Annotated in this window: 53 protein-coding genes and 1 pseudogene (1 of these 54 running past the window's edge); 33 read left to right on the top strand and 21 right to left on the bottom strand. The window is 44.7% G+C overall.

The features are described from left to right. The 5 genes and pseudogenes from K5L93_RS05900 to K5L93_RS05880 form a co-directional block, all read left to right on the top strand. Positions 1–858 carry the final stretch of a TIM-barrel domain-containing protein gene (locus tag K5L93_RS05900; protein ID WP_220718887.1) on the top strand. It extends 1,860 nt beyond the left edge of the window, so 858 of the gene's 2,718 nt are visible here — the last part of the coding sequence; its start codon lies off the left edge, out of view; it ends in the stop codon at positions 856–858. Positions 859–1,032: 174 nt separating this feature from the next. Further along, complete coding sequence (locus K5L93_RS05895; protein ID WP_220718886.1) at positions 1,033–2,106, top strand: AI-2E family transporter; 1,074 nt, start codon at positions 1,033–1,035, stop codon at positions 2,104–2,106. A 50-nt stretch (positions 2,107–2,156) separates the two neighbouring features. Next, positions 2,157–3,251, top strand: coding sequence for an HlyD family secretion protein (locus K5L93_RS05890; protein WP_220718885.1), 1,095 nt, complete (start codon positions 2,157–2,159; stop codon positions 3,249–3,251). Further along, the gene (locus K5L93_RS05885) at positions 3,241–4,296 is read left to right on the top strand and encodes a DUF2955 domain-containing protein (RefSeq protein ID WP_220718884.1); all 1,056 of its coding nucleotides are present in this window, start codon (positions 3,241–3,243) and stop codon (positions 4,294–4,296) included. Before K5L93_RS05890 ends, K5L93_RS05885 begins: the two co-directional genes overlap by 11 nt. A gap of 35 nt (positions 4,297–4,331) precedes the next feature. Beyond that, positions 4,332–4,724, top strand: a pseudogene (locus tag K5L93_RS05880) (LysR substrate-binding domain-containing protein); the annotation flags it as partial. Between the two features lie 38 nt (positions 4,725–4,762). On the opposite strand, the gene K5L93_RS05875 reads toward K5L93_RS05880, so the two are convergent. Then, the gene (locus tag K5L93_RS05875) at positions 4,763–5,464 is read right to left on the bottom strand and encodes a PEP-CTERM sorting domain-containing protein (protein ID WP_220718883.1); all 702 of its coding nucleotides are present in this window, start codon (positions 5,462–5,464) and stop codon (positions 4,763–4,765) included. Between the two features lie 162 nt (positions 5,465–5,626). Then, positions 5,627–6,544, bottom strand: a complete 918-nt coding sequence (locus tag K5L93_RS05870; protein WP_220718882.1) for a LysR family transcriptional regulator — start codon at positions 6,542–6,544, stop codon at positions 5,627–5,629. Between the two features lie 100 nt (positions 6,545–6,644). On the opposite strand from K5L93_RS05870, the gene K5L93_RS05865 reads away from it, so the two are divergent. The 4 genes from K5L93_RS05865 to prfC all read left to right on the top strand — a co-directional run bounded on the left by K5L93_RS05865 (position 6,645) and on the right by prfC (position 13,104). Then, positions 6,645–8,666, top strand: coding sequence for an alkyl/aryl-sulfatase (locus K5L93_RS05865; RefSeq protein ID WP_220718881.1), 2,022 nt, complete (start codon positions 6,645–6,647; stop codon positions 8,664–8,666). Positions 8,667–9,030: 364 nt separating this feature from the next. Further along, positions 9,031–10,755, top strand: a complete 1,725-nt coding sequence (locus tag K5L93_RS05860) for a cation:proton antiporter domain-containing protein (protein WP_220718880.1) — start codon at positions 9,031–9,033, stop codon at positions 10,753–10,755. 493 nt (positions 10,756–11,248) lie between these two features. Further along, on the top strand, positions 11,249–11,371 hold the full coding sequence (locus tag K5L93_RS20165; RefSeq protein WP_281422543.1) for a hypothetical protein: 123 nt from the start codon (positions 11,249–11,251) through the stop codon (positions 11,369–11,371). Positions 11,372–11,514: 143 nt separating this feature from the next. Next, positions 11,515–13,104 carry a peptide chain release factor 3 gene (gene prfC, locus K5L93_RS05855; RefSeq protein ID WP_220718879.1) on the top strand — a complete coding sequence of 530 codons (1,590 nt, stop codon included), beginning with the start codon at positions 11,515–11,517 and terminating at the stop codon, positions 13,102–13,104. A gap of 70 nt (positions 13,105–13,174) precedes the next feature. Here the strand turns inward: prfC and K5L93_RS05850 are convergent, their stop codons facing one another. The 4 genes from K5L93_RS05850 to K5L93_RS05835 all read right to left on the bottom strand — a co-directional run bounded on the left by K5L93_RS05850 (position 13,175) and on the right by K5L93_RS05835 (position 17,892). Further along, a complete protein-coding gene (locus K5L93_RS05850; RefSeq protein WP_220718878.1) occupies positions 13,175–14,140 on the bottom strand; it encodes an ABC transporter permease in 966 nt (321 codons plus the stop codon). A gap of 1 nt (position 14,141) precedes the next feature. Beyond that, entirely contained in the window at positions 14,142–15,263 is a 1,122-nt protein-coding gene (locus K5L93_RS05845; protein WP_220718877.1) for an ABC transporter permease, read from the bottom strand. Beyond that, entirely contained in the window at positions 15,260–16,825 is a 1,566-nt protein-coding gene (locus tag K5L93_RS05840; RefSeq protein WP_220718876.1) for an ABC transporter ATP-binding protein, read from the bottom strand. Before K5L93_RS05840 ends, K5L93_RS05845 begins: the two co-directional genes overlap by 4 nt. Positions 16,826–16,896: 71 nt before the next feature. Continuing rightward, positions 16,897–17,892, bottom strand: a complete 996-nt coding sequence (locus tag K5L93_RS05835) for a BMP family lipoprotein (RefSeq protein WP_220718875.1) — start codon at positions 17,890–17,892, stop codon at positions 16,897–16,899. 430 nt (positions 17,893–18,322) lie between these two features. Between K5L93_RS05835 and K5L93_RS20295 the strand changes: the two genes are divergently transcribed. Both K5L93_RS20295 and K5L93_RS05830 read left to right on the top strand, forming a co-directional pair. Then, entirely contained in the window at positions 18,323–18,457 is a 135-nt protein-coding gene (locus K5L93_RS20295) for a DUF5363 family protein (RefSeq protein ID WP_507762605.1), read from the top strand. Continuing rightward, complete coding sequence (locus K5L93_RS05830) at positions 18,457–19,251, top strand: TatD family hydrolase (protein ID WP_220718874.1); 795 nt, start codon at positions 18,457–18,459, stop codon at positions 19,249–19,251. Before K5L93_RS20295 ends, K5L93_RS05830 begins: the two co-directional genes overlap by 1 nt. A 58-nt stretch (positions 19,252–19,309) precedes the next feature. On the opposite strand, the gene K5L93_RS05825 is transcribed toward K5L93_RS05830, so the two are convergent. Then, positions 19,310–20,731 carry a hypothetical protein gene (locus tag K5L93_RS05825; protein ID WP_220718873.1) on the bottom strand — a complete coding sequence of 474 codons (1,422 nt, stop codon included), beginning with the start codon at positions 20,729–20,731 and terminating at the stop codon, positions 19,310–19,312. 187 nt (positions 20,732–20,918) lie between these two features. Between K5L93_RS05825 and K5L93_RS05820 the strand changes: the two genes are divergently transcribed. From K5L93_RS05820 to deoD, 6 genes are all read left to right on the top strand, one after another. Next, the gene (locus tag K5L93_RS05820) at positions 20,919–21,089 is read left to right on the top strand and encodes a XapX domain-containing protein (RefSeq protein ID WP_220718872.1); all 171 of its coding nucleotides are present in this window, start codon (positions 20,919–20,921) and stop codon (positions 21,087–21,089) included. A 375-nt stretch (positions 21,090–21,464) separates the two neighbouring features. Beyond that, the gene (locus K5L93_RS05815) at positions 21,465–22,703 is read left to right on the top strand and encodes a NupC/NupG family nucleoside CNT transporter (RefSeq protein WP_220718871.1); all 1,239 of its coding nucleotides are present in this window, start codon (positions 21,465–21,467) and stop codon (positions 22,701–22,703) included. 100 nt (positions 22,704–22,803) lie between these two features. Continuing rightward, entirely contained in the window at positions 22,804–23,577 is a 774-nt protein-coding gene (gene deoC / locus K5L93_RS05810; protein WP_220718870.1) for a deoxyribose-phosphate aldolase, read from the top strand. A gap of 31 nt (positions 23,578–23,608) precedes the next feature. Beyond that, positions 23,609–24,940 (top strand): thymidine phosphorylase, encoded by a 1,332-nt coding sequence (gene deoA, locus K5L93_RS05805; protein WP_220718869.1) that lies wholly within the window; start codon positions 23,609–23,611, stop codon positions 24,938–24,940. A 10-nt stretch (positions 24,941–24,950) separates the two neighbouring features. Beyond that, a complete protein-coding gene (locus tag K5L93_RS05800) occupies positions 24,951–26,171 on the top strand; it encodes a phosphopentomutase (protein WP_220718868.1) in 1,221 nt (406 codons plus the stop codon). A gap of 58 nt (positions 26,172–26,229) precedes the next feature. After that, on the top strand, positions 26,230–26,934 hold the full coding sequence (deoD, locus tag K5L93_RS05795) for a purine-nucleoside phosphorylase (protein ID WP_016401416.1): 705 nt from the start codon (positions 26,230–26,232) through the stop codon (positions 26,932–26,934). Here the strand turns inward: deoD and K5L93_RS05790 are convergent. Beyond that, the gene (locus K5L93_RS05790; protein ID WP_220718867.1) at positions 26,931–27,719 is read right to left on the bottom strand and encodes a YtjB family periplasmic protein; all 789 of its coding nucleotides are present in this window, start codon (positions 27,717–27,719) and stop codon (positions 26,931–26,933) included. The genes deoD and K5L93_RS05790 overlap by 4 nt on opposite strands. 10 nt (positions 27,720–27,729) lie before the next feature. Between K5L93_RS05790 and serB the strand changes: the two genes are divergently transcribed. Next, entirely contained in the window at positions 27,730–28,728 is a 999-nt protein-coding gene (gene serB / locus K5L93_RS05785) for a phosphoserine phosphatase SerB (RefSeq protein ID WP_246614996.1), read from the top strand. Here serB and K5L93_RS05780 read toward each other — a convergent pair. Beyond that, the gene (locus K5L93_RS05780) at positions 28,717–31,116 is read right to left on the bottom strand and encodes a PilZ domain-containing protein (RefSeq protein WP_220718866.1); all 2,400 of its coding nucleotides are present in this window, start codon (positions 31,114–31,116) and stop codon (positions 28,717–28,719) included. The genes serB and K5L93_RS05780 overlap by 12 nt on opposite strands. A gap of 157 nt (positions 31,117–31,273) precedes the next feature. Between K5L93_RS05780 and radA the strand changes: the two genes are divergently transcribed. Further along, on the top strand, positions 31,274–32,635 hold the full coding sequence (gene radA / locus K5L93_RS05775) for a DNA repair protein RadA (protein ID WP_220718865.1): 1,362 nt from the start codon (positions 31,274–31,276) through the stop codon (positions 32,633–32,635). Here the strand turns inward: radA and K5L93_RS05770 are convergent. Together K5L93_RS05770 and K5L93_RS05765 are read right to left on the bottom strand one after the other, a co-directional pair. After that, entirely contained in the window at positions 32,632–33,012 is a 381-nt protein-coding gene (locus K5L93_RS05770) for a PilZ domain-containing protein (RefSeq protein ID WP_220718864.1), read from the bottom strand. The genes radA and K5L93_RS05770 overlap by 4 nt on opposite strands. Before the next feature lie 65 nt (positions 33,013–33,077). Next, positions 33,078–33,815: a lysophospholipid acyltransferase family protein gene (locus K5L93_RS05765; RefSeq protein WP_220718863.1), complete on the bottom strand. Its 738-nt coding sequence runs from the start codon at positions 33,813–33,815 to the stop codon at positions 33,078–33,080. A gap of 72 nt (positions 33,816–33,887) precedes the next feature. On the opposite strand from K5L93_RS05765, the gene K5L93_RS05760 reads away from it, so the two are divergent. The 6 genes from K5L93_RS05760 to rarD all read left to right on the top strand — a co-directional run bounded on the left by K5L93_RS05760 (position 33,888) and on the right by rarD (position 39,008). After that, positions 33,888–34,625: a type 1 glutamine amidotransferase gene (locus K5L93_RS05760; RefSeq protein WP_220718862.1), complete on the top strand. Its 738-nt coding sequence runs from the start codon at positions 33,888–33,890 to the stop codon at positions 34,623–34,625. Beyond that, positions 34,622–35,008 (top strand): hypothetical protein, encoded by a 387-nt coding sequence (locus tag K5L93_RS05755; protein ID WP_220718861.1) that lies wholly within the window; start codon positions 34,622–34,624, stop codon positions 35,006–35,008. Before K5L93_RS05760 ends, K5L93_RS05755 begins: the two co-directional genes overlap by 4 nt. A gap of 243 nt (positions 35,009–35,251) precedes the next feature. Further along, the gene (locus K5L93_RS05750; RefSeq protein ID WP_220721457.1) at positions 35,252–36,613 is read left to right on the top strand and encodes a YjiH family protein; all 1,362 of its coding nucleotides are present in this window, start codon (positions 35,252–35,254) and stop codon (positions 36,611–36,613) included. 53 nt (positions 36,614–36,666) lie between these two features. Beyond that, entirely contained in the window at positions 36,667–37,314 is a 648-nt protein-coding gene (locus tag K5L93_RS05745) for an HAD family hydrolase (RefSeq protein ID WP_220718860.1), read from the top strand. Positions 37,315–37,404: 90 nt separating this feature from the next. Then, positions 37,405–37,983: a DUF6933 domain-containing protein gene (locus tag K5L93_RS05740; RefSeq protein WP_220718859.1), complete on the top strand. Its 579-nt coding sequence runs from the start codon at positions 37,405–37,407 to the stop codon at positions 37,981–37,983. A 71-nt stretch (positions 37,984–38,054) separates the two neighbouring features. Beyond that, complete coding sequence (gene rarD, locus K5L93_RS05735) at positions 38,055–39,008, top strand: EamA family transporter RarD (RefSeq protein ID WP_220718858.1); 954 nt, start codon at positions 38,055–38,057, stop codon at positions 39,006–39,008. Here the strand turns inward: rarD and K5L93_RS05730 are convergent. After that, positions 39,005–39,964, bottom strand: a complete 960-nt coding sequence (locus K5L93_RS05730; RefSeq protein WP_220718857.1) for an endonuclease/exonuclease/phosphatase family protein — start codon at positions 39,962–39,964, stop codon at positions 39,005–39,007. The genes rarD and K5L93_RS05730 overlap by 4 nt on opposite strands. Positions 39,965–40,167: 203 nt before the next feature. On the opposite strand from K5L93_RS05730, the gene K5L93_RS05725 reads away from it, so the two are divergent. Continuing rightward, a complete protein-coding gene (locus tag K5L93_RS05725) occupies positions 40,168–40,533 on the top strand; it encodes a hypothetical protein (protein ID WP_220718856.1) in 366 nt (121 codons plus the stop codon). 15 nt (positions 40,534–40,548) lie between these two features. Here the strand turns inward: K5L93_RS05725 and K5L93_RS05720 are convergent, their stop codons facing one another. Both K5L93_RS05720 and K5L93_RS05715 read right to left on the bottom strand, forming a co-directional pair. Then, positions 40,549–40,920, bottom strand: a complete 372-nt coding sequence (locus K5L93_RS05720; protein WP_220718855.1) for a hypothetical protein — start codon at positions 40,918–40,920, stop codon at positions 40,549–40,551. Between the two features lie 133 nt (positions 40,921–41,053). Further along, the gene (locus K5L93_RS05715; protein ID WP_220718854.1) at positions 41,054–41,488 is read right to left on the bottom strand and encodes a helix-turn-helix domain-containing protein; all 435 of its coding nucleotides are present in this window, start codon (positions 41,486–41,488) and stop codon (positions 41,054–41,056) included. 175 nt (positions 41,489–41,663) lie between these two features. On the opposite strand from K5L93_RS05715, the gene K5L93_RS05710 reads away from it, so the two are divergent. Beyond that, positions 41,664–42,437 (top strand): YMGG-like glycine zipper-containing protein, encoded by a 774-nt coding sequence (locus K5L93_RS05710; protein ID WP_220718853.1) that lies wholly within the window; start codon positions 41,664–41,666, stop codon positions 42,435–42,437. 56 nt (positions 42,438–42,493) lie between these two features. Here the strand turns inward: K5L93_RS05710 and K5L93_RS05705 are convergent, their stop codons facing one another. Together K5L93_RS05705 and K5L93_RS05700 are read right to left on the bottom strand one after the other, a co-directional pair. Continuing rightward, positions 42,494–43,522 (bottom strand): GGDEF domain-containing protein, encoded by a 1,029-nt coding sequence (locus K5L93_RS05705; protein ID WP_220718852.1) that lies wholly within the window; start codon positions 43,520–43,522, stop codon positions 42,494–42,496. A gap of 102 nt (positions 43,523–43,624) precedes the next feature. Further along, complete coding sequence (locus K5L93_RS05700; RefSeq protein ID WP_220718851.1) at positions 43,625–44,548, bottom strand: LysR substrate-binding domain-containing protein; 924 nt, start codon at positions 44,546–44,548, stop codon at positions 43,625–43,627. A gap of 270 nt (positions 44,549–44,818) precedes the next feature. On the opposite strand from K5L93_RS05700, the gene metE reads away from it, so the two are divergent. Both metE and K5L93_RS05690 read left to right on the top strand, forming a co-directional pair. Then, complete coding sequence (gene metE, locus K5L93_RS05695; protein WP_220718850.1) at positions 44,819–47,086, top strand: 5-methyltetrahydropteroyltriglutamate--homocysteine S-methyltransferase; 2,268 nt, start codon at positions 44,819–44,821, stop codon at positions 47,084–47,086. A 103-nt stretch (positions 47,087–47,189) separates the two neighbouring features. Beyond that, on the top strand, positions 47,190–48,659 hold the full coding sequence (locus tag K5L93_RS05690) for an MATE family efflux transporter (protein ID WP_220718849.1): 1,470 nt from the start codon (positions 47,190–47,192) through the stop codon (positions 48,657–48,659). Here the strand turns inward: K5L93_RS05690 and K5L93_RS05685 are convergent. Then, positions 48,656–48,892, bottom strand: coding sequence for a DUF2375 family protein (locus K5L93_RS05685; protein ID WP_220718848.1), 237 nt, complete (start codon positions 48,890–48,892; stop codon positions 48,656–48,658). The two genes, K5L93_RS05690 and K5L93_RS05685, sit on opposite strands and share 4 nt — an antisense overlap. 155 nt (positions 48,893–49,047) lie before the next feature. Between K5L93_RS05685 and K5L93_RS05680 the strand changes: the two genes are divergently transcribed. Both K5L93_RS05680 and K5L93_RS05675 read left to right on the top strand, forming a co-directional pair. Then, complete coding sequence (locus K5L93_RS05680; protein ID WP_220718847.1) at positions 49,048–49,761, top strand: HAD family hydrolase; 714 nt, start codon at positions 49,048–49,050, stop codon at positions 49,759–49,761. Between the two features lie 40 nt (positions 49,762–49,801). Continuing rightward, on the top strand, positions 49,802–50,476 hold the full coding sequence (locus K5L93_RS05675) for a YciC family protein (RefSeq protein ID WP_220718846.1): 675 nt from the start codon (positions 49,802–49,804) through the stop codon (positions 50,474–50,476). A gap of 90 nt (positions 50,477–50,566) precedes the next feature. On the opposite strand, the gene K5L93_RS05670 is transcribed toward K5L93_RS05675, so the two are convergent. Both K5L93_RS05670 and K5L93_RS05665 read right to left on the bottom strand, forming a co-directional pair. Beyond that, positions 50,567–50,764: a DUF4250 domain-containing protein gene (locus K5L93_RS05670; RefSeq protein WP_220718845.1), complete on the bottom strand. Its 198-nt coding sequence runs from the start codon at positions 50,762–50,764 to the stop codon at positions 50,567–50,569. Further along, a complete protein-coding gene (locus K5L93_RS05665) occupies positions 50,758–50,961 on the bottom strand; it encodes a DUF2061 domain-containing protein (RefSeq protein WP_220718844.1) in 204 nt (67 codons plus the stop codon). Before K5L93_RS05665 ends, K5L93_RS05670 begins: the two co-directional genes overlap by 7 nt. 621 nt (positions 50,962–51,582) lie before the next feature. On the opposite strand from K5L93_RS05665, the gene K5L93_RS05660 reads away from it, so the two are divergent. Then, positions 51,583–53,952 carry a fatty acid cis/trans isomerase gene (locus K5L93_RS05660; protein ID WP_220718843.1) on the top strand — a complete coding sequence of 790 codons (2,370 nt, stop codon included), beginning with the start codon at positions 51,583–51,585 and terminating at the stop codon, positions 53,950–53,952. A 318-nt stretch (positions 53,953–54,270) separates the two neighbouring features. On the opposite strand, the gene K5L93_RS05655 is transcribed toward K5L93_RS05660, so the two are convergent. Together K5L93_RS05655 and K5L93_RS05650 are read right to left on the bottom strand one after the other, a co-directional pair. Beyond that, positions 54,271–56,220 (bottom strand): methyl-accepting chemotaxis protein, encoded by a 1,950-nt coding sequence (locus K5L93_RS05655; protein WP_220718842.1) that lies wholly within the window; start codon positions 56,218–56,220, stop codon positions 54,271–54,273. Between the two features lie 103 nt (positions 56,221–56,323). Then, positions 56,324–57,205: an AEC family transporter gene (locus tag K5L93_RS05650; protein WP_220718841.1), complete on the bottom strand. Its 882-nt coding sequence runs from the start codon at positions 57,203–57,205 to the stop codon at positions 56,324–56,326. 134 nt (positions 57,206–57,339) lie between these two features. Between K5L93_RS05650 and K5L93_RS05645 the strand changes: the two genes are divergently transcribed. Continuing rightward, entirely contained in the window at positions 57,340–57,651 is a 312-nt protein-coding gene (locus tag K5L93_RS05645; protein WP_220718840.1) for a hypothetical protein, read from the top strand. Positions 57,652–57,671: the final 20 nt, after the last annotated feature.

Raw genomic sequence — 57,671 nt, 5'->3', positions numbered from 1 at the left:
CAAGGCATGAGCGAGCAACACTTTTCTGATGATCAATTCAAACAGCTGGTTGCTACGCAAGTGGTTGAAAGCATCGATGGCAACTGGGCAGGTGGCCCGCCAGCGGGTTTGCCATTAAGTGGTTATAGCGTACGTTGGCAAGGGCTGCTCACCGCGCCGGTCGATGGCGAGTACAACTGGCTGATTCATGCTAACGATGGGGTGCGTTTCTATTTAGACGGTAAGCTGTTGATTGATAGTTGGCAAACCCAAGCGCAGCTTAACCATAAAGCCAGTTGTCATTTAAAGGCAAATCAACAATATCAACTGGTGGTTGAATATGCGCATTGGCAAGGTTCGTCTAAATGTAGCTTAAGTTGGGCGCATGCTGGCATCGCTCATCAGCAAACGCAGTTATACCCAGCTGAGCGAGAGGTGGTGTTGCCTGCTGGCCTTGCTTGGTATAACTATTGGAACAAACATTGTTATCAAGGTGGGCAAACTATTGCGATGGGCACGCCTATCGACATTATGCCCTTATTGGTGAAAGCCGGAGCCATTATTCCACATGGCCCTGAGGTGCAGTATCACGATGAATTACCCAGTGACCCGCTTACCATTGAAGTATACGCGGGTGAGGATGGCCGCTTTTGCTTGTATGAAGATGAGGGGGACAGTTATCGCTATGAGCAAGGGGCCTATAGCGAAATTGTGTTTGAATGGGATAACAGTAAACGCTGTTTACATATTGCCAAACGCAGCGGCAGTTTTGCGGGTATGTTGCAGCAGCGCACTTTTATTATTCATTTAATTAGCGCTAATGATATTCAGCGACAAACCCTAGTTTATGTGGGAGAGGAGCAAAGCTTGCTGTTTTAAATAAAGGACATGCTGGATTAGTTGTAATCCAGGAGGGGCTAAATTCGCAAAACTATCTATAACTTGGTTTTAATAAACTAAACAATTACTTGGCTTATTCTATATACTATTAAGCACAATTAAAGTGACAGGCTGGCAAATTCAGCTCATCTTAACAGCGTAGAGAACATGGATATGTTTAATCAAAAAAACTTTGAGCGCGGTGCAATGGAAGCCGCCATAAAAATAGGTTTGCTCTTCTTGTTAGTTGCATGGTGTATTGAGATTATTCGGCCTTTTATCACCTTGATTATTTGGGCAATGATCTTGGCTGTGGCACTAAACCCACTGTATTTAAAGCTCAAAAATGTGGTGGGTAAAGGTGCTGTTGCTGCCAGTTTAATCGTGCTGGTGTTTTTAGCCATTATATTGGTGCCTGGGGTGAAAGTAACTTCTGCCGCTATTGATAGCTTGGCTGTTGTGGGTAAGCAAGTTCAGCAGGGTACTCTTGAGATCCCCTCTCCGTCTATTGCAATAAAGTCATGGCCTTTAATTGGCGAAAAAGTGCATGCGCAGTGGTCGTTAGCTGCCAGCGATATCCAGCGTTTTTTGGGCAATTATGCAGGCCAAGTTGGTGATGTTGCTAGTAAGGTTATTGGATTTGCTGTTGGCCTGATAGGCGGGTTATTGATGTTTTGCTTCTCGGTCATTATTGCTGGTGTGTTTATGGCTAACGGTGAAAAAGCGGTTTTAGCAGCTCAATCTTTAGCTAATGCGTTGGTTGGTAAACACGGTAGTTATTTAATCCATCTATCCAGTAGTACTATTCAGAGCGTAGCAAAGGGAGTGTTGGGGGTTGCAGTTATTCAAGCCTCTTTACTGTCAATCGGATTTTTTGCGGTAGGTGTTCCTGGGGCGGCTGTTTGGTCGGTATTGGTACTGGTTTTAGCCATTGCGCAACTGCCACCATTTTTGGTGGTATTACCTGTAGTCATTTATGTATTCAACCACGAGTCTACTATGGTAGCTGGACTTTTTGCTGTATGGAGCGTTTTGGCTGGTTTTAGTGAAAATGTACTTAAACCCTTATTGCTTGGGCGTGGTGTGGATGTGCCGATGCTGGTGATTTTGTTAGGTTCTTTAGGCGGGATGTTACTCTCTGGTTTTGTGGGTTTGTTCTTGGGGGCGGTGGTGCTAGCTGTAGGATATCGTTTGTTGGTGGCATGGTTAGAACTAACCGCCAGTGAACAAGAAGTTGCAAACGAGTAAGTCGCAAAACGAAATTAACTTTTAATAAACACGGAAGTAAGAGAAACAAAATGTCTGAACAAATTGAAGCCTCAGAAGCTATGCCAAGCAACCCCTTACGTAAAAGTTCGTTGTTGGTATTTGCCCTGTGTATTTTGGTTTTTATTATCTATGTAGTCGGCGATAGGATTACCCCAAATACCGACAATGCTCGGGTATTTGGCTTTGTGGTGCCTATTGCCGCCTCGGTATCTGGCAAGTTAGTAGCGATAAATGTCACCAACAATCAGCTGGTTGAAAAAGGTCAGCCCTTGGCCAAAATTGCTGAAGAAGAATATCAGCTAGCGGTCACTCAAGCAGAAGCTGCACTGGAGTTAGCGGGGCAAGAAATTGGCGCTGGAACTGCTGGTGTGTCGGCAGCGCAAGCTCGTTTACTTGAAGCTTCGACTTCTTATCAAGCTATTCTTACCGATGCCAATCGTTTATTTGCAGTAGAAGATCAAAACGTAGTGCCGCAGCAAAACATCGATAGAGCACGCAGCGACGTAGCTAAAGCTAAAGCTTTGGTGGCAAAAGCCACCGCAGAGTTAGAGCAAGCTAAACACAGCCTTGGAGTGAGCGGTGAAGATAACCCTAAACTGCAATCGGCTCTAGCCAAGTTGGGTAAAGCTCGTTTAGATTTATCTAGAACAGTGATTGTTGCCCCCACCGACGGTGGGGTGACGAACTTGCAGCTAGAAGCGGGTTATTACGCCAATAAAGGCCAGCCCCTGATGACTTTTGTTACCACTAAAGAAGTGTGGGTTGAAGCCTACATGCGAGAAAATAACATCGCTAATATTAAAGCGGGCGACCCAGTGGAAATTGCCTTAGATATTGCACCGGGCAAAATTTTTAAAGGGGAAGTTATTTCTATTGGTTTTGCGGTTAACTATGGTCAATCTAACAACTTAGGTGTGCTACCTACTATCCCGCAAACCACTGGTTGGTTGCGGGATCCGCAGCGCTTTCCGGTAATCATCAAATTCTCTGATGATACTGCCCAAGGTTTACGGCGAATTGGTGCACAAGCAGATGTAACGGTATATACCGAAGGCACCTTCATTATGAAAGCGTTGGCTAAGCTGGCCTTAAGGGTTAAAAGTTGGTTATCTTATGTCTACTAAGGCATTAAGTTTGCGGCATGCTAATCCTTTAAAAACGCACATGTTGCGCTTTAGTTTAGTGAGTGCCTTGGTATTAGTTTTGGCAGTGACTTTAGAGTGGAGCATGTCTTTTGTTACCGCCATTTTTACCGCTCAGCTGTTATTGCCAGGCAAGCCACCATTAAATTTGGCCTTAGTTAAAACCGTAGCACTGGCGGTATTAAGTTGCTTTTTAGTGGGACTTGGGGTTGTGCTTATTGCCCAGCCCTATCCCTTACTGCTGTTTGTTATTCTTGCTTGGTGTTTGTTTTTTGTATTTTACCGAGCCAGTACCGGTTTAAATGAGTTAGTGGTGCTATTTTTGTTGGTGGCGCTGATCGCCTTGCCGATGTTGGCCAGTGCTAGCAGAGCCGCAGCGTCTGTTTTTGTTGTCGACTTTATGCTGGCCTTTGTCATGTCCTTGTTGATAGTGGCCTTTGTGCATTGGCTGATACCAGTGAAAGACGACTTCCATCAAGCTGCAGAAAAAACGCAGGCGCCAAAATTAAACCATCAAGATGCTAGTCGACAGGCAATGGTTAGCACCATAGTTATACTGCCACTTATTATCTACTTCTTTGCTTTTGATAAACTTAGTGATTTGCTGGTGGTTATTTTTGTGGCGATTTTGGCGCAAAACCCCGAGTTATCTAAAGGCGCAAAAGCCAGTATAGGAATTATTTTCACCAACATTGTAGGTGGGTTAATTGCTGTGCTGGTATTTAATCTATTGGTTGCAGCGCCGCAGTTTAGTTTTATGGCGCTGCTAATTACCCTAAGTTTTATGCTGATCGCCCAAGCTATTTACCTGCACCCTAAAGGCGCGATAGTAGCAGCTGGTCTATCTGCTTATATCATCATACTGGGCAGTACTATTGGCAGTGATGGCGGCTTAGCTACCACTAAGTTTTATGCACGTATCTTCCAGTTAAGCATGGTGGGTTTGTATGTGGTGGGCAGCTTTTACTTAGTGCATAAGTTGGCTTGGCTACAGGGGCCTTCAAGGCAAAATTCTGGCTATAACTAAGCAGGGCAAACTATCCAAAGCTACAAACAGAGCATAATCACAATGCGCTGCTCTACAAGCTTTACGAGACCGTTCATGATGGATGGGAGCTATTTGAAGGCGCAAATAAACATAAGGTTAAGATGCTTGGCAATCGAGCTGTTAATGATGGAGACATTGTGCGGCGTTGGTGTATTGATGGGGTGGGAATTGCAAAAAAATCAGCGATTGATGTTGCTGAGGATCTTTTAGCAAAACGTCTGCAGCGAATAATGCCGAATTATTCAATACCCTTGACTGAAATGTGGCTAGCACTTCCTAGCCGCCAACTTATATCTCCTGCAATTCGGCTGATTCGAGACGAGCTCAAACTCAAGGTTAAGCAGCTACGAAGTTGTTTAATTGAGACTGGGATCGTTGAAGCCGATGAGTGGCCAGATACTGACTAAAAACAAAACGCCGCTTAGAGTAAGCGGCGTTTTTGATTTTATTTAAAGCGTCTTGCCACCAAGCCAAAACAGGCTAGTGCAAATAGGGCAATGCTGCCAGGCTCGGGAACCGAGAAGCGAATGTTATCGATAGCGCCAGAGCCGTTTAAGTGAATACGCATTGAGGCTACCTCGGCTACTGCAAAATCCAAGCGATCCCAAGTATTGTCGCCGCCGGTATGCGGAGTGTAGAAATTAGTTGGGAAAATTTCATTGTTTTGCGCATCAAACAAGTGAATGGCATTTTGTGCTGTGTAGCCATTCTCTGCCAGCTCAATGTCAAAAAAGTCGATACTTTCTAGGTATACCGAAGTTGAGAAGTTAATGGTGAAGTAACCTGCAGGACGACGCCCTTCGTCATCTGGGTTGTTACAAATAAGGCCATTACACGAGTTAGGGTTCTCATGAATAATCAGTACATTGCCAGGGTTAGCAATACCTAAATTGGGTTGGTTAATATTGCTAAAAGGCGACTCTAAATCTGGGTCTTGAGTATTGATAAGGCTGGTATCAAAAGCGACGGCTAAGTTGTTTTGACCTAAACGTACATTGGTACCATCTATGCTAACGCCATGACTTAACTGGTATTGACCATTAACAATTTCACCATTGGCCAGTTCATCAAAAGTAATCACACTAGCTTGGCTAACAAAAGTGGTGAGTAAGCCTACAACGGCGATTAATACATGCTTGCGGTTCAAAACAATCTTCCTTGATATAAATGGTTCGACCAGTCACAGGCAATTACTGTACCAAACTCGCAACTCTATAGCTAGCCTGACCTTTTTTATTGATTTAATTGATATTAAATGCTGTTTGTAAAGAAAGCTGACGAGAAAAACACCGCCGAATGAACCGCTCGCTTATTGAAAATACTGTTTTAACTTCTCCCTTAACCACTGATTGGCTGGACTGTTTTTCTCTCGGATATGTACCATTATGCGATAGCTGATTGGAATGGTTGTAAAAGGGGAAGAAAGGACTTGTAGGCCTAAGCTCTTGGCAAACTGTTCGGCCAGCGCTTTGGAGACTACAGCAAGGCAATCGGAGTTGGCTACCATAGACATTTGTACCATCATTGAGTCACATTCTGCGGCGACTTTTCGCTCTGCAAGAAGTTCTTCGGTGAAGTAGTCTGCAAGGTAGGCATCTTCCCGTCTTAGTTTTAGGGTGATGTGCTTCTCTTGGTAATAGTTGTCAACACTTAACGAGCCCTTAATGCGGGGGTGCATTTTACGCGCAATAACGCAGATTTGGTCACTGAATAGTGTTTCCGAAAAGAAGGATGCAGCAGAATGGTGGGTGAATTCAATCACCAGATCAGCTTGTTGTTGGTTTAAAAGGTTAAGCTGCTGTTCGATGTTATAAAGGGTTGGATGCAGCTCCACCTCGATGTTACCAAGAGTGTCGTCTTGTTCTAATTTAGGCAGCAGAGTTAGCATTAAAGGCTCTGGTGTATGCACCACGAACTTGCGGTAAGTTTGCGTATTAAATGCTTCTAGGCTTTCTATTGCATTGTGGATCTGATTGAGCGCGGGTTCAATTTTTCTGGCTAGCTCGCGCGCGTGGTGGGTGGGCGCTATCCCTCTGCCATCTCGAGTAAACAGCTTCACACCAAGTTGCTCTTGAAGCCTTTTAAGAATGCCACTCACGCCGGGTTGGGTTAGCTGCATGGCCTCGGCTGCAAGTGTAATTGAGCGGTGGCGATATACCGCCATAAATACTTTTAGCAGGTTTAGGTCGATCTCTTTGTCCATAGTGTTGTGTTCTCGACTAAACATAATGAAATGTTATGTATTAAATAAATACTCATCTATGTATTGGTATGTGTCAATCATTTAAATTTAGGGCATATAAAGACAATAGATAGAGAAATAGCTCATGAATATTCGTTTTGTAGCTTCGACCTTAAGTCTGGCTTTAATGATTTCCTTTGGTGTATCTGCAGATTATGCCAGCTTAGAAAACTACCAAGGTAAACCTGCCTCAGAACATACAAAACGCGCTAATGCTGAGCTTGCTAAGCAATTACCGTGGATAGACAACAGCGCATTTTTACGCACCCAACGGGGTCTTATTGCAGAATTTGGCAACCATCAGGCCGGTGAACTGAAGCAACGTTTTAGTTATATGCAGAGCATGAGCCCTGAGCAAATACCAGAAACGGTCAATCCCTCTATTTGGCGCCAAGGCATGCTTAACTATGCCGCTGGTGGTTTGTATCAGGTGACTGATGGTGTATATCAGATCCGTGGTGCCGATCTCTCTAATATGACCATTTATCGTAGTGATAACGGCTATGTTATTCACGACCCATTGTTGTCGCGTGAAGCAGCGGCTGCATCCTGGGAATTTGCCAAACTACATCTACCCAAAATAAATGGTACTCATACCATTACAGGGATGATTTACTCACATATGCATGCTGATCATTTTGGCGGCTCACGTGGTATTTTGGATTCAGGGGATATGCTTGAAAATGCCCCCATTTACGCACCTAAAGACTTCATCAAAGAACTTGCCGACGAAAATGTAATTGCTGGAACAGCAATGGGGCGTCGAGCCAATTATCAATACGGTACTACCTTAGATAACAATACCAAGGGCATTGTAGATAACGCCCTTGGCCTAGGGGTTTCTCGTGGCGAGGTGACCTTAGTGGCACCTACTCATGAAATTCAATCTCGTGAAAAAGAGTTAGTAATTGATGGCCTTTCTTTCCTTGCCATTAATATGCCTGGAGCAGAAGCGCCTGCAGAAATGGTGCTTTATGTTCCTAAGTACCGCTCATTGAACACCGCTGAATTAACCTATGACGGCATGCATAATATCTACACCTTCCGCGGTGCAAAAGTACGCGACTCGCTGATTTGGACTAAGTATCTGACCGAATTGAAGCTACGTTTTGTTGATAGTGGTTTAGTGGATAACATTCATGCGGCCCACTCTGCACCTGTGTGGAATGAGGCTAATACCGAGCAAAACGAAATCTCTGAGTACATGACTTTACAAAGAGATAACTATGGCTTTATTCACAACCAGTCAATGCGTTTAGCTAATCACGGTGTCACCATTCATGATGTTGGCCGTGAAATTGAGAAAATTGTACCGCAAGCACAAAAAGATACTTGGCATACTAATGGCTACCATGGTTCTTATAGTCATAATGCTCGAGCGGTGGTAAACCTATATTTGGGTTACCATGACCTGAATCCAGTAAATACTAATCCACTGAAAACTAAAGATAAGTCTTGTGTATATGTGGAAGCAGCAGGAGCAGATGTGTTATTCCAAGCTGGTAAGGGACACTTTGAGAAGGGGGACTACCAGCACGCGGCTCAGTTGTTCAACGATTTGGTACAGTGTGACCCAGACAATAGAGATTACCGTTTTGCCCTCGCAGACAGTTTTGAGCAGCAAGGTTATCAATCAGAAACCATGGCTTGGCGTAACTCTTACTTACAGGGGGCTGTTGAGCTGCGTACTGGAGCAATCCAGCCTTCAATCAAGCCTGCATCTGCCGACGTAATTGCCAATACGCCAACCGGAATGTTCCTCGATTTTGTCGCGGTGAAGCTGAATGCCGAAAAAGTGGAGCAAGCTAACCTAAACTTTAGCTTTAGCGTGTCCCACCCAGAATTGGATGAACACTATTACGGTGAGGTGTCTAATGCCAACATGGCTAACATTCAGGTCGACAGTTTGCCTAAAACCGATGTGGCTTTATCCATGAGCAAAAACGACCTCACGCAAATAGTACTGGGTAACGCAAGCTTAGATAAGCTGCTAAAAGATGGCGCAGCCACCTTACAAGGTGATGCTAAACAGATAGAAACTTTAGTTAGCTGCTTGGATGAGTTTGACGGATTGTTTGAAATCCTCCCTATGCCAAGCGTTAAGTAAGCTGTAGCAACAAGCCCTCACTATATTGAGGGCTCATCTTCTTTAAATGGTATTGGCTTATCTGAATGAACTTGATCGTAAGTTGGAGCAATCAAAGTGGAGACATACTCTGTAGATATGTACCTGATAATTTGATGCAACACCCGTTATCAGTTTAGAAAGCATTAAGCCACCGAACACTATCAGAACAACTCATCTAAGTTACAATGGAGTAAGGTTTTATTGCTCCTAACTCGAAGCTTGCAGCCATTGACTTTGTAAACTAAGTTTAAATGGATAACAATCTTACTTCATTAAAGTAATTGATTTTGCTTTATTAAAGCATTAAATATAGCTGCTTCGCTAATCACCTCTGAGACCCTGTATGGACGTATCCTCCGTTTTGTTTGTGATAATTTTTATCCTTGGTGTGAGCGCCGTTAGTGTGCTCTTTTTTCAACGAATTGGATTTGGTTCAGTATTAGGGTTTATTGTTGCAGGCGTTGTATTAGGTCCTTACACCCCAGGCCCAGTTGCCATAGAAAAAGTTGAAAATTTACAGGCTATAGCTGAAGTTGGTGTACTGCTTTTTCTCTTTATCGTTGGCCTGGAGATGCGCCCAAAGAAAATATGGTCAATGCGCAAACTTATGTTTGGTTTGGGCTCAGCTCAAATTTTGGGAACTGCCGCCGTTTTTGTGCCGTACTTCATTTATTTCCATAACTTAAGCCTACAAAGTGCGATCGTTTTAGGCTTGGGGTTTGCGCTATCATCGACAGCTATTGTTATGTCCACATTGGAGGAGAAGGGGGCGCTACCCGCAGAGCATGGACAAGCATCGTTTGCAATTCTAATGTCTCAGGATCTTTGGATTATCCCTATTATGGCGCTAATCCCGTTACTTACGCCCCTCTCGGGCGAAGCCGTATCAACACCATGGTGGTACCACGGGTTACTGATCTTATCGGTGTTATCTGGTATCGCTATTATTGGCCATGTGCTGTTGCCTTTGTTGCTTGGATATTGTGCAAAACATCGACGCATGGAAGCATTTAGCATTATTTTGTTTTTTACTGTTATTACTGCTGGCTGGGCAGTTGATCAAGTTGGCGTTTCTATGACGCTTGGCGCATTCTTTTTGGGCGTTTTGCTATCAGCATCAGATTACCGTTATCAAGTTGAGGCCACTGTAGCACCTTTTAAATCTGCGCTTATGGGGCTGTTTTTTATTTCTGTTGGTATGACTATCAATGTTGGCGCCTTTATCGATGATTGGTCTATGTTGCTCATCCAGGTGCCTGTAGTTTTGTTGATCAACACCACTGTTCTTATAGTATTGGCAAGTCTGTTTGGTGTTAAAAAGGGGGCTGCAGTAAGGACCGGTTTTTATCTGTCGCAGGTTGGCGAGTTCACTTTTGTATTACTGGGTGTCGCAATTGTGAGTGGGCTTCTCAATGACTATCAGCATACCCTCGCAATGCTAGTTGTTTCGATTAGCATGATTTGCACTCCCTTCATGATGAAAATAGGAGATTGGATAGCTACTCAAATAAAGCCAGATGCAGGGCTCTCCTTATTGCCTGCAAAATCATCTACTCTCGAAAGGCACGTTGTTATCGTTGGTTATAATGAGATGAGTGCGCTTATTTGCATGATGTTGGAACAAGCAAATGTACCATTTGTAGCACTTGACCGTGACGTTAATTTAGTCTGGAAAGGTAAAAAAGCAGGATTGGATATTCATTATGGCGATATGCGTAGTGCCACTACGCAAAAGGATTCAGGCATAAGCAAGGCGGTCGCAGCCTATATTACGCCAACAGATACCGACGCTGGTAAACAACTGGCTATCTCATTACGCACCCTTTACCCACACTTGAAGATATACGTTCGAGTTCGCACTCTGGCAGAACAAAGAGAACTAGTTGCTAAGGGGATAACCCATGCTGGAACGAGTTATATTGAAAGTACTTTACTACGCGGTAGTCAACTGCTTAAAGACATTGGTATGTCAGAAGACTCGGTAGTAGAGCTGGTTGATGGGTTTAAACGTGATAACTACGCGCTTGTCTCGAAAGCTTTTTCCGAATTAGAGGCATCAAAAAAATGAAGCAACTCAGCGGATTTAGTTTCTTCAAATAATCAAGACCTTGAGTTAGTGGTGAATGCTAATGATAAAGCAGATTTCCCACCTCTCAACCTTATCGTCGGCGAGGTGTTTTTGTGTCGTGTTAAACACTTGGGTCCTGCCTCCTGTTACAATCACAATTGTAACAAGATTGAGCTTACAGTTTGAGCCTTAGAGCATGGGGTTTATAAAGATCTTATTTGAACGACGATGCCTCGCGTTGCCGTTTATTGGGGTCACTTAGTTAAACTTGGCTGGGCGCTTTGGTTTTATGTAGAAGTTTATTATTCATAGGGTCGAGGGGGCGCTTCGCCTCCGAGATGACAGTATGGAAAATCCAAACCTTAATCATCAGTATTTTAGTGAGTGCTGGCTGCTGTTGCTCGTCTTTATGCCATAAAGCAGTAACTTTTAAATACCGATGGTGAATAGAAGTATTAATATCCCCAAATAACTGCAGTTCGGTGAGCTATCGATGACTTTTGTTAGCGCCAGCATGTGTGGTTTAGCCATCGTTGTTGATGAGCTGAATAAGCAACAATTCCAAATAGCTACAATTAAGCATTGGCCTGCGCTTGAAGTGAATGATAAGCAATGAGATAACCATTGATTGTTTATCAAAGCTAGATCGGCGAAAATACCCGCCAATTACGATTAACTAAACGCTGGGTGATTGTGCTGTTTCGGCCAAATTGCCGCTTTGCTGCATCCTCGCGTTACCAAATTAGAAGAATTGATTCGATGTCTAACGCTTCACTCTTGCAAGATATTGCTAGCCGAAGAACCTTTGCAATTATCTCTCACCCGGATGCGGGTAAAACCACCATTACTGAAAAAGTATTGTTATTCGGAAACGCGATTCAAAAAGCCGGTACAGTGAAAGGCCGCGGTAACGCTACCCACGCTAAATCTGACTGGATGGAAATGGAGAAAGAGCGTGGTATCTCGGTTACCACCTCGGTGATGCAGTTCCCGTTCAACGATTGTATTGTTAACCTGCTAGATACTCCCGGACACGAAGACTTCTCGGAAGATACTTACCGTACCCTAACTGCAGTTGACTCCTGTTTGATGGTGATTGACGCGGCCAAAGGTGTAGAAGATCGTACCCGTAAATTAATGGAAGTCACTCGCCTGCGTGATACGCCTATTGTTACCTTTATGAACAAATTGGACCGCGATATTCGCGACCCAATGGAAGTAATGGATGAGGTAGAAAGCGAACTTAACATGATGTGCGCACCTATTACTTGGCCAATTGGCTGCGGTAAATTGTTTAAAGGTGTTTATCACATTCTTAAAGATGAAGTGATTCTTTATCAAACGGGTAAAGGCCACACCATTCAAGACCAACAAATTATTAAAGGTTTAGATAACCCGGAAGTAGATGCCGCTGTGGGCGATGAGCTTGCCGAAACCTTGCGTGATGAGCTTGAGTTAGTACTAGGTGCGTCTAACGAGTTTGACCTTGACCTGTTTTTAAGCGGTGAGCTAACGCCAGTGTATTTTGGTACCGCGTTGGGTAACTTTGGTGTAGACCACATGTTAGAAGGTTTAACCAACTGGGCACCAGCTCCTAAACCGCGTGAAACTGATGTGGGTGAAGTAAGTGCCAACGCTACCAGCTTCGCTGGCTTTGTGTTTAAGATCCAAGCGAATATGGATCCTAAACACCGAGACCGTATTGCCTTTATGCGCATTGTGTCGGGTGAATACAATAAAGGCATGAAAATGCGTCATGTACGCTTAGGTAAAGATGTAAGTATTTCTGATGCAGTAACCTTTATGGCAGGCGACCGCGCCGCTGCTGAAAAAGCGATTGCTGGCGACATTATTGGTTTGCATAACCACGGCACCATTCAAATTGGCGATACTTTTACCCAAGGTGAAGTGATGAAGTTTACCGGTATTCCTAACTTTGCACCGGAAATGTTCCGCCGTATTCGCTTAAAAGATCCTTTGAAGCAAAAGCAATTGCTAAAAGGCTTGATTCAACTTTCGGAAGAAGGCGCGGTACAGTTATTCCGCCCTATGCGTAACAATGACCTAATTGTTGGCGCGGTAGGTGTGCTGCAGTTTGACGTAGTAGTACATCGCTTACGCACCGAATATAAAGTTGAAGCTGTTTACGAAGGTATTAGTGTCGCTACGGCGCGCTGGTGTAGCAGTGACGATACTAAGAAATTTGAAGAATTTAAGAAAAAAGCGCACGATAACTTAGCCTTAGATGGTGGTGATAACCTAACCTACTTAGCGCCTACTATGGTTAACTTAAACCTCGCCACAGAGCGTTACCCAGAGGTTAAGTTTATGCAAACTCGCGAGCACTAAGCCGCTTTTAAGCTAGTTTAATCGCAATAAAAAAGGTCGCATAAAGCGACCTTTTTTGTGGTTAAGAGCGCTACTCACGTTCTTTGGTATAAGGAACACCAATCGCTTTTGGTGCGATAGCTTTACCGATAAAGCCTGCCAGTAAGAACACGGTGAGTACGTAAGGTACGGCTTCAATGGCTTGTACTGGAATAGCGAAGTCGCCAATTGAGACGCCTTGTAAACGTATCGCCATGGCATCCAAGAACCCAAACAGTAAACAGGCTGCCAATGCGGTAAATGGTCGCCACTTACCAAAAATCAACGCGGCTAACGCCATATAACCTTTACCGGCACTCATGTTTGGAATGAACTGGGCAGTTTGCGCCACCGATAAGTACACGCCACCAATACCGACCAGTAAGCCACAGATAATCACCGCGCTGTAACGCATTCTCACTACTGATATACCCGCGGTATCAACCGCTGCTGGTGATTCACCCACCGCACGTAAACGTAGACCAAAGCGGGTTTTAAACATTACATACCATGCTAAAGGCACGGTTATGATTAGCAAATAAACCAAGGCCGAGTGGCCGCTAATTAGCTCTGAATACAACAAACCAATCACAGGCACATCGGTCATTGCCTCTGCACCCGGCAATTGAATAGGTGCAAAGCGGGCACCGCCACTTAAGGCGGGGGTTTGACCGCCTTGGTGGAACCAGTGACGCCCTAAGGTCACCGTTAAACCAGCCGCTAAAATGTTAATCGCCATACCACTTACAACATGATCGCCACGGTGAGTAATGGTGGCAAAGCCGTGTAACAGAGCTAATAGTACCGAGATGCCAATACCTGCCAGTAAACCTAGCCAAGCCGAGCCCGTTATATGCGCTGTTGCCGCACCAACAAATGCCGCAGCGAGTAACTTACCTTCTAAGGCAATGTTCACAATGCCCGAGCGCTCACAGAACATACCGGCCAGTGAAGCGAAGATAAGCGGCGTTGCAACCCGTATGGTGGCGTCTAACATTAAGATAATTGTTTCAAACATCTTAAGCGACTCCTTCTGATGGGCTTGTTTTTTTAGCAAAAAGCTTGAGGTAAGTACGTTCAAGCGATGGCTTAAACATGTGCTCTAAGGCGCCTGAGAATAGAATCACCAAACCCTGAAGAACAACAACGATGTTACGGTCTACACCGTACTCAAAACTTAACTCAGCTCCACCTTGGTATAGGAAACCAAATAGTAAGCTGGCGAGTAATACACCGAGAGGGTGGTTGCGGCCCATTAGTGCTACAGCAATACCGGTAAAACCAAAACCTTCTACAAAGTTTAATTTGATTTGGTGTAGTTCACCTTGCAAAACGTTAAGACCAAAGAAGCCAGCCAGCATGCCCGATATTAACATCGCAATAATCACGATTTTAACGTAGCTAATACCTGCATAAGTGGCGGCACTAGGGTTAGAACCTACCGAGCGTATTTCGTAGCCCCAGCGAGTATGCCAAATAAATAACCACAGCAACAAACAGCATAGCAAGGCGAAAATAAAGCTTAAATTGAGCGGGCTGGCAGACATGCTCACACCCACCCAGCTAAGCATTTCATGCATTTTGGGTAGCCATGAAGACGCCGCAAAAACTCGGCTTTCGGTGGCCATTGTGGTCTCAGGTTTAAGAATATCAACCAGTAAATAGGCCATTAATGAGGCTGCAATAAAGTTGAACATGATGGTGGTGATTACGATGTGTGAACCACGCTTGGCTTGCAAGTAAGCAGGAATAAACGCCCAAGCTGCACCAAATAAACCACCCACAACAATGGCGACAGGGAACACCACATACCAAGGCGCAAACTCGCCTAAGGTTAAGCAAACTAAACCAACCCCTAAACCACCAATATAGGCTTGGCCTTCGCCACCAATATTAAATAATCCAGCGTGAAAGGCGATGGCCACCGCTAAACCGGTAAAGATAAATCCTGTGGTGTAATACAAGGTATAACCAATGCCTTCGGCATAGCCAAACGCGCCAGTCCACATCACTTTAATTGCGTCGATAGGTGATATGTCGATATACATAAACAGCAAGGCCGACACTAAAAAAGCGGCACATACGTTGATCGCAGGTAATAGGGCAACGCTGACCCATGCAGGTACTTGAGCTTGGCTCATAGTTCACCTCCCTGCGCGGTATTTTTTATATGCTCTGGCACAATGTTGGCCATCATTAATCCTAAGGTTTGTTCATCCGCTTGTGCTGCGCTTACTTCACCTACAATCGCGCCATCAAAGACCACGATGATTCGATCGGCTAAGTTGACAATTTCATCTAACTCAACCGAGACCAGCAATACTGCTTTACCTGCGTCACGCGAGTGGATGATTTGTTGGTGAATGTATTCAATAGCACCAATGTCTACGCCACGGGTAGGCTGGCCAACCAGAAGAATGTCTGGGTCTTGTTCCATCTCACGAGCAATCACCAATTTTTGTTGGTTGCCTCCCGAGAAGTTGGCAGTTTTTAAGCTGGTATCTGCGGGGCGAACGTCCCACTTTTCCATGCTTTGTTGGCAGCCCTGTTCAATCGCTTGCTTGTCTTGCAATACCCCTTTGTTGTATTGCGCAAGGTGGTGATAACCGAGTATATAGGCTTCTTTGGCGGCAAATTTATTGATAAGCCCTTGCTTGTGTCGGTCTTCGGGAATGTGGCCTACGCCAATGGACCTAATGCTGCGCGGATTGTAATGGCTTTCGGCCTTAATGGTATGTCCGTTTAACGTAATACTGCCGCTGCTTGGGGGAATAATGCCGCTTAATAGGCTAAGAATTTCTGACTGACCATTGCCTGATACGCCGGCAATACCCACGATTTCTCCAGCGCGAACATTAAACGAGATATCTTTTACGCGTTTTACTCCAGCACTATCTATGTAGCTAAGCTTGTTTACTTCAATTAACGGCGCTTGTGGTTTCGCTTCACCGCGCTCTACTTGCAGTAATACCTTGCGGCCTACCATTAGCTCGGCAAGTTGTTCTTGATTGGTTTTAGCTGTTACTACATGTTCTACCATTGCTCCCTGTCGCATCACCGATACATTGTCGGTAATGGCTAATACTTCACGAAGCTTATGAGTAATAATCATGATGGTGGTGCCTTGCTCACGTAATTTCCCTAAAATGGTAAATAAGTGATCGGCTTCTTGCGGCGTGAGTACCCCTGTGGGTTCATCCAAAATGAGAATTCTGGCGCCACGATATAAGGCTTTTAAGATCTCAACTCGTTGTTGCAAACCCACCGCTAGCTCACCAACAACGGCATCTAGGGGCACATCTAAACCGTAGTCTTTGGCTAGTTGCTTAAGCTTCTTACGCGCTGCGCTTAAACTATCTTCAAGCTTCCAGCCGTCTTCTGCACCAAGAACGATGTTTTCCAGCACCGTAAAGGTATCCACTAACATGAAGTGCTGGTGCACCATGCCAATACCCGCCTTGATGGCTTCTTGAGAGTTATGTGGTTGGTAATGTTGGCCGTTTACCTGCATAGAGCCTGAGTCGGCATGATAGAAGCCGTAAATAATACTCATTAGGGTGGATTTACCGGCACCATTCTCACCAATAATTCCATGAATTGTGCCTTTAGGAATGGCAAGGTCGATACTGCGATTGGCATGAACGCTGCCAAAGCGCTTATCGATTTTTTCCAGTTTAATGGCAAAATCAGCTGCGTGAATCAATTTAGATTTCCATTTCTAGCCAGTAAAAATACGCCAACTCGAGGTTGGCGTGGATTTTTAGCATTGAGCATTTAGTAGTTACAGGTGTTGTCCGACATGTAGTCATGAACAGTAATTTTGCCAGAAATAATATCGGCTTTAATTCCCTCAACGTATGCTTTTAATTCTGGAGTGATTAATGAGGCGTTGTACTCATCTTGGGCCCAATCAACAGAATCTTCCTTAAGACCTAAGGCTTTAATACCTGGCTGCCAAGTACCGTCCATGCCTTCTTCCCAAGTGCTGTAAGCAACGGCGCCCACTTTCTTAACCATTGAGGTCAACATAGTGCCTGGCTGTAAGTGGTTTTGGTTTGAATCAACACCAATGGCATACTTACCTGCATCTTTAGCGGCTTGGTAAACACCTAAACCGGTTCCGCCTGCTGCTGCATAGATAACGTCTGCACCTTGAGAAAACTGAGATTTAGCTAGCTCTGAGCCTTTAGCTGGATCGGCAAAAGCAGCTGGCGTAGAGCCAGTCATGTTTTGCAGTACTTTGGTGTCGGCATTAGCATAAACCGCACCTTGCTCATAGCCACAAGCAAATTTACGAATAAGCGGGATATCCATGCCACCAACAAAACCAACGGTATTGGTTTTAGATACCTTGGCTGCCAAGGCGCCAACTAAGAAAGAACCTTCGTGTTCTTTAAATACCACCGATTGAACGTTTGGTTTATCAATCACCATGTCGATAATGGTGAACTGAGTATCAGGGTATTCGGTTGCCACTTTCTCAACGGCGGAGGCCATGTTAAAGCCTACCGCTACAATTGGGCTGAATCCGCGGCCCGCTAAACGGCGTAAACCTTGTTCGCGTTGCGCTTCATTTTGTGGTTCAAATTCGCGTACATCAACGCCTTTTTCTTTCTTAAATACTTCTACGCCATTGCGAAAAACAGCTTCATTGAATGATTTATCAAATTTGCCGGCAGTATCATAAACAACGGCTGGTTTAGCGGCTAACGCGCTAAAAGAGGCAACTGCTAAAGCTGCAGCTGTTAGGTTGGTTGTGAATGTTTTCACGTCAAACTCCCTGTTTTTAATTGCATTATTTTATCTAGTTAGGTCAGCGTTACTGGAACAAGCCCAAGCAGTACACTTGCGTAAATGGCGAAGCTCAAAGCCGATGTATTCATTGTTGATGAAGTGCATGTATCCAAGGATAGTAAACACCTATTTAAACTTACTAAGTGTAATCTACTATTGGCAATGTGTTGCACCATCAAGCATGACTTACTAGATATTGTCGGTGTCGCGTTTCGAATATTAACTATTTTCCCTGTAACCACTCTTTATATACAGTGATCCATTGGTAGAGTAGGATTAAGAATTACTGAATTCAATAAGCTATTCTCAGTATTTATCTTAATTTGTTGGTTATTTAAGAGATATTACCTATATATGTGGGTAAAATTACTATAAGTGACATGAAGCTCAGCAGAAGAGGTTGTCTATGGTAGCTCGAATAATCAGGCTTTTTCGCCACTATATTGCTTGTTACGATAGCTGGCTCCATAAAAATGGTTTGGACAAACCCTGTCGAAGTTGCATTCCTCAAGAGCACCCTAAACAGGACAAAGGCGAGTAATGGCCTGGTTTGACACCCATTGTCACTTGGACTTCGCGCCATTTAAGCAGGATTTACCCAGTTACTTAGCACAGTTCAAACGCTGCAATATACAAGGCTGCTTAGTACCTGCTGTGGGCCCAGAAAACTGGCAAACCGTAGTCGACCTATCTTCCCTAAAAATGTTGAAAATTGCCCTGGGTTACCATCCATGCTTTTTAGATAAAAATGCCTTGCTCGGAGAGCCTGAGTTATTGCTCGGCGAACTAGAGGCTTTAGGCCAAATAGTGCAACAACATCGAGAGCGGCTAAGTGCATGGGGAGAGTGTGGTTTAGACGGTCGTTTCCCTGAAACCAACGCTCATCAAGAGTTTGCCTTTAATTGGCAAATAAAGGCGGCACAACAACAAGCTTTGCCCTTACTTATCCATTCGGTGCGACTGCATGATCGTGTTGCTCATTTACTAAAACGAGCCCACTTTGACCAAGGCGGGATTATTCACGGTTTTAGTGGCAGCTATGTACAAGCTAGCCGCTTTGTTGATTTGGGTTTTAAAATTGGCGTAGGCGGCACCATTACTTGGCCGCGTTCAGAAAAAACGCGCAAGGCCTTAAAACGCCTACCGCTAGATGCTTTGGTGCTAGAAACCGACGCGCCAGATATGCCTTTGTTTGAGATGCAACAACAGCACAATACGCCACTTAATCTCTCAGTTATTTTTGAGCAATTAGCAGCGCTGCGCGGCGAATCACCTCAAGAGCTTGAGCAGCGCCTATGGGACAACAGCCTACAAGTTTTAAGAATAGAATCTTAAAGCTCTATGGCTTTGCTGGCGAATAGACACTTAAGCTAGTTAGCAAGCCTACTCAGGTTTATGCCTTAAATTTGTCGATATGGTCGGCATTAACGGCGGCTACGGCTGCACTTACTAACGTGGTTCCACTTAGTGGCTGTTCACTGGCGCCTAGTCGCATGGCAGGTGTCTCACCGTTTTGGTCGGTGATGACGTAGTTAAATAGGGCACGATTAATTTCAAATAAGGCGTCAACCGAGCTGGCGCTTTTCAGCTGCTTCGACATGTTTTGCTCAAGGTGTTCAAAGAAGTTCTGGCAAGCTTGTGGACGAGGTAAGTCGATGGGATCGGGGACTTGCTGGCCTGAACTAATGCCACAAAACGCTCCAAAAGGAGCTGGATACCAGCGGTCATTCCACCAACCTACTTTGTTACCCGCAGCGCCCATATCTGATTGAGTGCGAGGGTGCTGATAGATGTAATACACATCGGCAGATTTTTCACGTATTTGTTCAACACAGCTCATGAGAGCAGCACCGCGGATACTACTTTCGTGTTCGATATAGTGGTGAAAATGCTTAACTTGGTGGGTAAAACTAGACAATAGTTGAAAGTGTGCGTAAGCACAAATTGCCGGTTGAATAATTTGAGTACCGCGCAGATGCGAGGTGGGACCGTAGTGTAAATCTTCAAAATGATAGCGGTTCAAAGTAAGCTGATAACGGCGCTTTAAGGCCTCTACAATGGGGCTATCTTGCAGCGCTGGTAGCCTAGTAGACGCTTGTTGCTGGTAGTAAACCGAATCATTAAGCTGCAATTGTGTTTGGTTATGAGTATGCAGCAATACGTAACCTGATTGCGCCTCGCTAGAGCACAGAGCCCAAACACGCTTTTGCTCGGAAAACTCATGCACATTACTTTCGGTATGAATTGCTAAAAACCTGCGTTTGAGAGCCATTACCTCTTGCTGGCGCGAATAAAACCGTAAACAGTGAAATAGGCGCTGTAGCAGTTGGTAATAGATTTTTGGCGCAATGCTCAGTTGCTGCATTATTTTCTGTGGGCTGTGGCCTAAGCTTAAGGAATTGAATAAGCGGCACAGTTGCTCACTGCCTTTCACGTGTACTTGGGTAAATACGCTTTGGCATTGTCGGCATTGGTAACGCTGGCTATTAGCGCCGGTTTTTCCGTAGCGTTTAACGCCGGTAGTTGGGCCTAGGAAGAAGCCTGGTTCACAATTGCTGCAACCACAGGGTGCCTTGCTTAAGTGCAGCTTGGTACGTTCTTCAACAATCAAATTTACGCTGTGGCTGTCAACGAGAGGTGGGTAACTACCACAGGCTTTGCAATGCAAAGCGGGATAACCCAATTGATGACTTTCGGCTAAATAGTCTGAGCTTTCGGTTAATCCAAAATTGGGGCAGCGGCAGTTCTTACAGCAGTTAAACCGTTGTCTATAGGCGAATTTTTGTTCTTTTTCAGGTTCAAGTGCTGCGGCCACTCCGTATTCCTTTTCAACATATTTAGTAACTAACTCTAGTTTGACTAATCTTTGACTATTATCCCGTGATCGGTCTCACGATTTTTAACAACTTAGAAACTTAAACTGCCAGCCATGAACTGAGGAGCAAAACAGCAATAGCGCTGTGCCTTTAGCAAGTTCCCACGTATTTAAAGGACGAAAGAAAATGTACGAAGTGATTATTGCCTTAATTACTGGCGCGGTGGTTGGCGTGGTTTTTAGTGCTATTAAACTGCCACTACCTGCTCCGCCGGTGCTATCGGGCATTGTTGGTATCTTGGGTATTTATTTGGGCGGCATGGCCTACCAAAATGTCTTGGAACGTTTTTTTTCGTAACAAATTCGTTAAGCAACTTGGCTAATCGCTTAGGTATAAGATTTGATATTTCCTATAGTTTGCTTAGTAAGGTTGTGAATCGATAATCGCCTTAGGAAGAAGTATGGCATAAACACATTTGGTAAGTAAGGTCTCTGAAACGGCTAATAAGTCGATTAGATTTGATCTAGTTATCATTTAGGCCAAAAACCCTAGGTATGATCGCCGGCAGTAGTATCCATTGCAGCTCAGTCGGCATTAAGGTAGTTACCTGATCAGATAGTTGAATGTAATGGAATACTAAACAGACACGTTGTAGAAGACTTCTTGTGCTGGTGGCAGGAAGATAGAAACGATGTAAGTTTCACAAAATATAATTAAACAATAGGGACTCGTATGAACAGTACTGTCATGAGCTTGGTCGGCGTGCTTGCGCTACTAGGGGTAGCATTTTTGCTCTCCGATAACAAAAAACGAATTAACAAACGTACCGTGCTGGGAGCTTTTGCTATCCAAGCTGGCTTTGGTGCCTTTGTTTTATATCTTCCATTTGGTCAAGACGTACTGGCTGCGGTATCTGGTGGTGTTCAATCAATTATTGACAGTGCCCAAGCGGGTATTAACTTTTTGTTTGGTGGCTTAGGTACTGATGCAATGTTTGCCAATGGTGTTGGCTTTGTATTTGCCATTCGTGTATTGCCTATTATTGTATTCTTCTCTTCACTCATCGCGGTACTTTATTACCTTGGCATCATGCAGAAGATCATTTTGGTAATTGGTGGTGCTCTACAAAAAGCATTAGGCACTAGCCGCCCAGAGTCTATGTCTGCCACTGCCAATATCTTTGTTGGCCAAACCGAAGCGCCAATTGTGGTTAAACCTTTTATTCCTAAAATGAGCGAGTCTGAGTTATTTGCCATTATGGTTGGTGGTTTGGCTTCGGTTGCAGGTTCTGTATTAGCCGGTTACGCGGGTTTAGGTGTAGAGCTTAAGTACCTGATTGCTGCTTCATTTATGGCAGCACCAGGTGGCCTATTAATGGCTAAAATCATCAAGCCTGAAACTAATGCTTCTGAGCAAGATATGGACGCTACTTTAGCCGAAGAAGATCGCCCAGCTAACGTTATCGACGCTGCAGCAAGTGGTGCTTCTACCGGTTTGCACTTAGCGCTTAATGTAGGTGCAATGCTACTTGCCTTTATTGGCTTGATTGCCTTGCTAAACGGCATGGTTGGTGGCATCGGTGGTTGGTTTGGTGTTGAAGGCTTAACCATTGAGCTTATTTTAGGTTACATCTTCGCACCGGTTGCTTGGATTATTGGTGTGCCTTGGGCTGAAGCCATTCAAGCAGGTAGCTTTATTGGTCAAAAGCTTATCGTTAACGAATTTGTTGCTTACATTAACTTTGTTGATATTCGCGAAACACTGTCAGAGCACACTCAAGTAATTGTTACTTTTGCACTATGTGGTTTTGCTAACCTATCATCAATTGCAATTTTATTAGGTGGCTTAGGTAGCATGGCGCCATCACGCCGTGGTGACATTGCTCGTCTAGGTCTTAAAGCTGTAGCGGCTGCATCATTAGCTAACTTAATGAGTGCTGCACTTGCTGGTTTCTTCTTCAGCCTGCTATAAGCTAGTAAGGCTTCTTGGCAATATGCCAAGAAGCCTTTATTTCAGTTCAATCTATTGCTGCTCTGGCATTAGGTTTAATCTTAAACTTTGAGGAATAGTTATGTCTCAGTCTCTTACTGCTGTGGCGCGTCAAGCCCTTTCTTTAATGGACCTCACTACTCTTAATGATGACGATACTCGCGAGAGTGTGGCGGCTTTATGTGCTCAAGCTAAATCGGCTCAAGGCCAAGTTGCGGCTATTTGTATTTATCCACGCTTCATTCCATTTGCTCGTAAGGTATTGGCCGAACACGATGCGAGTGATGTGAAAATTGCTACTGTGACTAACTTCCCTTTAGGTGAAGATGATGTGGCGTTGGCTGTAGCTGAAACTAAGGCCGCTGTAGCCTATGGCGCAGACGAAGTAGACGTTGTATTTCCATGGCGCGCCTTAATGGCGGGTGATGAGCAAGTGGGCTTTGATCTAGTTAAAGCCTGTAAAGCTGCCTGTGGCGAGATAAAGCTAAAAGTGATTATTGAAAGTGGCGAATTAAGCAGCCCGGAACTGATTGCTAAAGCCAGTGAGTTGTCGATTAAAGCGGGCGCAGATTTTATTAAAACTTCTACCGGTAAAGTGCCAGTAAATGCCACGCCAGAAGCGGCAGAAATTATGCTAAAAGCAATCGCTGAGTTTAACCCAGGTTGTGGCTTTAAAGCCGCGGGTGGAGTTAAAAGCGCCGAACAAGCGAAAATCTACCTAGATCTTGCAACTAAAACACTTGGCGATGATTGGTTGAACCAAGCGCATTTCCGTTTTGGTGCATCAAGTTTATTGGCTGCATTGCAAGCCACTATATCAGGTGATGAGAACGCTCAAGCTGGCGCTGGTTATTAGTTAATTCTTCGATAAGAGTTAAGGAATGCTCATGTTGTTACCCCAAGAAATAATTCGACGTAAACGCGATGGCCAAGCGCTGTCGCTGGAAGAAATCCAGTTTATGGTTGACGGTATTACCAACGGCCAACTAAGTGATAGCCAAATTGGCGCTTTTGCCATGGCGGTTTACTTCAACAGTATGAATGGTACCGAGGCTACCGCGCTTACCTGTGCAATGCGTGATTCAGGGCAAGTGCTCAACTGGGATCATCTTAATTTGCCTGGGCCTGTAGTGGATAAACATTCTACCGGTGGCGTGGGTGATTTAACGTCGTTACTCTTGGGGCCAATGGTCGCTGCATGTGGTGGTCATGTTCCGATGATTTCGGGGCGTGGATTAGGCCACACTGGCGGTACCTTAGATAAATTAGAAGCTATTCCTAATTACTCTATCAGCCCCACATCGCAGCAGTTTGAACGCATTGTGAAGGATGTGGGTATTGCGATTATTGGCCAAACCGGTGAGTTGGCTCCGGCCGATAAACGTTTATATGGCATCCGTGATGTGACCGCCACGGTAGAGTCTATTCCCTTGATTACTGCTTCTATCTTGAGCAAAAAACTTGCCTCGGGCCTAGAAGCGTTAGTGATGGATGTAAAAGCTGGTAGTGGCGCATTTATGCCTAACTTTGCCCAGTCGAAAGCCTTGGCCGAAAGTATTGTAGAAGTGGCTAATGCTGCGGGAGTTAAATGCTGTGCCTTGCTAACCGATATGAACCAACCGTTAGCGCCCAGCGCAGGTAACGCGGTAGAAATTGCTGAAACCTTACGTTATTTAAAAGGCGATACTTCAGCGCATCGCTTACATCAGGTAACAAAGGCTTTAGCTAGTGAAATGCTGCTATCTAGCGGTTTAGCCAGCTCTCAGCAAGAAGCCGAGGATAAACTTGCCGCTAGCATTAGCTCTGGTGCAGCTTTAGAGCGTTTTGCCAAAATGGTGAGTGCTTTAGGTGGGCCAAGTGATTTTGTTGAGCGTAGCGAACATTACTTGCCTCAAGCTAAGGTGGTGAAGCCAGTAGCCGCAAAACAAAGTGGTATGGTTAAGCAACTCGATTGCCGAGAGTTGGGCATGGCGGTAGTAGGCTTAGGTGGCGGCAGAAGTGTGCCGGGAGCCGCCATTGATCACAGCGTGGGCATTAGTGAACTAGTAGAGTTAGGCGATGTGGTAGACAAGGGACAAAACTTGTTGATGCTGCATGCCAAGGACGAAGACGCTTGGCAAACGGCTGCAAAACAAATTCAACATGCGATTAAACTCGACGAACCTAGCTCAGCGCAGGCCGATGTAAACCCTGTTTATCAGCGTATTGGTCCTTGTTAAGGAGACCCTTATGAAACGTGCAATTATATTAATGCTAGATTCCTTTGGCATTGGTGCTAGTGATGATGCCGACAAGTTTGGCGATCAAGGTGCTAATACCATGCTGCACATTGCCGAGCAGTGTGCCCAAGGAAATGCCGATAAAGGCCGTAGTGGCCCGCTAACCATTCCTAACTTAAATCGATTAGGTTTGGGCCAAGCCTGCGGCGAAAGTTGTGGAGTATTTCCGCCAGGATTAGACGCTCAGGTTCAGCCTATTGGCAACTATGGTTATGCCGCCGAAATGTCTAGCGGTAAAGACACGCCAAGTGGCCACTGGGAAATTGCTGGCGTACCAGTATTGTTTGATTGGGGCTACTTTAGCGAGCCTGAAAATAGCTTCCCGCAAAGCTTACTTGACGAGTTAGTTAAGCGTGCAGATTTACCGGGTTATCTTGGTAATTGCCATGCTTCGGGCACCGAAGTGCTGGAGCGTTTAGGTGAAGAGCATATGGCTAGCGGTAAGCCGATTTTTTACACCTCTGCCGACAGCGTATTTCAAATCGCCGCTCATGAAGAAACATTTGGTTTAGAGCGTTTGCTTAAGCTGTGTGAAATTGCTCGTGAGCTAGTGGATCCTTACAACATTGGCCGAGTGATTGCGCGTCCATTTGTGGGCAACAGCGCCAAAGAATTTGCCCGCACTGGTAACCGCAGAGATTTGTCGGTATTGCCGCCTGCGCCTACCTTGTTAGACCGCATGGCAGAAGCTGGCGGTGAGGTAGTGAGCATTGGTAAAATTGCCGATATTTATGCTCAGCAAGGTATCACTCGCAAGGTAAAAGCAACCGGCCTAGAAGGCTTGTTTGATTTAACCTTGAGTGAAATGGATCGCCAAGTGGACAACAGCATCATCTTCACTAACTTTGTCGATTTTGACTCGGCGTATGGCCATCGTCGTGATGTATCAGGTTATGCTGCTGCACTGGAATACTTCGATAAGCGTTTACCTGAATTGCTGGATAAACTTAGCGAGGACGATATCGTAATTCTTACCGCAGACCACGGTTGTGACCCAACCTGGCCGGGCACTGATCATACTCGTGAACATATTCCGGTCATTTTTTATGGCAAAAATTTACCCGCTAAAAATGTTGGTAAACGCAATACCTTTGCCGACATTGGCCAAACCATCGCCGATTACATGAAACTGCCTGCTTTAGAGTACGGCACTAGCTTTTTACAAGAATAACAATGACGAGCAGCAGCAAGTTGCTAGCTGCTTGGAACAAACTTAATTAGGAGACTATATGGCAACCCCACACATCAATGCAGCACCCGGTGATTTTGCAGAAACCGTATTAATGCCGGGCGATCCTTTACGTGCAAAACACATTGCAGAGACATTTTTAGAAGACGTAGTTGAAGTCACTGGCGTGCGTAATATGCTAGGTTACACCGGTACTTATAAAGGTAAGCGTGTATCGGTAATGGGTTCAGGCATGGGGATTCCAAGCTGTTCTATTTACGCCCATGAGCTGTACACCCAATACGGTGTTGAGAACATTATCCGTGTAGGTAGTGCCGGTGCTGTAAGCAACGACATCAAACTACGTGATGTGGTAATTGCAATGGGCGCCTGTACCGACTCAAAAGTAAACCGTAGCCGCTTTAAAGGCCACGACTTTGCCGCTATTGCTAACTATGACTTGTTACGAGCAGCGGTAGATAGCGCTAAAGCACAAGGCATTGACGCTAAAGTAGGTAACATCTTCTCTGCCGATCTTTTCTACTCGCCAGAGCCTGATATGTTCGACGTAATGGAAAAACACAATGTTTATGCGGTAGAAATGGAAGCCGCGGGTTTATACGGCGTAGCTGCTGAGTGTGGTAAAGCTGCTTTGTGTGTTGTAACCATTTCTGACCATATCCGCAGTGGTGAGCAAACTACCGCAGAAGAGCGTCAAACTACCTTTAACGAGATGATCACTCTAACGCTGGAGTCGCTACTTTAAGCTGGGCTTTTATCTTTAGTGTTATCACTTCTAGCAGCAATGTCTGCTAGAAGTTTCTTAGCCTTTTTCGCTTCTTTTCGCTGTGCCCGCTTATTAATATTAAACAGTGTGGCAAGATGGCGTTTCCTCGATAATACCCGTGTTAACAAAAATCCAATGCTTATCGACATCAAAAACATCATCATGATTTTTGATTGGCCATTGGTGATGTAAGTGTTCGCTTCGGCCAGCAGGGTCGTATGCTCTAGGGTGATACGCAAGTAGCCTAGGCTTTCACCTTGTTCACCTCTAATTTCTGCAATGTATGGTCGACGACCTAGGCCCTCTAATGGAGTATGGCTTTGACCCGCTAAGGGTAAAAGCTGCGAAAGCGGTAAGGCTTGCTGTGATTCGGCTAAACGCAAACCTTGATGGTCATAGATAGTGGCATCTTTTACAAAATGCTCTTTGACTAAGGCATTAACCAATTTGTTCAGCTCGGCTTGGCTATTTTCACCAATATAGCCTGCGGCATTTAAGGCCGCTAACGAGGTAAGAGAGCGAGCCAGTTTCTCGGTTTGATTTTCAATTAACAGCTCACCATTGTGCTTTAGGGTCACATAGTAATAAAGTACCCAAACACAACACGCAATGGCGAGAAGCAATTGCGTGAATTGAATAATTCGATAGCGTCTTACTGCAGATTTGGCCACACGAACCTCTTTTTTATGCTTAAAGCCATTGTAGGTGCTTGCCAAACCAAAAAGCAATACGCTATCTTGATGCGCCGCAATTTTTAGAAACAAGGATCTCGTTTTGCAATCTCCACATAGTCTTGAAAGCTTACCGCAATCTTTAAGCCAATGGTCTGTGGCTTTAAAGCAGTTTCCCTACCGGGTTTGTCCTGAACAAGGGCTGGTTGAAACTCGAGAAGCTTTAACCGGTGCCTATATTTTAGTTTGGGCTAAAGAACTACTGATACCAGACTTTGCTGTATTGCGTCCCTTGGTTGATGATTCAACTGCCTTGAACTTTTGCGGGCTAATGCCAGAAGCGGGCAATATTTGCGTATTGTTGCAAAGCCAAGCAGATAGCCAATGGTGCAAGGATAAGCTGGCGGGGCTTGAGTTTAATTTTGATTTGGTGGTACTAGATAAGCTACCAGATTTAAGCCAACCAGGCGTAGTGTTGATGGATATGGATTCCACCACTATTCAAATTGAATGTATCGATGAGATTGCAGTATTGGCTGATATTGGCGAACAAGTGAGCGCTGTTACGGCAGCGGCAATGCGCGGGGAGCTAGACTTTGAACAAAGCCTACGTAGCCGAGTGGCGCTGTTAAAAGATGCACCACAAAGCATCTTAAAGCAGGTAGCCGATAACATGCCGCTGATGCCTGGTTTGCAGTGTTTAATTGACACCATCCACTCTGCTGGCTGGAAAGTGGCGATTGCTTCAGGCGGCTTTACTTATTTCGCTGAGCGTTTACAACAAGATTTAGGTTTTGACCATGTACAAGCCAATGTTCTAGAAATTGAAAACGACAACTTAACTGGCCAAGTATTAGGACCAGTAGTTGATGCTCAGGCAAAAGCTGATATTTTGCTGCAGCTTAAACAGCAGTATTCCGCTAGCCAAACCATGGCAATTGGTGATGGTGCAAACGATCTTAAAATGCTGGCAGCGGCTGATTTTGGGGTGGCTATTCATGCTAAGCCTCTGGTGCAGCAGCAAGCGCAGATGTCGATTAAACACAGTGATTTAGACGGCGCGGTGTGTATTCTTCGCGCCGCTAAAATGCTAGCTGCTTAGTTTTAAAGGCTGGGGTGCAGTGCTTAAGTTAAAGCGCTGCATCAACTCTTCGGTTACATCCGTCACTTCTATTACCCCTGCAACGCTCCACAGTTCGTCTTCTAACTGCTTAGCGCGGTGGATTGCATAATGGCTAATGTAATCGAGTTCGCGTTGAATATATTCGGTATCGGGTCGGCCAACCCGTGATAGCTGCAGGTTAAAGGCATGCACTTTGCCTCGACCCAAGCTTAAGCGAACAAACTCTAGTAGTTGCTGCACCGAGGAAAAATTATCGCTACAACGCACCGAAAGCAGTTTGTCATCTTTTTTGGCGGTTACGGTAATCACTTCAATCTGTTCTGGGTTATCGCTAGGCGCATGACTACGCAATTGAGTGGCGAGAAATGACGCGAGGTTTTCGCTGGCTAAAAACTTACTCAAATCAGCGGTGTGAGCACTGCTATCAATGTTTAGCCAGTTATCGCTAGCTTGCTCGAAGGTGCCATAGTTCACGCACTTAACCTCTAAGGCGCCAGGCACTTTATGGATAAACATTGCTCGGCAAAATAGCGGCGCACAGAAAATTTGTCGTAGTGCATCCGACAAGCCTGCGATAGCTTTACCTTCGGGAAGCGTTGGTAATTTGTCTAAGTTATTGTCGATAAGTTGTTTGAAAAAGGCACTGCCTTGGTGTTGCTGGCCTTTTACTTCGATGACTTTTAAGTTGTATATGGTGTGGCTGTTATTGCAGTTAGTTACCTCATAGGCTAAGTGAGAAAGCTCGAAACTCTTAACCAGTTTTTGAAACTGAGGTAGTGCCAAGTAAACGGTGTCTCCAACACTATATTCTAGCGGCGTTTCTACTTCTATCTTCATTCCGCTAATTGAAAAGTCGCTGATCCAGCCAGTCTCGTTACTGTTTTGATGTTCCACTTCTATTAGGGAACGGTATTGGTAGCGATTTTCTTTACGTAGTTGCAAATACTTGTAATTGACCTGCTCAAACTTATTATTTGGCTGCTTGCTTTGATTGAACAGTGATAGTTTGTTGGGGTTGCCATCTAAGGGATATGCTTGTTGGTAGCTTTGGTCTATGTGTTGGTTGGTCACATCACTTAACAAGCCAACCATGCTTAGTCCATCTAGGGCCTTAGCCACTCGTTCTCGCTCTATTGGTGAGTCTTTTTTAGGTAAAGGGGAGCTTACGTTTGCATCGCTGGCTTGGGCGGGTTGATACTGAAACTTGAATACCTTCCAGCTGGGTTTGCGACAGCCAAAAGCGAGATAGAGATCGCGTAAGTCAGGATGTTCAGCAAGCTCTTCACTGCTGGCAGAATAGAAAAATAAGCGATTATTTGCAGTATGAGTAAAGCAGAATATTAAACTCTCGCCGTGGCCTAACTCTTGATAACGCATCATTCGTGGTGGATGAAACAGCTGAGACAAATGGCTGTGATTGGTTTCATCTCGCCAATAAGAGAGTAAGTTGAGATTATTTTGAGTGGCTAGGGCATAACGCAGGCTTGCCGGCGTTTGGCCGCTAAAATACAAAGGCACACTGCTTAAGCGCGGCATTAAGTATTGTTCATAACCTTTGGTGATAACAGCTGCAGTAATGTTGTCGACATCTACTTTGTAACGCCCACGATAAGAGCGTAAAAAGTTTTTGAAGAAGTTATTAAACTCTTCGCTTGGGTCAACCACGATCATTCTGACCCATTGCTGCTGACCCTTGCGGTCGATTCCGACCACTTTGTATTCGGTGCCAGCGCTTAATACGCGGTTTACAAACTCTTTTTCTAAACCTGTGAAATACACAAAGTAATGCTCGTCCACCGAGAACTCTCGTTGGCTATCGACCTTAGCACGCAGGCCTGATACCGACATATTGGAGGTTTTAGCATCAAATAGAGCACCGTCTACACCCGCCATTCGCAGTGGTGCAGTAAGGTGCATACGCTCTTCACTTCTACCGATATAGTGGCCTAAGCGTACTGCTCTAGCGATGATATTTTTGGGTCGCCGCGCAGCGGCTTCTTGCGGGCTAATATTTTTCTTCTGCATCACCTTGAAGTTGTTCTCGGTGGTTTGCAGTTTCTCGTATATGCCTAAGGTGTATTGCTGGTTATAGAGTTTAAGTTGCTGTTTAAATACTTTAATGGCGGTGTCATCGAGGTAGTGGGTTTTTCCTTGGTAGTGAAACTCTTGGCATTCGCCGTCTACTTTTCCTCGAAGATCGACCAATCGTTGGCAAGGCGTGGATAGACGATTTATTTCCATTTTGAGCAAGAAGCTTTCATTATTAGGAAGGTCTTGAGTTGCGCGCTTAAATACTTGGTTAAAGTCGCTGCTTCCCAATATTGGTAGTAATCGTTCTATTAAGGCGTAGTGCTTGCTTTCCGACATGTTGTTGGGTATCAATCCTTAATCATTGGTTTTACTGTCAAAACTCTGTCTCAATCTTTACAATCTTCAAGATCAAAGCAAAGATTGTGCCTTGAGAGAGATTCAAGGCAAGTACTTTTAACACTATTTTAGCATTATGTGACCGCTTGGAGGGTTAATGGCAAAAGCGAAAACGGCCTATGTGTGTAACGACTGTGGGGCCGATTTCCCTCGTTGGCAGGGACAGTGTGGTGAATGTAAAGCGTGGAATACCATAAGCGAAGTACGTTTGAGTGCTGCACCTTCACGCAATGATCGTTTCACCGGTTATGCCGGCAGTACCGCAGGCAAAGTCCAAACCTTAGAGAGCATTGACCTAGCCGAGCTCCCGCGGTTTTCCACCGGCTTTAAAGAGTTTGACCGGGTATTGGGTGGCGGTGTAGTGCCTGGTAGCGCCATTTTGATCGGCGGTAGCCCCGGCGCAGGTAAGAGTACTTTGTTGTTGCAAACCATGTGTGGTTTGGCGCAAACCATGGACACCTTATACGTAACGGGTGAGGAATCACTGCAACAAATCGCTTTGCGCGCACAGCGCTTAGGCTTGCCTAAAGACAAGCTAAAGTTACTAGCCGAAACCAGCGTTGAGCAAATTGGCCAGGTGGCTTTAGACGTTAAACCAAAGATGATGGTGATTGACTCTATTCAGGTTATGCACATGGCTGATATTCAATCAGCACCGGGTGGTGTGAGCCAAGTGCGAGAAAGTGCCGCTTGGCTAACCCGTTTTGCTAAGCAGCATAATATAGCCATGTTTATGGTGGGCCATGTAACCAAGGACGGCTCGTTAGCTGGGCCTAAAGTTCTGGAGCACTGTATTGATTGTTCGATCATGTTAGAAGGTGATGCCGATGGCCGCTTTCGTACCTTGCGTGGTAACAAAAACCGTTTTGGTGCGATTAACGAGTTGGGTGTATTTGCTATGACCGAACAGGGCATGCGAGAAGTGTCTAATCCTTCTGCCATTTTCCTTTCGCGAGGGCAAGAAGCAGCGCCTGGCTCGGTCGTGATGGTAGTGTGGGAAGGTACCCGTCCACTATTGGTCGAGATCCAAGCATTGGTTGATTATAGCCAAATGGCGAATCCTAGGCGAGTTGCAGTTGGTCTAGAGCAAAACCGTTTAGCGATGTTGCTTGCTGTTATGCATCGCCATGCTGGTGTACAAATGTCTGATCAAGACGTATTTACTAACGTGGTGGGTGGTGTACGAGTCGCAGAAACTGGCGCCGATTTAGCTTTATTGGTGGCCATGGTCTCTAGCTTTAGAAATCAAATATTGCCGCAAGAGTTGGTGGTATTTGGTGAAGTAGGCTTGTCGGGAGAGATACGCCCAGTAAGCAATGGCCAAGAACGTTTGAACGAAGCCGCTAAACACGGCTTTAAGCGCGCTATTGTGCCTTTGGGCAATCGACCCAAGCAAGCGATTGCTGGGCTTGAGGTGATTGCCGTAAGTAAGTTGGCAGAAGCTTTAGAAGCGGTTTAATCCGCTTCTTGCTGTTGGTCAACTAAGTGCTCTAACTCGCGATGCAATAAGTCGTCATCACCTAGGTTTAACTCAATGAGTCGTTTTAGGTGGCTGGCGCTTTCGATATCAATGTGCAAACAACGTAAACCGATTTGCTGATTGCGGGTATGCTTTACTTCTACATCCATGGTGATGCTAAGTTCTTCTACTGCAACATCACTCAGGCTAAAAGTTAAGGTTAGCTGAGTGAGCTCTTCGTCCCAGTCATTTGGCAAGGTCACTAAGGCACCTTGTAACGATAAATCCAACAGTTGGCATGACCAAGATTGCTCCCCATGGTTTAGGTAGGCGGGGCGGTCAAAAAGAACTCGCAAAAATTGGCGACGCTCGTGCATGTTAGGGTTCCTAATTGTTCGATTCACTTTAGCTTAAGCCTAGCGTAATTAAGCTAAATTTGCAGCTAACTAGAAGGCGTTTGCGCTAAGGCCTTAGCAATTATTTGCTGAGTATGTGACGCTAAAGCTTGTTCATCCATTTGTGCCACTTGCTGAGCAGATATAGCGGGTAGCACCTGAATGTAAATAGGGTGATGGCCTGTGAGTTGTAAACTTTTTTTAGGTAAGGCTTCGCCAGTACCGTGAATAGCAATGGGCAATATCGCTACTTCTGCGTGTTTTGCTAAAGAAAACGCACCTAGTTTAAAAGGTTTTAGCTTACCGTCGGCAGAGCGGCTTCCTTCAGGAAACAAATATGCCGAGCTACCTTGTTTAAGGTGTGTCTCGGCTCGCTGGAGCATGTTTTTGATGCTGTGTTTATCGCCCCGTTTAAGTCCAATGTATTGATTAAGCCACATGTTCCAACCAACAAATGGCACTTTAAACATCTCGATTTTTGAGACCCATTTAAAGGGAATGAAAAGGGCAAAGGACAACAAAATATCTAATCCAGATTGATGGTTGGATACTATGACATAAGCTTGTTTTTTATCGATATGCTGCAAACCTAGGCGCCGCACTTGCCAATGAGGCACTATGATTAAATACAGGCTTGCCCAAGCGCAGGTGAAGTAGTGCAAGCATACTAGGCGTTTATCAAAGGGGGCAGTGAAGATGAAAATAAGGCAGGCAATTATAAAAAATAGCGCAGAGCTGAGGGCAATGAAACTGAGAATGATCAACGATAAAAGCTTGAGTAACACCTAGGCTCCTTGAATTGCTGGGGCAAAGATTTAGTTTTTATGGTCTATTAATCAATATACTAAGTGGTAACTATGAAACTGTCACGTGAGCAACTATCTATTCTGTTAATTCAGATCCGCGATGATAGTGATACCCGCATTGAGGAATTAGCCAGTTTTTGTCACTTTTGTGGCGTAGCGGTAGAGCAGTTTAGAATTCTTAATGTATTTGATACGCCTGATTGTAGCGATTACGCTTTGCAGGACATAGATGCGGTGTTGGTAGGAGGCTCCAGTGAAGCCAGTGTGCTGGACCCGAAGCGCTATCCTTTTGTAACAGCCATACAGCAGCTACTGTTGCGCTGTATTGAGCGACAACTACCCACATTTGCTTCATGTTTTGGTTTTCAGCTTGCGGTGCTGGCTTTGGGGGGCAAGATTATTCATCAAGAACGTGATTTTGAAATGGGCACCTTAGCTATCTCTCTCACAGAGCACGCTGAAGAAGATCTGTTGTTTAGCAGTTTGCCTAATCCTTTTATGGCGGTATCTGTTCATCGAGATAGTGCCTTAAGCCTACCTCAAGGCTGTGTATCCTTGGCGTATACAAAACACTGTGTGCACGCGTTAAAAGTATCCTCAGCGCCATTTTGGGCAAGCCAGTTTCACCCCGAGGTCAATCGCAGGATCTTAGTTCAACGTTTAAGTCAGTTTCGTGAGCATTACACTCAAGGGGATAATCATTTGCAGCAAGTGTTAACAGCCGCGCAAGAGACGCCTCATAGCAATGGTTTGTTAAAGGCATTCATAGATAAGGTAGTACTAGCTTGAAGAAGCTCTTTTTAGCGCTGTTGTTGTGGCCTGCGTTTATTGACTTGGTATTAGCTAAACCAAACTTGGGAGGTTTTAAGCCTGAGCAAGTTTGCCAAGCAGCGATCGCCAGTTTGCAAGGCGTGGACGTAAAAAAGGTCGATAATTACCGCAGAGCTCAGTCGCTCATGCAAATGCGCGTGAGGCACAATGGCCAAAGCCACAGCTATTATTGCCAACTGGAAGGTGACCAAGTGTTATGGCGCAGGGCGAAAGATAGTCGTTGGCAAACCAGCACCACAGTACGCTTTCACTACAATCGCAGTGCTAAGCAGTTATTTATTAAGCACTATTTGGCTGCTGCACAGTTAGCGGAGTACCGTTACCGTGGCGAAGATTTTTAAAAGTAAGCTAATAAGCTCCTCGTGGTTTAAGAATTTATTACTGACTGGCTAGTTGTAAGTTTTGATAATAATCAAGATAACTAGTTAATGATGTTTTGTTTGTGCCTTTTAGTAGCTTAAAAATCTTGATTAGCTGGTTTTTTGCTTGTATTCTTGCGCGAAAATCTATTCATGCTTAGTGAATATAACTACAGAATATACCAAATAGAGTGATTTTATATGCGAGACGCCAAGCCAGCATCTATGCCTAATGCCCCAACCAACCATCCTGCAGTAGGTTCTGCTTGGAAGTTTGTATTACCTTCATTATTGGGCATTTTCCTGTTTATGTTGCCGTTGCCTTACGATGGCTCGTTTACCATTCCGGTGGCGATTATGGCAAAAAGCTTAGTGGCGGCTTTAGGTGATAGCGCCTTGTGGCTAGTGGTTGGTTTAATCACCCTTAGTGCCCTAATGTCTACCTATACACTCATTGCTAAGCCTAATTGGCTTGGCAAAAATGCCTTGCTAACGTCATTGTTTCAGGTTTCTCTACCTTGGTATGTGGTAAGAATGGTGGGTTGGGTTCTGGTGCTGGTATGCGCTTTTGAATTAGGGCCTCAAGCTATTTGGTCGGGTGATACTGGTGGCCTCATTTTAGGTGACTTACTGCCTACCTTACTTAGTGTGTTCATTTTTGCTGGTTTGTTATTACCCCTATTGCTTAATTTTGGCTTGTTAGAATTTGTAGGCACTTTGCTGAGTAAAATCATGCGTCCTCTGTTCGGTTTACCTGGTCGCAGTGCAGTAGATTCAATGGCGTCTTGGTTAGGTGATGGTAGCGTAGGGATTTTGCTAACCAACAAACAGTATGAAGACAAGCATTACACCCAACGCGAAGGCGTAGTAATTGCCACCACCTTTTCTGCGGTGTCTATTACCTTTAGTTTGGTGGTATTAGCGCAAGTTAACCTTGAGCATATGTTTGCACCTTTCTATCTTACTGTGTGTATTGCAGGTCTTGCTGCAGCGATTATTGTGCCGCGCTTGCCGCCTCTTTCTGGTTTTAAAGATCAATTTATCGATGGCAGTGAGCGCAAGCAAGACGACGAAGTTATTCCTGCTGGTTACAACACCATCACATGGGCTTGGCAGCTAGCGCTTGTTCAAGCTGGTCGAGCGAGTCACCCTAAACAGTTAGCCAAGCAAGGTGTGCATAATGTACTGGACATGGTGCTGGGTGTATTGCCGGTAATTATGGCGGTGGGCTCGGTAGCCTTAGTGGTGGCAGAATACACTCCGATTTTTAGTTTTTTAGGTAAGCCATTCATTCCTTTGTTAGAGCTATTGCAGCTTCCAGAGGCCGCCAGAGCATCGGAAACCTTAGTGGTAGGTTTCGCCGACATGTTTATTCCGTCAATTCTTGCAGCATCTATTGAAGCTGATATAACCCGTTTTGTTATCGCAGCGGTATCGGTAACTCAGCTGATTTACTTGTCGGAAGTAGGCGCAATTATTATGGGCAGCCAGTTGCCAGTTAAGCTGTGGCAGTTGTTTGCTATCTTCTTGATTCGTACTTTAGTCACTTTGCCGATCATTGCGGTAATGGCCCATTTATTCTTTTAACATTTAAGCCGCTTGGCATGAGTTAAGTGGCTTAGCTTTAACTGGAGAGTTGTATGCATTTTAGCGCTGCTGTGTTTGATATGGACGGCTTGCTGCTCGACAGTGAGCAAGTGTCTTACGATACCTTTTCTCAGGCTTGTAGTGAGCTAGGTTTAGCCTTTAAAGAACAGGTTTACCTTAGCTGTATTGGCACCAATGCCGAGCAAATAAAAAAGACCATTTGTGAGGGATACGGCGAGAGCTTGGATTATCCAAGGCTGCGTGACTGTTGGTTGGATAAGTATCACGCCTTGGCTGTTGATCAAGCATTACCGATTAAGCAAGGTGTGGTAGATTTGTTGCAGTGGTTAACAAGCCAAGGCGTTCCATTAGCGGTTGCCACTTCTTCGGGTAAACCCACCGCTGAAGCTAAGTTGGGCAATGCAGGGTTACTGCATTTTTTTGAAAGTGTTTCTACCGGGTGTCAGGTGAGTAATAGTAAACCGCACCCAGAAATTTTCTTAAAAGCCGCCAAGTCGCTAAATATTGACGCCAGTAAGTGTTTAGCCTTTGAAGACTCAGAAAACGGCGTTAGAGCTGCAGTAGCAGCCGGCATGCAGGTCTACCAGATCCCGGATCTTATTCAACCTAGTGACGAGCTTAAGCGCTTGGGGCACAAGGTTCGCGCCTCATTAAGTGAGGTATTGCTAGAGTTAAAATAGTCGAATTAGACTAGCCAGCAAATATTTGACGCTATTTGCTGGCATCGATTTTGCTCTTTGTAGATTATTAGAATCAGCGATGAGCAAATTATGATAGAAATTCAGATTAGTAACGATGTGCAAGCTTGGCTTCCTCGCGAGTTACCTTCCCTTGAGAACGCCTCTATTCGCCATAGTTGGAGTGCCCACGCATTTGCCGTAGATTCACACGAGTGTTTAGCGGTCATTGAGCGTAACAGTGGTTATGCAATGTTATTTTTTGATTTAAACAAACGTGATTACCAAAACTTTTCTCGAGTGTGGCAGCTACGTTTATTGACCGAGGCTATTGCTGTGGCCGATTTACAAGATGAAGAAATTGATGCTTTGAAAAAGAATATGTTGGCTGATTTTCAGAATGTATTGGTTACCGATGGGGTAAACCACCCCGTCGCGCCGCAGCTAGATAAGCTTAAAAACTTAGTTCAAGTAATGGCTAAACGCGAAGGTAAAGTACCTAGTCAGCAAATGGATGAGTTTCGTTGGGGAGTAATTCTTAACGATTACGCTCAGCGTCAAAATGGCTTAAGCCCATATCAAAAAATGCAAAGCCAATGGCAAGCTATGGCGGCCACAGCACAATTCCATCAAGTATCAGCTCAATCAACTAGTCGTAAGCTTTTACACTAGTTAAAAATTGCGCAAATAACTTGCAGCCATAGCATAATTGCTGCTTAATCAGGGTTTAACTCATTGATTAAGTGGTTGCTGTGGCGCTAGTTTCCTCGCATTCTTCCCGTCTCTATTTTGGTCTAGCTTGCTCGGCAATGGCTTCGTGCATGTTTGCCTTTCTTCCTTGGTATATCCATCAGTTTCCTTTAAATGAAAACAGCGGCAATTGGCTAGCTGCTCAGCGTATTGTGTGGAGCTGTTTGCTAATGTTTGTGGGTTTAGCTTGCTTCAAGCAATTGCCTTTGCTCATTCAGTACATGGCTAATTGGCGAGCTTGGCCACGCTTGATGCTGGCTGCTGTATTAGTTGGCTTGCAGTTTTGGTTGTTTATTTGGGCGCCAGCCAACGGCCAGACGCTGCCGGTTGCGCTGGGTTACTTTTCCTTGCCCTTGGTATTGGTATTAGTGGGACGGTTTGTCTATAAAGAGCGTTTAACTAGCCTGCAGTGGCTATCGGTTGTTGTTGCTGCTGTTGGGGTTGCTTACGCCTACTTAATGGCTGACGGCTTGTCGTGGATAGTGTTGTTGGTGGCCTTGGGTTATCCCTTATATTTTATGTTGCGGCGTAAGTATCCTTTACCTAGCCATATTGCTTTTACTATTGATAACTTAATGCTATTGCCGCTTGCCTGCGCTTATTTGCTAATGGGGGAGGGCGTGAGCGAAGCGCAAAGCCAGCTCTCGAATCTGTATAACTATGCCCCTTGGGCGTATTACTTCGGGCTGGGGGTAGCGGGTACCATTCCTATGTTACTGTTTTTACTTGCTTCTAACTATTTGCCTCTGAGTTTATTTGGCTTAATGGGTTATTTAGAACCTGTATTGGTATTTAGCGTGGGCTGGTTACTGGGTGAGCGTTTAAGCCCTGAGCAGTGGCCAACTTATATGTTAATCATTTTTGCCTTAGTGTTATTGGCAATAGATGGTCTGCGGCGCGGTGTTCGCCAAACGGCAAGCCGCAAAAAGCTGCCTAAAGCTGGTTAAGGTAACGCTAAACTTGCAGTGATTGGGCGGTGATCGCCACCGACTGAATCAAGTACCCTAGCGCTAGCAAAACTGAGATCTTCAGAGGCTAGTACGTGGTCTATCCTTGCGCCGTGCCATGACGTGTATTTGGTGTAGTTAACTCCGCTGCCTACTAAGTCAATGCCATTATTTAGACCGGCTAAATGCCGTTGATAAAGGTTTTCTTGGACCGTCATATTAAAGTCGCCAGCAGCAATATAGCTGGCTTGCTGCTTAGCCCAAGAAGCCACTAAAGAGGCTTGCATGTTGCGCGCAAAGTGCAAGTTGTTAAATGCTTCAGGCTCAAAGCTACGATGGATTAAGGCGTTAATGGTTGGCCTTGGGGTGTCCATGTGGATATTGGCGATACTTAGTTCTTTTCCTTCAATCGTGGTGTGATAAAACACCGCAAATTTACCAAAGCCACCAAAGGTTTCACGCGATAAGCTGCCTTGATGTTCAATTGGCGTTCGGCTTACGGTGCAAAGGTGGTCGCAGTGACTATACCAACTATCGTCAAAGACTTGCTGCACCCGCTCTGGCTTTGATTCCTGCATAAATACAATGTCGGGTTTTAACTCTGCTACCAACTGGCGAATTTGCGGTGAGCTCGCACCATTGCCGTTGTTTAAAGACAAAATGGTGATGGTGCTAGCTTGCTGTTGAGGTAACTTAAGCTGAAGATCTTGAAATTGCACAAACACCACCGCGCAGAGTGCCCAGCTTAGGTGCTGCCATTTGCCTAGCTGGCGGATAAACAAAATCGGCGTAAGGGCCAGTAACATCGCCCACCAGCGCGGCGAGAATAGACTTAAATAGCTTACGGATATGCCCAGGGGAGTATCTGGTAAATAAGGCAAGCTCAGTATTACTCCCGCTGCTAGCAAGCCGCAAATAGAAAGAGTAATAGAGAAGAATTTTACTAGCTTATTCATTGGCTTATTGTTACCTTCTGCGCCCTTTAACATCTGGGTATAAGTATATACGCAGCAAGTGGCAAATTATCATGTCACGTCGTTTTAGCGTAACAAAGTTCTTGTAGTATGCGCAGTTATGGAAACGTAAACAATATGTAACAGCTGTGCCGGCAGCATTTTGCTGTTAATGGCGGTTTTGTTAACAAGTAGGTTGATTTCAAATGTTTTCTAAGCAAGGATCTGTTGCAGAAATTGGGTTCGGTATTAAGAACTTAAGCTTAAAAAAAACCAAGGCAGGTGGTGTGTTTCAGCTGTTACTAATATTACTGGGTGCAGTAGTGCTGTTTTTTAATCGCCGCGATAGTTGTCAAAGGGTGTGGGCTCGTTTACCCACGCTAAACGACTATCAGACTCGTTACCCTGAAAAAACCGACGATGCCAACTCTATTCGTTGCATTCACTGCGATAGCGACCAAACGTGGGAGTATGGCTTGGAAAGCCTGATGGATCACCGCCGTGAGTGTGTTTGTCTATCTTGTGGTCATCGTTTGTGGCGTAAGGAACAAGAGAGCTTGGCTATTCAATAGCCTCTTCAGAACTCCTTAATCACTTCTTAAGATATTTAAAAATACTGGTGAATTAATTAGTGCTTGTCGTTCTATCCTGCAGGTTACGTACTGATAGCGCTTACCGCGATGTTTGATACCCACATTGCGGTTGTCACTTGGTGGGCCTATCTCTTCAATGGTGTGTGGTACGTTTTCTAGCATCACAAAAGCGATGTCACGGCGAACTCTAATGCCTATATAGCTTAGCGAAGAATTCATGATGAAGGTTTTAAATAAGTTTTCGTAAACTTGTGAGATGGCGTTTACTCGCCCAGTGTATATGGAATAAATATATAAGCTGGCGGGCTCATTGCTACCAGCTAGCATTTTTTCGCTTACGTCAGCTTCATCTAAGCTCTTATCCAATAGTTTTTCAAAATAGGGCTGTTTTATCTTGAGTGCGAAACAGTGCCCGGCTAGTTGACCAAGGTAGAAGTAATAGCTAACTTCCGCAGCGGGATGGTTTTGCAGTGACTCGAGCCAAGCGCTGTTCCACTGCTCATGGCCATAGGTAAGGTTGTCTGTAATTACTTAAGTGTTGTGCACTGTATTGAGTAAGGGGGTGGGGCGGAGTAATTCGTTCAAAACTCTCTTCACTTTGCGGCAGATAAGGGTGAGCCCCCATGTAATGCTTAAACTTAGCGCGAGCTTCTAATACCTTGTTCATCGCTTGGTTGCTGGGAAGGTTTTTCGAGCTAAAGCTACTGGAAGTGAAAATTTTATAAGCTTCATCACCAAAGTAGCGAATAATTTCCAATTGCCGATTTAAGCTCGGCGCTACTTTTCCCCGCTCCCAACGGCTCACCGCCAAGGCATCCAGCTCACTAAATTCTGGGCTAAAGGCCGCTAATACTTGGCAAAGTTGCTCTTGGGTTAGTCCTGCCTGAGTGCGCTTTTGCTGTAAATAGTCGGCAATGTCTTGGTAGTCAGCCATTTAGAGTCATCAAGTAATTGTTATTATGTAGTTTATTCTAGCAAGTTGTTGCCACTTCGCCCAATGGGTTCCGCTAGGCATTAGCTAACAAAAAAAACTTTTTACATGCCCTGATGTTAGTTTGCGCCTTGCTTTATCTTAGTCGCATATTATTTAGCAATAGCGAGAACCATGAATGAACAAAATCGGAACCTCTATTAGTGTCGTTTTACTTGCAAGCACCATGCTTGCCGGCTGTGCCTCAACGGATGGTGAGCCTGATCCTAATCAAGGAATGAAAACCGGTGCAGTAGGCGGAGCCGTATTAGGTTTAGTTATGGGAGCAGTTACTGGAGATGCTGAGTTGGCAGTAAAAGGTGCTGCTGTTGGTGCTGCAGCGGGTGGTGCTAGTGGTGCAATGCGCGATTACGAGAATAGCCACGAGAATCGCCGCACCGGTACAACTGCAGAAGCGATAGCCCAGCCAAATACCGTGATCATGAATGGTGACAATGCAACGGCCAATCAAGGTGAGCATTTGAATAAATTGCTGGGTCAATGGCAGGTAAACGTTTGGGCGATTCAGCCTGATGGTAGCACCATCGAAGCGCAGGGCCTTGCACGCGGTAAAATGTTGGAGAGTGATGCTGCTACGGTTGAGCTAGAGCAGTTAGAGGTGGCTGGCGAAAAGCTTGAGTTACAAGCCAGCACAACCATTAGCTATAACCAACAGCAAGGTCATCAATTAAGCGTGAGTGCCTCTAACCTTGAAAATGATGTGGTGTATGCGGGCGAGTTTCAAGCGGCTATGAACCGCTTTAGTTACTACCCTTTAAGCCAGGTTAATACTGCTAACATGCGCATGGAATTACGCGTGGTGAGCCCCCAGCTTTGGATTGTAGAAACCTACTCACAGCAAGGTAGTGAAGAGAAAATGATCCAGTCTTATCGCTTCAGCAAGGCCAGTTAATAAAATTATACTTATAAAGTAACGCTAATAGTAATTAGCCTATTTAAACAACGTGTTTAAATAGGCTGTTTTGGTGTGCTGGCTTCTACACACTCAAATTGACTGGGCCAAGTTTGCTTTCTCCCCGCTTGTTTGGCTTGATATAAACCTTGGTCTGCTCGCTCTATCCAATCATCAATACTCTCATTTTCTTTGATGCTAGCTATGCCTGCACTAAAGCTAATCGACAGTTGGTTGGGTGCTAATAAACTAGAAATTTTAGCTACTAGCTTCTCGCTAGTTTGGTAGGCAGTATCAAAGTCAGCATCGTGTAACATGATAAGAAATTCTTCGCCTCCGTAGCGAAAAACGCGGTCGTTAACGCGGGTGTTTTGTTGCAAAAAGTGGGCAAACCACACCAGTATTTGATCGCCTACATTATGGCCATGTTGATCATTAATGGCTTTAAAATGGTCTAAGTCTAAAAGGATAATGCTAGCTTTGATGCCACTGCGTTTATGTTGTTGGGTAGCTTTTAGCAGCTCATCAAACAAGGCTCTGCGGTTGTAGCAACGAGTGAGGGAGTCTTTAAACGCGAGTTCTTTGAGTTCGTTATTTTGCTTTACCAGTACCCGCGCCAAGCCCCATGCAAAGATGTGTGAGGCCACTACGCCAATGCTAAATCGTATACCTTGATGAACACCTAAGTGATGAACACCAAAGATAATCGCCAAAATGCTCACTGCAAAAACCAAACGCTCTGCGACTTGCAGTGGTAAGTGGATAAAGCAAGCCAAAATTAATGCGGGAACAAAAAATTCGCCGTGCATATTAGGTTGAGTCAGTGCTAATAAAACTGGGGGAATGGCTAACAATAAGAACCAAACGTCGGCAGTTTTGTAATGGTTGGATTCGGGTTTGGTGAATAAGAAGAATAGCGAAACTAAAATGGCCAAGGCGCAGGGTAGTACCACTAAGCCGTACCAAAATACCCCATTAACTAAATGAGTAATTGAAAAATAAGCACTAGGAATGAAACCTGCCAAATGCATGACAAGGCTCATTTTTCTTTCTGTAAACTCTGCTGGAGACCAGTCAGAAACCATCGCAAAAACCTATGCCAAAAAGTTAAAATACGAGCTGGGGAGCTTTCCTTATGTTATTAAAAGTAAACTCTTTTTGGCAGATCCGTCAAATCAAATTGACGCTTATTTATGCTTAAAGCTTAGTGCTCTGCCGCCTTTTAGTTGGCTGAGTGCTTGTTGCAAAATATGTTCAACAAAATCTTTTAGCACTGTACTTGATTGAGCGTTTTTACTAAAGGCTGCGTACATGGGGCGCCATAAAGCCTGTTCAAACGACAATAAGTGCACAAATTGTTGCTGCGCATAATGCTCTACAGCCCAATAAGGCATCGCTGCCACTCCCATTCCTGCTGCGACCATTTGCAGTAACATGGCTGGGTTATCGGCGTGTTTCCATTGTTTTACAGCTACTTGGCTGGGTTGAAGAATGTAACGATATAAGTCTAAGCGTTGTGGCGTTACCGGGTAACTAATGATGGTTTCTTGGCTTAACTGGGAGGCTGTTACGGTCGCTTGGCTGCTTAAGCGGTGTTGAGGTGGGCAAATAAGCACCATTTCATATTCAAATAAAGGCTCAAAATGGATTTGCGCCTCTGGGCTTACTTCAGACGTTAGCAGAATGTCAGCTTCACCACGTTGTAACAAGGGCAGGCCGTTATAGTTTTTGTCTTGGCAAAAATGGCTATTTACCTCTGGCCAAGTTTGCTGAAACCGCTGCAAAGCCGGTAATAACCATTGAAAACAAGCATGACAATCAACACTAATGTTTAAACGTGTTTGCTGTTGTTGGGCGGCGCTAAATTGTTGCTCGGTTTGTTCAATTAAAGGCAGCACTTGCTGGGCTAAATTAAGCAGTTGCTGGCCGTGTTGGGTGAGTTGCAAGGGCTGTTGCTTTCTTAACACTAGCTGACTATTGATGCGCTGCTCTAAGTCTTTTAGCTGGTGAGATAGCGCCGAATCGGTAATAAACAACTTAGCAGCAGCTGACTTTAAAGAAGAGCTAGCAGCAATAGCTTGAATGCAACGTAAATGCTTTATTTCTAACATTTATCTGGCTAGCCTCCTGTAGGTGTGTTGGCGAATTTGCAGCTTAGGCAGTTCAGGTTTGTTTGTACATATAAGTGCCAAGGTAGATGACTTAACATGAATAATTTTCAATATAGATAGGGAGAACGCTTTAATTTTGTATGCTCAATTTTTACTGGATTAAGCAGAGTTGAGAAAAATTCAATTTAACTTGATGGCTTTTCAATTGTGTTGAGGCCTCGCTCTGGTCAATATGAATTTATACATCTAGACGGCTAAAAGGATATTGATATGAGCACTACTCACGTATTGGGTTACCCAAGAATTGGGAAGCAACGAGAACTAAAATTTGCTTTAGAAAGCTACTGGCGTGGTGAATCTTCGCAGCAAGAGTTATTACAAGTTGGCAAAAACATTCGCCAACAAAACTGGCAAGCCCAAAAAAACAGCGGTCAAGCTTGGGTGACCGTCGGCGATTTTGCTTGGTACGACCAAGTACTAAATACTTCATTATTGTTAGGCAACCTGCCTAAGCGTCATCAGTCTGAGCAAATTAACCTAGATAGCATGTTTGCAATTGCTCGTGGCCAACAGGGCTGTGGCTGTAATCATGCGGCATCAGACATGAGCAAATGGTTTAACACTAATTACCACTACATTGTGCCGGAGTTTTCTGAAGACAGTGTATTTAGCCTACAGTGGCAGCAACTGTTTGATGAAATTTGCGAAGCATTTGAGCAAGGCCATGCAGTTAAGCCAGTTATTTTGGGGCCTGTTTCTTACCTGTACCTCGGTAAAAATGACGAGCAAGCAGCCAGTGATTTTGACCGTTTGTCGTTATTGCCACAGTTGTTAACGGTTTACCGCGAGATCTTCCGAGCTGTTGCAGATTTAGGTGTGGAGTGGGTTCAAGTGGACGAACCTATCTTGGGTCTAGAGCTCGATTCGCAATGGCAAGGCGCATTGTTAGCTGCTTATCAAACAAAGCTCAGCCCCACTAAGTTGCTTCTGACCAGCTATTTTGCAGATGTGTTAGACAATGCTGAGGTGATTAAGCAATTGGCGGTAGACGGGCTGCATTTAGATTTATCTGCCGCTCCACAACAGCTTGAGCAAGTACTAACTTGGTTACCTGACGCGTGGGTATTGTCGGCTGGGGTGATTAATGGTCGCAATGTATGGCGAGCAAATTTGCCAGAGATTATCGAGAACTACAGCTCACTTAAAGCTCGCTTAGGCGAGCGCTTGTGGCTTGCCTCGTCTTGTTCTTTGTTGCACAGCCCGCTTGATCTAGAGAGTGAAACAGACTTGGGTGATGCTAAATATCGTTTGGCTTTTGCGGAGCAAAAACTATCTGAACTGCAAATACTTGATGAAGCGCTAAACGGTGAAGCTGACGCCCTGCGGCTATCTCGCCAATACAGTGCTGCTTTGCAAAACCTTAGCAAGAAAAACAACTCCAGCTTGCAGCAGCGAATTAGCGCCTTAACCCCGGCTGAGCGTGAGCGTACTTTAAGCTTTGCACAGCGCCAAGAAATTCAGCAGCAAAGTTTGCAATTGCCACCCTTGCCAACCACTACTATTGGTTCGTTTCCGCAAACCAATGAAATTCGTCGTCAGCGTCGCGAATATAAAGCGGGGCAACTAAGCCAAGCTGATTATGATGCTGCGCTTGCGCAACACATTAAGGATGCCATTGAGCGTCAAGAGCGCTTAGATTTGGATGTGTTAGTGCATGGTGAAGCCGAACGTAACGACATGGTTGAGTATTTTGCCGAGCTATTAGATGGCTTTATTGCTAGCCGCTTTGGTTGGGTACAAAGTTATGGCTCGCGTTGTGTAAAACCAGCAATTATTGTAGATGACATCGAGCGCGCTAAACCTCTTACCATTGAGTGGAGCAGCTATGCGCAATCCTTAACTAACAAGCCGGTAAAAGGCATGCTAACTGGCCCGGTGACTATTTTGACGTGGAGCTTCGCCCGAGAGGATATTAGCCGCGCCCAAATCGCTGAGCAAATCGCTATCGCGCTTAATGATGAAGTGGCCGAGCTACAACAAGCCGGTATTCAAGTTATTCAAATTGATGAACCGGCAATTCGCGAAGGTATGCCGCTTAAACGCAGCCAATGGGATGACTATTTAAACTGGGCGGTATCTGCTTTTAAGCTATCTGCAGCTAGCGCTAAACCTGAAACGCAGATCCATACTCACATGTGTTACAGCGAGTTTAATGACATTATGCCAGCGGTAGCCGCATTGGATGCCGACGTATTAACCATTGAGACTTCTCGTTCGGCGATGAGTTTGTTGCAGGCCTTTGAGCACTTTGAGTATCCAAATGAAATTGGCCCAGGTGTTTACGACATTCACTCGCCTAACATTCCTAGCATCGATGATATTAAAGCGTTGATTGATAAAGCAGCACAATGGATCCCATTGCAACGCTTGTGGGTAAACCCAGATTGTGGCTTAAAAACCCGTAATTGGCAGGAAACTGAGGCAGCCTTAAACAACATGGTATTAGCAACCAAAGAGCTACGTGCTAGCTTTAGCTAAATTTAACCAGCAATAGCCCCTTTAATTAAGGGGCTATTTCGCCAATGACTTCGTTTTGATTAGCGCCTACACTAGAAATTACCCAGTTGTTTTGAGAGTTTCTATGCCAAAGGCAAAGTTCGTGTCTGGTGATATTTTTCGCCACATCGTTGTTATGTCCTCCACCAATGCCATTGGCTTAACTGCGTTGTTTTTGGTTGATTTAACCGATTTGTTTTTTATTAGCTTATTGGGTGAGGCTGAGCTAGCAGCAGCGGTGGGCTACGCCGGAACCATCGCATTTTTTACTACCTCCATTTCTATTGGCTTGTCGATTGCGATGACCGCCTTGGTGTCAAAAGCGATTGGCCAGCAAGATAAAGCCCGGGCTAAGCAGTTAGTCACCAATATCTTATTTACTGGTTTTTTGATTAGCGCCGCTTTTGCCGCTTTGGCTTGGTATTTTGCGCCAGAGCTATTGAGCTTGATTGGCGCTAAGGCCAGAACCCATGAACTTGCAGTACAATATTTAAGAATCTTACTGCCTTCGCTACCGATTCTTGGTTTGGCCATGAGTGGTGGCGCTGCACTGCGCTCGGTAGGTGATGCAAAACGGGCGATGTGGTCTACCTTGGCTGGCGGCGGGGTAAATGCGGTACTCGATCCGATATTTATATTTGCGCTTGGACTTGGATTACCTGGTGCCGCTATTGCCTCGGTTATCGCGCGCTTTGTTGTTGCAGGTGTTGCCTTGTCTGGAGTGATTTACAAGCACCAGTTGTTTGCTGGCTTTAATTTGCGAAAGTGGCTTCAAGATCTGCGCGCTATTTTAAAGGTGGCTGCTCCCGCTATGATGACCAATGTAGCAACCCCTTTGGGCAATGCTTATGTTACTGCTTCTATTGCTATTTTTGGCGATGCCTACGTAGCGGGTTGGGCAGTGGTAGGACGTATAATACCGGTGGCATTTGGCATGATATTCTCATTATCTGGCGCCATTGGCCCTATTGTTGGCCAAAACTTTGGGGCAAATAATTTCGCTAGAGTACATGAGGCTTTAAGCAAAGCGCTATGGTTTAACGGTGGATTTGTTGTTGCGGTGTCGTTAATTCTATTGTTAGGGCAAAACGTAATTGTGGATGTGTTTGGTGTAGGTGGTGAAGCGGCCACTGTTATTGCTTTCTTCTGTACCTGGATAAGCTTTAGCTTTGTATTTAATGGGGCGATGTTTGTGGCTAACGCTGCCTTTAATAATCTTGGCTACCCAAGCACCTCTACCATGCTTAATTTTGGCAAAGCAACTTTAGGCACGGTCCCTTTTGTTTATCTAGGTGGGCATTGGTTTGGCCCGTTGGGCGTGTTGGGCGGTCAAGCAGTAGGTACAATAGTGTTTGGGATATTGGCACTACGTATGGCTTTCTATATTGTGGCTAGAGTCACCAATAAGCATCAACGTCAACTGGCAGAGCAAGAGCAACCATTGTCCCCTAGTGTGCCGCTTACGCCATTTTGTTCTAGTCGCGCTTACATGTGTGCTGAAGCTGAGTTAGAAGGAAGCGTGTCTTCTACAGATAGCGCAGATGCTAAACCTTAAGCCACTGACAAGGGGCTTACATCAAATCGGTCGCCGAGTAAGTTCAGTAACTCGGCTTGACCTGCTATTACGGCAACAATAATTTTTCCCTGCTTGTGTTTACGGGGGATCACTACTCTGCCTTGGCTATTCACAACTTGATCTGTTAACAGCATAGATTGCAGCTGATAAGGGTTATCGCTTGGGTAAAAAAGCACGGTAACATCACTTAGGCCAACGGATTGAGTTTTCATGATGAGTCCTTACTATTATGTTAGACCTCTCTTTAACGTTAGCACTGGCCGATTAGATCACTAGCTTTTCTCGATTAGGCAGAAGGACTTGCTGTAAACAACCGTTGACTTCTTATTTCCTATCGCTAATCTGACTGAAAATACAAGGAATACCGATGATTAAACCCATCCAAGCCAAGATGCTAATGTTTGACTTAGACGACACCTTAGTGGATGACGGAGTTGCTACCGAAACTGCTGCGAAAGCTTTGTTTGGTAAATACAAACCCTCGCAAACTCACGATGCTTTAAGTCATTGGAAGCGGGCGCTAAAACTTCATTATCCAGCTTTTTTACATGGTAAACTGAGCGCCGCTGAAATGCGCCAAGCCCGAGCGCGAGAAGCATTGCAAGATAAGAGCTTAAGTGCTGATGCTGCTGAGCAGGCTTTCGAATATTTCATGCAGCAATATATCGATGCAACCGTGCTGTACGGCGATACCTTGGCTTGTTTAAGTCAGCTTAAACAACAAGGCTGGCGGCTAGCGTTAGTATCAAATGGGCCTGAAGATATGCAACAGCGAAAAGTACGTGCAGCGGGCTTGTTCGATTATTTCGAGTTTGTTCTAACCGCAGAAGCGGCTGGGGTTGCTAAGCCTAAAGCAGCGATTTTTCAGCAAGCTGCACAGCTGGCCAAGCTTGAGCTTAGCCAATGTTGTTATGTGGGAGACAATTTAGTGAATGACGCACAGGGCTCTAATTCAGCAGGTATGAGCAGTGTGTGGTTGCAAAGAGACAAAAACAGCGAGCCTGAACATCAGCCATTGGAAAATGTGAACTGGACAATAGCCTCGCTTAATCAGTTACATCAATGTATCTGTTTAGCATAAACTTATTGACTGGCGGTTTTAAAGGAGTGGTGAAAGCAGTATGGCAATAGTTGGTTTATGGGACTGGTTGGCCGATAGCTTACGTTTTTACCGTCAGCATTTTGCTCAATTGGCGTTAATGGTTTTGCCCTTTGCTGTACCTTTTGCTGCATTGCAAAGCCAATATGTTCAAAACCCTAGCGAGCCTTCTACCGCAAATTACTGGATGTTTGTGATAATAGGTTTGTTAATGCAGCCTATTTATCAAGGTGCAATCATTTTGTACATGCGCGCCCAGTTTAAACAGCAGCCGTGGTCAATTGCTCGCTGTTTTCAAGCGTCGTTAAGTATTTGGCCTTTGTTGTTTATGGTAGTGGCAATGTGTTTTGCTTTGGTAATGCTTGGCCTGAGCTTTTTTGTGTTGCCTGGTATTGTTATCGCCAGTCGATTGTTGGTGGCAGATTTACATTGTGTACTAAACAAAAGCAGTCCCGTGGAAGCAATTAGCGCAAGTTGGCGGCAAACCGAAGCCTATAAGTGGCCTTTGCTAGCGGGCGTGATAGTGGTTGCTGGGGTTACCATGATACCCGTTTGGGCTGTGCATCATTGGCTATTAGACAATAATGCCAATGGCGTATGGGTGTTTGCCAATCGAGTTTTTGGGCAAGTTCTGGAAGCTTTCTTTTTAGTATTTGCCTACCGTGCTTATAGCGCGATGAATGCCAGTGCAGAGTAGTTTAGCTATTTACCAAGTTGCTTATTCTGTTTAAGCGCGTATGTTAATTGGCCATCCGCTTTGTAGAGCAGAGCAGAGTGGAGTAAGTGATTAGGCCGCGGTAAACTGTTGTTGCTTAGCTTGTAATTGGTAGCCTGCTGATTCTAAGCGTTGGCTCAATTGGCTCTGATTTAGTTGGTAAAACCTGCATAGTTCAGTAAAGCTAGCAAACTCATTTCTAATTTGCATGTTTACAATGCTTACCAAAATATTGATATCCATTTGTTGAACGCGTTGTTGGTCTAACATGCATACTCCTTGGCTGGCTGAGGGCGGTTGAAGCCCCATTTGGTCCAGGCTTTTTCGTGAAAGAAGTAAGCCACACTGTTTACTGCTGGCTCTATTATGGCAACCAAACCGCCAATCATTATGTCACCAGTTAACAACCAAGTGACCAAAAAAGCGATAGTGAAATGCATGCTGGCAAAAGTTAATGTTTTAATCATAATGTTGTCCTCACTAATCTCTATATCTAAATGATAATCATTATCATTTTGTTTGCAAGTTATTTTGTGCTTTTTTTATTTGACAGTTGATTGGAAGGGCAAAAATTTAAAGTTAGCTGGAGGAGTTACCACTTATGTCTGTAAAGTCAAAATAAGGCGGCTTAAATATATTGGTGTTTAACAAAATAGAATATGCATAGTTTCTAAGGGCGTTTTGCACAGAAAATTATCACCATAAATACTAGGGTCTGTTGATCTTTGCTGATGGTTATTGCAGCAATTTATTAGCCATTTAGGCAAGGCAGTGAGTGTGCAGTTAAGTGGGCTTAATAATCACTCGCTAACGCTGAATAAATGGCTAAGAAATACTGCCCGAAGGGTTCGGATAAGCGAACTTTACTCTTTGTTAAGCACTTCTTGCTTAGCCCACTAGGCTTCTAAGTGCTCGCCGCGATTAAAGCCCGCTTATCTCAAACAAAATTTCAACACCAAAGATCTACAGACCCTAATTAATGACCTTGGCTGACATGTTATTTAGCATGCTATCTGCCTTAGTTGTTATATACTTAGCATAGTATTTAGTGCCTACTAGTGAAAATAAGGCTGTATCAGGGAAGAGTTATGTTTAAACGTTTTGGTGTATTTTGGGGGCTGCTGTTTGTAGTCGGTTGTTCGAGCATAATTGTTAATCAGTTTGATCAACGTTTTGGTGAAGCGTCGGTACAAACGCGAATTTTTCCTGAGACCCATCCTCCAGCAGCAGAGTTTATTACAGAGGTGAAGCCTATTTTGGATCAGCGCTGTGTGATGTGCCACGCTTGCTACGATGCACCGTGTCAATTGAAATTGACCTCTGCAGCAGGCATTGATCGCGGAGTTACTACCGACCGTGTATATCATGCAAGCAGAGTAACCGCTGCTCCAACCACCCGTCTATATACTGATGCAAAGTCCACTCAAATGTGGCGTCAAAAAGGCTTTAATCCGGTACTCAATGAGCGTGTTCAAACCGAGCAAGCTAATTTAGAAGCCGGAGTAATGTACCAAGCACTAAAGCAAAAGCGTGATTATGTAGATCCAGGTAACGAAATCCTCGATCCTGATGCATTTGATTTTTCCTTAGATCGTGCTCAGCAGTGTGTGGGTATCGAAGGTTACGCCAAGGTGCAAGCCTCGCACCCGGAATGGGGGATGCCTTATGGTTTGCCAGCAATTAGTGATCAAGAGTTTGATACCTTAACCGCTTGGCTAGCTAGTGGCGCACCAATGGCTGATGATTTAACTGAACATCGAAAACTCAGTGAACAAGTCTCTCATTGGGAACAGTTTTTAAACGGAGATTCCTTAAAAGAGCAATTAATGTCGCGTTATATATACGAGCATTTGTTTATCACTCATCTGTACTTTGACGACGACCCAAATTCTCGCCCAGCCTTTTTTAAATTAGTGCGTTCTCGAACCGCTCCTGGTACTCCGATAGATGAAATTGCAACCCGTCGACCTTACGACGACCCTGATGTAAGCCGAGTCTATTACCGCTTAGCACCAGAGCGGGAAACCATTGTAGTTAAAACGCATATACCTTATCGCTTAGACAAAGCTCGTCAACAGCGCTGGACCAAGTGGTTCTTGGGAGAAGATACTCAAGTAAGTAGTTTACCTAGTTACAAACCTAAAGTGGCGGGTAACCCTTTTGTGGCATTTAAAGATTTAACCATAGATGGCCGTTATCGCTTTATGTTAGATGATGCCGAAACCTTTATTATGGGCTTTATGAAAGGACCTGTTTGTCGAGGACAAGTAGCTTTAAATGTTATCCAAGACCATTTTTGGGTGTATTTTGCTAATCCTGACAACCGTTTCGAGCAATCGCAGGGAGAGTTTTTAGCTGAACAAAGTGACCACTTAAGAATGCCCTCTGTAGCGCAAAGTAATGTTTTACCCGTTAGTACTTGGTTGCGTTACTCAAAACGTCATAAAAAGTACATGAATGCGCGTATAGAGAAATTAAATGAGTGGTTAAGCAAAGATAGCACTCTAATTAATTTGGACTTGTTATGGGATGGTGATGGTGAAAATCCCAATGCCGCACTCACTATATTCCGCCATTTTGACAGCGCCAGCGTAGTAAAAGGTACCGTGGGTAAACAGCCTAAAACGGCCTGGGTGGTTGATTACTCCTTGTTTGAGCGGATTCATTATTTGTTGGTGGCAGGTTATGATCCTTATGGAAATTTAGGTCACCAGTTGGTTACTCGTTTATATATGGACTTTTTACGTATGGAAGGCGAAGCTAGTTTTGCTTCGTTTTTGCCTGCTGAAGCAAGATATGATGAGCTGCGTAGTTGGTATGTTGGTGCAGATAAAAACATTATTCATTTTGTAGAATCTCGCCCACAAGAAGCTTTTTTCAAAAGCGCAGTTGAGTACAGCGGTAATGCGCCTTACAAACAGCAATTGTTTGATATGATTGGTGAAAAGCTTACGCCAATCTTAAGTCACAAACATGATATTACTTGGCCAAAATACTCCCGAGAAGTGGTTGATTTTGCTACAGACCTTAGTGCTTGGAAAGGTGGTGCCATCAAACTATTGCCACAAGTGGTATTTATTCAAGTAGACGATGTAGAGAAAGCAGAGCCAGAGTACTACACCTTGTTAAGGCATAATGCGCATACCAACATTTCTAGTTTGTTCTCAGAAAGTAATAACCTTGAGCCTGATAAAGACACATTAAGCGTTTTACCTGGGTTAGTGGGGGCCTATCCAAGTGCCTTTTGGCGAGTAGAGAAGTCTGAGTTAAAACAGTTGCAGCAAAGCCTAGTTCAAGTATTTAACGAACAAGATTATCAAGCATTTATGAAGCGTTACGGTATTCGCAGAACTAATAATGAGTTTTGGCCATTTAGTGATCGTCTCCATCAAGCTTATCTTCAGGCAGAGCCTCTGGCGTCTGGCGTACTGGATTACAGTCGCCTCGAAAACCGCTAGATACTTAACAAAAAGCCCAAGCAAAATGCTTGGGCTTTTTAATTCTCCGTATTGTTAGGGTCTGTTGATCTTTGCTGATGGTTTTTACAGCAATTTATTAGCCATTTAGGCAAGGCAGTGAGTGTGCAGTTAAGTGGGCTTAATAATCACTCGCTAACGCTGAATAAATGGCTAAGAAATGCTGCCCGAAGGGTTCGGATAAGCGAACTTTACTCTTTGTTAAGCACTTCTTTCTTAGCCCACTAGGCTTCTAAGTGCTCGCCACGATTAAAGCCCGCTTATCTCGAACAAAATTTCAACACCAAAGATCAACAGACCCTAGTTTGTTTTAAATCGCGATACCATTTCTTGTAAGCTTCCCGCGAGAGAGTTAAGAGCGGTTGCGCTTTGTTCTAGTTGTTGAGATACCTCGTTTGCTTGACTTGAGCCGTCATGAATATCGGTGATGTTACGATTGATCTCTTCTGCTACCAAGTGCTGCTCTTCTGCTGAAGCTGCAATTTGCGTGGCCATGTCTCGAATGGTAAGTACCGATTGTAGTATAGCCTCAAACACTGTGCTGGTTTGGTTGGTGGCAGTTACCGTGGTGCTTGAGTGTTCAATACTGCTAGAAAGCTTAGTGGCTACATTGGAAGTTTGTTGGCGCAAGTTGCTCAATAGTTTGTCGATTTCTTCTGTAGATTCGGCAGTGCGGCCAGCGAGGGTTCTCACTTCGTCTGCAACTACTGCAAATCCTCTGCCTTGCTCACCCGCTCGGGCGGCTTCAATGGCGGCATTTAAGGCCAACAAGTTAGTTTGTTCAGCAATGCCGCGAATGGTATCTAAGATTACAGTGATATTAGCGGATTCTTGCGACAGTTCATCCATGGCTTGATTGGACTCATTCAAGGTGGTTTCTAGTTGGCTAACCGCGCGCACCGTATCTTGAATAAGTTGATGACCTTCCTCTACCTGTTGCTGGCTGTCGTCGGCGCTAGAAGCTGCTTGGCTACAGTTTGACGCTACTTCATTAGAGGTGGCTACCATTTCATGGAATGCGGTTGAAACTTGTTCTACAGCGGCTAGTTGCCCCTCTGCTATTTGTTTCATGGTGCTGGAGAGCTCACTGGCTTGCGCCGCGGAGTTATCTACTTGTGCACTATTGCCTTTAATGCTGGCAACCAATGAGTTAATCGATTCTACAAAGCGGTTGAAGGCATTGGCCATTTGCCCCGATTCATCATTAGATTGGATATCTAAACGCTGAGTTAAGTCGCCTTCACCAGATGCAATGCCCTCTAAGCCTTCGGTGATGGTAATCATTGGTTTAGTGATCACATTCATTAAGGTAAAGCCAATGGCGATAAATACCACTGTCATCAAAATGGCAACGCCTATTATTAAGGTGATTAGTGAGTTTGCCTGTTGATAAACTTCGCTGGCAGGCATAAAGCCAATAAAGCGCCAGTTAAGTTCAGGAGATAAATACACGTTGGCCAGCCAAGTCTCACCGTCTTTCTGTACGGTATGTAAGCCCGGTGATGCGCTTTGAATTGTCTGATAGCTCGCCACTTCGCCAATCGCTTTAAACAGGTTTTCTTCGTTTGATGGGTCGGCCAAAATCGTATTGCTGTCTTCAATCATGATGATGTAACCCTGCTCGCCAAACTTCACTTTTTTAATTAAGTCTGTGAGTTTACTTAGGGTGACATCTACGCCAATAGTACCAAATGCTCCTTTGGCGCCTTCAAAACGTACCATGTAGTCTACTAGCGGGGTTTTGGTAACTAAATCTTGGTAGGCGGGAATACGTACTGGGGTTGTCGAATTTATAGATAATGGGTACCAAGGTCGCACTCTAGGGTCATAGTCTGCAGAGTTTTTACCTAAAGGCCACTGAATATAACCACCATGATCCATTGCCAAGTACACATAGGCTAGGTCGGGCCGTGCTTCGCCAAATTCGCGCATAAAGTGAAAGGCTTCTTGCTCTAAGCCGCCAATTTTATCTGGTGTCATCATGGTGCTGGGTTTGCCCATGTAGGTGGTTACACTATGGTCTAATTGTCGGATGACTTTAGAGGTAGCGAGAAATTTAGCATCTTCGGCTAGGCCGTTCAGGTAGATGGAAAAGGTGGTATCAATATGCCCGAGCTCTGCAGTGCTTCTTTGTTCGAAGTTGAGTTCAGCGCTATTGCGTACGCTCCAAACAGTGATGATTGAAATCACTAATACAGGGATAACCACTCCTGCGAGTAACAACAGCAAAAACTTTGTTCTTATTTTCATTTGTTAGTCCACTATGCGAGCGTATTAAGATAAATATAGTGGACTTAGGCAGGAATTCTAATTGCCTTGAATAACTTAGCGGCAAATTCAGAGTAAAAAATGATTAATTTGTAGGTAGTACCCACAACAAGGCTAACGGGATAAATACTAAGCTGGCGATGTTGCCCAGCATTACAATGGAGGCTACCCGTTGCGGTTCAATCTGATACTGTTCGGCAATAATAAAGTTGAGTACGGCGGGCGGTAAAGCTGCAAACAAAATTAAGCAAGATTGTTGCAAGCTGTTGAGCGGCAAAATAGCAATGGCGATGAAAGCACACAATAGGCCGCTAAGAGGGCAAGCGATAGCGCCAATCATACCGATGCGCCAATCTTTTAAATCTACATCGATTAATCTCACTCCTAGGGTAAATAGCATTAGCGGAACCGATATTTGTCCGAGCATTTCTATTGGCGTGGCAATGACTTTGGGTAGTGAGAGCTCTAAGGCTCCCCAAACTATGCCGGCAATGGCAGCAACAATCACCGGAATACGCAAAGTGGAAAGCAGCTTTGCTTTGGTATCAATAAAATATAGCCCTACCGAAAAATGTAAGACCATTTCAACCACAAATAGAATCACTGCAATCGGCATGGCGGCTTCGCCAAAGGCCAAAATAATCAGCGGTAGTCCCAAGTTACCGGCGTTGTTGAACATCATTGGTGGCAAAAAGGTACGCGCCTTTAACCCTAAAGGCTTAATCAGAGGAAGCAATACTAGGCCGGAACCTAACACTACCCAAATTGATGCTAGTAGCAGTTCGCTATAATCCGCTAGCTCTAACTGGGTATTTGCCAGCACCGAGAAGATTAAGGCAGGGCAGAATATCTCCATATTCATGCGATTAGCGGCGCTAATGTCGGGTCGGTGTTTACGGCCATAAATTAGGCCCAACACCACAATAATTATTAGCGGTGCAACAATACTTAAGATTTGCCAAGCCACAGCATCAGTCCTTCATCGAGTGAGAATTAAGCTTATCAGAAAAGTGTGTTGGGGCTAGTTAGCAATAAGTGTTATGGCTTTAACTGACTTGAATGGCTAGGCTAATAAAGAGTTCACCAAAGTTTGAGTCGATTATGTTGAAACAGCTCTATCTCGCTATGATCTTGCTCGTTATAGCTGGCCAAATGCCAACGGCGGCTATTGCCGAAGATGAGTTTGACATGGATATGGACTTTCCAGAGCCTGATTTCCCTGAGCCTGAGCCCGACTTTCCAGAACCAGAACAATTGCCTGAGTTAGAGCCTGATCCGCCTATCGCTGAAGTATTACCCGAAGTTGATCAGCCAGAGGTAGAACTACCGATTGCTCCGCCGCCAGAAGAAGTGATCCCACCTGAAGAAATATTGCCACCTATCATCGTGCTACCACCACGATATATTGGTTAGATGATCCTTGGGACTATTGG

The organism is Agarivorans litoreus (assembly GCF_019649015.1).
Taxonomy (GTDB): domain Bacteria; phylum Pseudomonadota; class Gammaproteobacteria; order Enterobacterales; family Celerinatantimonadaceae; genus Agarivorans; species Agarivorans litoreus.
The sequence above is the reverse complement of the archived record's forward strand: the minus strand, read 5'-3'. Positions and strand labels throughout refer to the sequence as shown.

Excerpts from the sequence above, each read along its gene's own strand:
- K5L93_RS05895 (WP_220718886.1), top strand. The coding sequence starts at position 1,033 with ATGTTTAATCAAAAAAACTTTGAGCGCGGTGCAATGGAAGCCGCCATA.
- K5L93_RS05890 (WP_220718885.1), top strand. The coding sequence starts at position 2,157 with ATGTCTGAACAAATTGAAGCCTCAGAAGCTATGCCAAGCAACCCCTTA.
- K5L93_RS05885 (WP_220718884.1), top strand. The coding sequence starts at position 3,241 with ATGTCTACTAAGGCATTAAGTTTGCGGCATGCTAATCCTTTAAAAACG.
- K5L93_RS05870 (WP_220718882.1), bottom strand. The coding sequence starts at position 6,544 with ATGTTTAGTCGAGAACACAACACTATGGACAAAGAGATCGACCTAAAC.
- K5L93_RS05865 (WP_220718881.1), top strand. The coding sequence starts at position 6,645 with ATGAATATTCGTTTTGTAGCTTCGACCTTAAGTCTGGCTTTAATGATT.
- K5L93_RS05860 (WP_220718880.1), top strand. The coding sequence starts at position 9,031 with ATGGACGTATCCTCCGTTTTGTTTGTGATAATTTTTATCCTTGGTGTG.
- K5L93_RS20165 (WP_281422543.1), top strand. The coding sequence starts at position 11,249 with ATGACTTTTGTTAGCGCCAGCATGTGTGGTTTAGCCATCGTTGTTGAT.
- prfC (WP_220718879.1), top strand. The coding sequence starts at position 11,515 with ATGTCTAACGCTTCACTCTTGCAAGATATTGCTAGCCGAAGAACCTTT.
- K5L93_RS05850 (WP_220718878.1), bottom strand. The coding sequence starts at position 14,140 with ATGTTTGAAACAATTATCTTAATGTTAGACGCCACCATACGGGTTGCA.
- K5L93_RS05845 (WP_220718877.1), bottom strand. The coding sequence starts at position 15,263 with ATGAGCCAAGCTCAAGTACCTGCATGGGTCAGCGTTGCCCTATTACCT.
- K5L93_RS20295 (WP_507762605.1), top strand. The coding sequence starts at position 18,323 with ATGGTAGCTCGAATAATCAGGCTTTTTCGCCACTATATTGCTTGTTAC.
- K5L93_RS05830 (WP_220718874.1), top strand. The coding sequence starts at position 18,457 with ATGGCCTGGTTTGACACCCATTGTCACTTGGACTTCGCGCCATTTAAG.
- K5L93_RS05820 (WP_220718872.1), top strand. The coding sequence starts at position 20,919 with ATGTACGAAGTGATTATTGCCTTAATTACTGGCGCGGTGGTTGGCGTG.
- K5L93_RS05815 (WP_220718871.1), top strand. The coding sequence starts at position 21,465 with ATGAACAGTACTGTCATGAGCTTGGTCGGCGTGCTTGCGCTACTAGGG.
- deoC (WP_220718870.1), top strand. The coding sequence starts at position 22,804 with ATGTCTCAGTCTCTTACTGCTGTGGCGCGTCAAGCCCTTTCTTTAATG.
- deoA (WP_220718869.1), top strand. The coding sequence starts at position 23,609 with ATGTTGTTACCCCAAGAAATAATTCGACGTAAACGCGATGGCCAAGCG.
- K5L93_RS05800 (WP_220718868.1), top strand. The coding sequence starts at position 24,951 with ATGAAACGTGCAATTATATTAATGCTAGATTCCTTTGGCATTGGTGCT.
- deoD (WP_016401416.1), top strand. The coding sequence starts at position 26,230 with ATGGCAACCCCACACATCAATGCAGCACCCGGTGATTTTGCAGAAACC.
- K5L93_RS05780 (WP_220718866.1), bottom strand. The coding sequence starts at position 31,116 with ATGTCGGAAAGCAAGCACTACGCCTTAATAGAACGATTACTACCAATA.
- radA (WP_220718865.1), top strand. The coding sequence starts at position 31,274 with ATGGCAAAAGCGAAAACGGCCTATGTGTGTAACGACTGTGGGGCCGAT.
- K5L93_RS05770 (WP_220718864.1), bottom strand. The coding sequence starts at position 33,012 with ATGCACGAGCGTCGCCAATTTTTGCGAGTTCTTTTTGACCGCCCCGCC.
- K5L93_RS05760 (WP_220718862.1), top strand. The coding sequence starts at position 33,888 with ATGAAACTGTCACGTGAGCAACTATCTATTCTGTTAATTCAGATCCGC.
- K5L93_RS05750 (WP_220721457.1), top strand. The coding sequence starts at position 35,252 with ATGCCTAATGCCCCAACCAACCATCCTGCAGTAGGTTCTGCTTGGAAG.
- K5L93_RS05745 (WP_220718860.1), top strand. The coding sequence starts at position 36,667 with ATGCATTTTAGCGCTGCTGTGTTTGATATGGACGGCTTGCTGCTCGAC.
- K5L93_RS05740 (WP_220718859.1), top strand. The coding sequence starts at position 37,405 with ATGATAGAAATTCAGATTAGTAACGATGTGCAAGCTTGGCTTCCTCGC.
- K5L93_RS05730 (WP_220718857.1), bottom strand. The coding sequence starts at position 39,964 with ATGAATAAGCTAGTAAAATTCTTCTCTATTACTCTTTCTATTTGCGGC.
- K5L93_RS05725 (WP_220718856.1), top strand. The coding sequence starts at position 40,168 with ATGTTTTCTAAGCAAGGATCTGTTGCAGAAATTGGGTTCGGTATTAAG.
- K5L93_RS05715 (WP_220718854.1), bottom strand. The coding sequence starts at position 41,488 with ATGGCTGACTACCAAGACATTGCCGACTATTTACAGCAAAAGCGCACT.
- K5L93_RS05710 (WP_220718853.1), top strand. The coding sequence starts at position 41,664 with ATGAACAAAATCGGAACCTCTATTAGTGTCGTTTTACTTGCAAGCACC.
- K5L93_RS05705 (WP_220718852.1), bottom strand. The coding sequence starts at position 43,522 with ATGGTTTCTGACTGGTCTCCAGCAGAGTTTACAGAAAGAAAAATGAGC.
- K5L93_RS05700 (WP_220718851.1), bottom strand. The coding sequence starts at position 44,548 with ATGTTAGAAATAAAGCATTTACGTTGCATTCAAGCTATTGCTGCTAGC.
- metE (WP_220718850.1), top strand. The coding sequence starts at position 44,819 with ATGAGCACTACTCACGTATTGGGTTACCCAAGAATTGGGAAGCAACGA.
- K5L93_RS05690 (WP_220718849.1), top strand. The coding sequence starts at position 47,190 with ATGCCAAAGGCAAAGTTCGTGTCTGGTGATATTTTTCGCCACATCGTT.
- K5L93_RS05685 (WP_220718848.1), bottom strand. The coding sequence starts at position 48,892 with ATGAAAACTCAATCCGTTGGCCTAAGTGATGTTACCGTGCTTTTTTAC.
- K5L93_RS05680 (WP_220718847.1), top strand. The coding sequence starts at position 49,048 with ATGATTAAACCCATCCAAGCCAAGATGCTAATGTTTGACTTAGACGAC.
- K5L93_RS05675 (WP_220718846.1), top strand. The coding sequence starts at position 49,802 with ATGGCAATAGTTGGTTTATGGGACTGGTTGGCCGATAGCTTACGTTTT.
- K5L93_RS05670 (WP_220718845.1), bottom strand. The coding sequence starts at position 50,764 with ATGTTAGACCAACAACGCGTTCAACAAATGGATATCAATATTTTGGTA.
- K5L93_RS05665 (WP_220718844.1), bottom strand. The coding sequence starts at position 50,961 with ATGATTAAAACATTAACTTTTGCCAGCATGCATTTCACTATCGCTTTT.
- K5L93_RS05660 (WP_220718843.1), top strand. The coding sequence starts at position 51,583 with ATGTTTAAACGTTTTGGTGTATTTTGGGGGCTGCTGTTTGTAGTCGGT.
- K5L93_RS05655 (WP_220718842.1), bottom strand. The coding sequence starts at position 56,220 with ATGAAAATAAGAACAAAGTTTTTGCTGTTGTTACTCGCAGGAGTGGTT.
- K5L93_RS05645 (WP_220718840.1), top strand. The coding sequence starts at position 57,340 with ATGTTGAAACAGCTCTATCTCGCTATGATCTTGCTCGTTATAGCTGGC.